56 protein-coding genes, 1 tRNA gene, 1 pseudogene and 1 other annotated feature (2 of these 59 cut by a window edge) are annotated in these 57,671 nt (G+C 40.6%); of the genes and pseudogenes, 23 read left to right on the top strand and 35 right to left on the bottom strand.

Annotated features, from left to right (window positions below; genetic code table 11):
• The 3 genes from IHV77_RS09270 to IHV77_RS09260 form a co-directional block, all read right to left on the bottom strand.
• On the bottom strand, positions 1 to 269 hold the 5' portion of the coding sequence (locus tag IHV77_RS09270) for a DUF2322 family protein (protein WP_194811684.1). 46 nt of this gene lie to the left of the window's left edge; 269 of the gene's 315 nt are visible here — the first part of the coding sequence; the start codon lies at positions 267 to 269; the stop codon falls past the left edge of the window.
• A gap of 140 nt (positions 270 to 409) precedes the next feature.
• Positions 410 to 2,053: a chaperonin GroEL gene (groL, locus tag IHV77_RS09265; RefSeq protein ID WP_194811683.1), complete on the bottom strand. Its 1,644-nt coding sequence runs from the start codon at positions 2,051 to 2,053 to the stop codon at positions 410 to 412.
• A 69-nt stretch (positions 2,054 to 2,122) separates the two neighbouring features.
• Positions 2,123 to 2,413 carry a co-chaperone GroES gene (locus tag IHV77_RS09260; protein WP_194811682.1) on the bottom strand — a complete coding sequence of 97 codons (291 nt, stop codon included), beginning with the start codon at positions 2,411 to 2,413 and terminating at the stop codon, positions 2,123 to 2,125.
• Between the two features lie 219 nt (positions 2,414 to 2,632).
• On the opposite strand from IHV77_RS09260, the gene aspA reads away from it, so the two are divergent.
• Complete coding sequence (gene aspA / locus IHV77_RS09255) at positions 2,633 to 4,051, top strand: aspartate ammonia-lyase (RefSeq protein ID WP_194811681.1); 1,419 nt, start codon at positions 2,633 to 2,635, stop codon at positions 4,049 to 4,051.
• A gap of 73 nt (positions 4,052 to 4,124) precedes the next feature.
• Here the strand turns inward: aspA and murB are convergent, their stop codons facing one another.
• From murB to IHV77_RS09205, 10 genes are all read right to left on the bottom strand, one after another.
• Positions 4,125 to 5,150, bottom strand: coding sequence for a UDP-N-acetylmuramate dehydrogenase (murB, locus tag IHV77_RS09250; RefSeq protein WP_194811680.1), 1,026 nt, complete (start codon positions 5,148 to 5,150; stop codon positions 4,125 to 4,127).
• A gap of 10 nt (positions 5,151 to 5,160) precedes the next feature.
• Entirely contained in the window at positions 5,161 to 6,864 is a 1,704-nt protein-coding gene (gene narQ / locus IHV77_RS09245; RefSeq protein ID WP_194811679.1) for a nitrate/nitrite two-component system sensor histidine kinase NarQ, read from the bottom strand.
• Between the two features lie 123 nt (positions 6,865 to 6,987).
• Positions 6,988 to 8,820, bottom strand: coding sequence for a glutamine--fructose-6-phosphate transaminase (isomerizing) (gene glmS / locus IHV77_RS09240; RefSeq protein WP_194811678.1), 1,833 nt, complete (start codon positions 8,818 to 8,820; stop codon positions 6,988 to 6,990).
• A gap of 53 nt (positions 8,821 to 8,873) precedes the next feature.
• Entirely contained in the window at positions 8,874 to 9,647 is a 774-nt protein-coding gene (locus IHV77_RS09235; protein WP_194811677.1) for a DeoR/GlpR family DNA-binding transcription regulator, read from the bottom strand.
• 130 nt (positions 9,648 to 9,777) lie between these two features.
• Positions 9,778 to 10,050, bottom strand: coding sequence for an HU family DNA-binding protein (locus tag IHV77_RS09230; RefSeq protein ID WP_194811676.1), 273 nt, complete (start codon positions 10,048 to 10,050; stop codon positions 9,778 to 9,780).
• Between the two features lie 146 nt (positions 10,051 to 10,196).
• Entirely contained in the window at positions 10,197 to 10,787 is a 591-nt protein-coding gene (locus IHV77_RS09225) for a YjaG family protein (RefSeq protein ID WP_194811675.1), read from the bottom strand.
• A gap of 9 nt (positions 10,788 to 10,796) precedes the next feature.
• Positions 10,797 to 11,861, bottom strand: coding sequence for a uroporphyrinogen decarboxylase (gene hemE / locus IHV77_RS09220; RefSeq protein WP_194811674.1), 1,065 nt, complete (start codon positions 11,859 to 11,861; stop codon positions 10,797 to 10,799).
• Positions 11,862 to 12,683 carry an NAD(+) diphosphatase gene (gene nudC, locus IHV77_RS09215; protein WP_194811673.1) on the bottom strand — a complete coding sequence of 274 codons (822 nt, stop codon included), beginning with the start codon at positions 12,681 to 12,683 and terminating at the stop codon, positions 11,862 to 11,864.
• 314 nt (positions 12,684 to 12,997) lie between these two features.
• Complete coding sequence (locus IHV77_RS09210) at positions 12,998 to 13,348, bottom strand: LysR substrate-binding domain-containing protein (RefSeq protein ID WP_194811672.1); 351 nt, start codon at positions 13,346 to 13,348, stop codon at positions 12,998 to 13,000.
• Positions 13,349 to 13,764: 416 nt separating this feature from the next.
• A complete protein-coding gene (locus tag IHV77_RS09205; protein WP_194811671.1) occupies positions 13,765 to 14,127 on the bottom strand; it encodes a winged helix-turn-helix transcriptional regulator in 363 nt (120 codons plus the stop codon).
• 165 nt (positions 14,128 to 14,292) lie between these two features.
• Here IHV77_RS09205 and IHV77_RS09200 point away from each other — a divergent pair, with 165 nt between their 5' ends.
• The 4 genes from IHV77_RS09200 to IHV77_RS09185 all read left to right on the top strand — a co-directional run bounded on the left by IHV77_RS09200 (position 14,293) and on the right by IHV77_RS09185 (position 17,211).
• Positions 14,293 to 15,138 (top strand): SDR family oxidoreductase, encoded by an 846-nt coding sequence (locus IHV77_RS09200; protein WP_194811670.1) that lies wholly within the window; start codon positions 14,293 to 14,295, stop codon positions 15,136 to 15,138.
• A gap of 95 nt (positions 15,139 to 15,233) precedes the next feature.
• On the top strand, positions 15,234 to 15,623 hold the full coding sequence (locus IHV77_RS09195; protein WP_194811669.1) for a hypothetical protein: 390 nt from the start codon (positions 15,234 to 15,236) through the stop codon (positions 15,621 to 15,623).
• Between the two features lie 8 nt (positions 15,624 to 15,631).
• Entirely contained in the window at positions 15,632 to 16,462 is an 831-nt protein-coding gene (locus IHV77_RS09190) for an SIR2 family NAD-dependent protein deacylase (protein WP_194811668.1), read from the top strand.
• A 2-nt stretch (positions 16,463 to 16,464) separates the two neighbouring features.
• Positions 16,465 to 17,211 (top strand): protein-ADP-ribose hydrolase, encoded by a 747-nt coding sequence (locus IHV77_RS09185; protein WP_194811667.1) that lies wholly within the window; start codon positions 16,465 to 16,467, stop codon positions 17,209 to 17,211.
• A 50-nt stretch (positions 17,212 to 17,261) separates the two neighbouring features.
• On the opposite strand, the gene IHV77_RS09180 is transcribed toward IHV77_RS09185, so the two are convergent.
• The 3 genes from IHV77_RS09180 to IHV77_RS09170 are packed head-to-tail and all read right to left on the bottom strand — an operon-like array spanning position 17,262 to position 19,399.
• A complete protein-coding gene (locus IHV77_RS09180) occupies positions 17,262 to 18,257 on the bottom strand; it encodes a DNA cytosine methyltransferase (RefSeq protein WP_194811666.1) in 996 nt (331 codons plus the stop codon).
• 7 nt (positions 18,258 to 18,264) lie between these two features.
• Entirely contained in the window at positions 18,265 to 19,149 is an 885-nt protein-coding gene (locus tag IHV77_RS09175) for a hypothetical protein (protein WP_194811665.1), read from the bottom strand.
• 43 nt (positions 19,150 to 19,192) lie between these two features.
• The gene (locus IHV77_RS09170) at positions 19,193 to 19,399 is read right to left on the bottom strand and encodes a helix-turn-helix domain-containing protein (RefSeq protein ID WP_194811664.1); all 207 of its coding nucleotides are present in this window, start codon (positions 19,397 to 19,399) and stop codon (positions 19,193 to 19,195) included.
• Positions 19,400 to 19,602: 203 nt separating this feature from the next.
• Between IHV77_RS09170 and IHV77_RS12115 the strand changes: the two genes are divergently transcribed.
• The 3 genes from IHV77_RS12115 (at position 19,603) to IHV77_RS09160 (ending at position 21,701) form a co-directional block, all read left to right on the top strand.
• Entirely contained in the window at positions 19,603 to 20,298 is a 696-nt protein-coding gene (locus tag IHV77_RS12115; protein WP_456300210.1) for a hypothetical protein, read from the top strand.
• Positions 20,258 to 20,536: a hypothetical protein gene (locus IHV77_RS12110; protein WP_456300209.1), complete on the top strand. Its 279-nt coding sequence runs from the start codon at positions 20,258 to 20,260 to the stop codon at positions 20,534 to 20,536. Before IHV77_RS12115 ends, IHV77_RS12110 begins: the two co-directional genes overlap by 41 nt.
• 292 nt (positions 20,537 to 20,828) lie before the next feature.
• Positions 20,829 to 21,701, top strand: coding sequence for a DMT family transporter (locus IHV77_RS09160; RefSeq protein WP_194811663.1), 873 nt, complete (start codon positions 20,829 to 20,831; stop codon positions 21,699 to 21,701).
• 185 nt (positions 21,702 to 21,886) lie between these two features.
• Here IHV77_RS09160 and IHV77_RS09155 read toward each other — a convergent pair whose 3' ends face one another.
• Positions 21,887 to 22,768: a pirin family protein gene (locus IHV77_RS09155; protein WP_194811662.1), complete on the bottom strand. Its 882-nt coding sequence runs from the start codon at positions 22,766 to 22,768 to the stop codon at positions 21,887 to 21,889.
• Between the two features lie 263 nt (positions 22,769 to 23,031).
• Between IHV77_RS09155 and IHV77_RS09150 the strand changes: the two genes are divergently transcribed.
• The 4 genes and pseudogenes from IHV77_RS09150 to IHV77_RS09135 all read left to right on the top strand — a co-directional run bounded on the left by IHV77_RS09150 (position 23,032) and on the right by IHV77_RS09135 (position 26,239).
• Positions 23,032 to 23,805: an amino acid ABC transporter substrate-binding protein gene (locus IHV77_RS09150; protein WP_194811661.1), complete on the top strand. Its 774-nt coding sequence runs from the start codon at positions 23,032 to 23,034 to the stop codon at positions 23,803 to 23,805.
• Positions 23,789 to 24,505 (top strand): amino acid ABC transporter permease, encoded by a 717-nt coding sequence (locus IHV77_RS09145; RefSeq protein ID WP_194811660.1) that lies wholly within the window; start codon positions 23,789 to 23,791, stop codon positions 24,503 to 24,505. Before IHV77_RS09150 ends, IHV77_RS09145 begins: the two co-directional genes overlap by 17 nt.
• A 10-nt stretch (positions 24,506 to 24,515) precedes the next feature.
• Entirely contained in the window at positions 24,516 to 25,283 is a 768-nt protein-coding gene (locus IHV77_RS09140) for an amino acid ABC transporter ATP-binding protein (protein WP_194811659.1), read from the top strand.
• 124 nt (positions 25,284 to 25,407) lie between these two features.
• Positions 25,408 to 26,239 (top strand): annotated as a pseudogene (locus IHV77_RS09135) (DUF817 domain-containing protein).
• A 220-nt stretch (positions 26,240 to 26,459) separates the two neighbouring features.
• Here the strand turns inward: IHV77_RS09135 and argH are convergent.
• Positions 26,460 to 27,833 (bottom strand): argininosuccinate lyase, encoded by a 1,374-nt coding sequence (gene argH / locus IHV77_RS09130; RefSeq protein WP_194811658.1) that lies wholly within the window; start codon positions 27,831 to 27,833, stop codon positions 26,460 to 26,462.
• Between the two features lie 395 nt (positions 27,834 to 28,228).
• Here argH and rho point away from each other — a divergent pair, with 395 nt between their 5' ends.
• Positions 28,229 to 29,491: a transcription termination factor Rho gene (gene rho, locus IHV77_RS09125; protein ID WP_194811657.1), complete on the top strand. Its 1,263-nt coding sequence runs from the start codon at positions 28,229 to 28,231 to the stop codon at positions 29,489 to 29,491.
• A gap of 192 nt (positions 29,492 to 29,683) precedes the next feature.
• Here rho and ruvB read toward each other — a convergent pair whose 3' ends face one another.
• The 9 genes from ruvB to aspS all read right to left on the bottom strand — a co-directional run bounded on the left by ruvB (position 29,684) and on the right by aspS (position 39,574).
• Positions 29,684 to 30,691, bottom strand: coding sequence for a Holliday junction branch migration DNA helicase RuvB (gene ruvB, locus IHV77_RS09120; RefSeq protein ID WP_194811656.1), 1,008 nt, complete (start codon positions 30,689 to 30,691; stop codon positions 29,684 to 29,686).
• 8 nt (positions 30,692 to 30,699) lie between these two features.
• Positions 30,700 to 31,317 (bottom strand): Holliday junction branch migration protein RuvA, encoded by a 618-nt coding sequence (gene ruvA, locus IHV77_RS09115; protein ID WP_194811655.1) that lies wholly within the window; start codon positions 31,315 to 31,317, stop codon positions 30,700 to 30,702.
• A 59-nt stretch (positions 31,318 to 31,376) separates the two neighbouring features.
• On the bottom strand, positions 31,377 to 31,949 hold the full coding sequence (gene ruvC, locus IHV77_RS09110) for a crossover junction endodeoxyribonuclease RuvC (RefSeq protein ID WP_194811654.1): 573 nt from the start codon (positions 31,947 to 31,949) through the stop codon (positions 31,377 to 31,379).
• A gap of 61 nt (positions 31,950 to 32,010) precedes the next feature.
• Entirely contained in the window at positions 32,011 to 32,424 is a 414-nt protein-coding gene (locus tag IHV77_RS09105; protein WP_194811653.1) for a hypothetical protein, read from the bottom strand.
• 73 nt (positions 32,425 to 32,497) lie between these two features.
• A complete protein-coding gene (locus tag IHV77_RS09100) occupies positions 32,498 to 33,238 on the bottom strand; it encodes a YebC/PmpR family DNA-binding transcriptional regulator (RefSeq protein WP_194811652.1) in 741 nt (246 codons plus the stop codon).
• 412 nt (positions 33,239 to 33,650) lie between these two features.
• Positions 33,651 to 35,507 carry an acyltransferase family protein gene (locus tag IHV77_RS09095; protein WP_194811651.1) on the bottom strand — a complete coding sequence of 619 codons (1,857 nt, stop codon included), beginning with the start codon at positions 35,505 to 35,507 and terminating at the stop codon, positions 33,651 to 33,653.
• Positions 35,508 to 35,587: 80 nt separating this feature from the next.
• Positions 35,588 to 36,025, bottom strand: a complete 438-nt coding sequence (nudB, locus tag IHV77_RS09090) for a dihydroneopterin triphosphate diphosphatase (RefSeq protein ID WP_194811650.1) — start codon at positions 36,023 to 36,025, stop codon at positions 35,588 to 35,590.
• A 9-nt stretch (positions 36,026 to 36,034) separates the two neighbouring features.
• Positions 36,035 to 37,720 carry a DUF4153 domain-containing protein gene (locus IHV77_RS09085; RefSeq protein ID WP_194811649.1) on the bottom strand — a complete coding sequence of 562 codons (1,686 nt, stop codon included), beginning with the start codon at positions 37,718 to 37,720 and terminating at the stop codon, positions 36,035 to 36,037.
• A gap of 84 nt (positions 37,721 to 37,804) precedes the next feature.
• Complete coding sequence (gene aspS, locus IHV77_RS09080) at positions 37,805 to 39,574, bottom strand: aspartate--tRNA ligase (RefSeq protein WP_194811648.1); 1,770 nt, start codon at positions 39,572 to 39,574, stop codon at positions 37,805 to 37,807.
• Between the two features lie 183 nt (positions 39,575 to 39,757).
• Here aspS and IHV77_RS09075 point away from each other — a divergent pair, with 183 nt between their 5' ends.
• The 6 genes from IHV77_RS09075 to priC all read left to right on the top strand — a co-directional run bounded on the left by IHV77_RS09075 (position 39,758) and on the right by priC (position 44,833).
• Positions 39,758 to 40,279 carry an isoprenylcysteine carboxyl methyltransferase family protein gene (locus IHV77_RS09075; RefSeq protein ID WP_194813269.1) on the top strand — a complete coding sequence of 174 codons (522 nt, stop codon included), beginning with the start codon at positions 39,758 to 39,760 and terminating at the stop codon, positions 40,277 to 40,279.
• Positions 40,280 to 40,338: 59 nt separating this feature from the next.
• Complete coding sequence (gene cmoA / locus IHV77_RS09070; RefSeq protein ID WP_194811647.1) at positions 40,339 to 41,064, top strand: carboxy-S-adenosyl-L-methionine synthase CmoA; 726 nt, start codon at positions 40,339 to 40,341, stop codon at positions 41,062 to 41,064.
• A 154-nt stretch (positions 41,065 to 41,218) separates the two neighbouring features.
• On the top strand, positions 41,219 to 41,626 hold the full coding sequence (gene gloA / locus IHV77_RS09065) for a lactoylglutathione lyase (protein ID WP_194811646.1): 408 nt from the start codon (positions 41,219 to 41,221) through the stop codon (positions 41,624 to 41,626).
• Positions 41,627 to 41,783: 157 nt separating this feature from the next.
• On the top strand, positions 41,784 to 42,473 hold the full coding sequence (gene rnt / locus IHV77_RS09060; protein ID WP_194811645.1) for a ribonuclease T: 690 nt from the start codon (positions 41,784 to 41,786) through the stop codon (positions 42,471 to 42,473).
• 92 nt (positions 42,474 to 42,565) lie between these two features.
• Positions 42,566 to 42,685, top strand: a sequence feature (His leader region).
• A 178-nt stretch (positions 42,686 to 42,863) separates the two neighbouring features.
• Positions 42,864 to 44,216 carry a Na+/H+ antiporter family protein gene (locus IHV77_RS09055; protein ID WP_194811644.1) on the top strand — a complete coding sequence of 451 codons (1,353 nt, stop codon included), beginning with the start codon at positions 42,864 to 42,866 and terminating at the stop codon, positions 44,214 to 44,216.
• Positions 44,217 to 44,248: 32 nt separating this feature from the next.
• On the top strand, positions 44,249 to 44,833 hold the full coding sequence (gene priC, locus IHV77_RS09050) for a primosomal replication protein PriC (protein WP_194811643.1): 585 nt from the start codon (positions 44,249 to 44,251) through the stop codon (positions 44,831 to 44,833).
• A gap of 57 nt (positions 44,834 to 44,890) precedes the next feature.
• On the opposite strand, the gene IHV77_RS09045 is transcribed toward priC, so the two are convergent.
• Positions 44,891 to 44,980 (bottom strand) — tRNA-Ser (locus IHV77_RS09045).
• Positions 44,981 to 45,116: 136 nt separating this feature from the next.
• On the bottom strand, positions 45,117 to 47,939 hold the full coding sequence (rne, locus tag IHV77_RS09040; RefSeq protein ID WP_194811642.1) for a ribonuclease E: 2,823 nt from the start codon (positions 47,937 to 47,939) through the stop codon (positions 45,117 to 45,119).
• Positions 47,940 to 48,344: 405 nt separating this feature from the next.
• On the opposite strand from rne, the gene rluC reads away from it, so the two are divergent.
• The 3 genes from rluC to hflX all read left to right on the top strand — a co-directional run bounded on the left by rluC (position 48,345) and on the right by hflX (position 51,078).
• On the top strand, positions 48,345 to 49,313 hold the full coding sequence (rluC, locus tag IHV77_RS09035; RefSeq protein WP_194811641.1) for a 23S rRNA pseudouridine(955/2504/2580) synthase RluC: 969 nt from the start codon (positions 48,345 to 48,347) through the stop codon (positions 49,311 to 49,313).
• Between the two features lie 95 nt (positions 49,314 to 49,408).
• Positions 49,409 to 49,687: an RNA chaperone Hfq gene (hfq, locus tag IHV77_RS09030; RefSeq protein WP_194811640.1), complete on the top strand. Its 279-nt coding sequence runs from the start codon at positions 49,409 to 49,411 to the stop codon at positions 49,685 to 49,687.
• Between the two features lie 11 nt (positions 49,688 to 49,698).
• Positions 49,699 to 51,078, top strand: coding sequence for a ribosome rescue GTPase HflX (hflX, locus tag IHV77_RS09025; protein ID WP_194811639.1), 1,380 nt, complete (start codon positions 49,699 to 49,701; stop codon positions 51,076 to 51,078).
• A gap of 74 nt (positions 51,079 to 51,152) precedes the next feature.
• On the opposite strand, the gene IHV77_RS09020 is transcribed toward hflX, so the two are convergent.
• The 6 genes from IHV77_RS09020 to mepM form a co-directional block, all read right to left on the bottom strand.
• Positions 51,153 to 52,109: a sigma 54-interacting transcriptional regulator gene (locus IHV77_RS09020; RefSeq protein WP_194811638.1), complete on the bottom strand. Its 957-nt coding sequence runs from the start codon at positions 52,107 to 52,109 to the stop codon at positions 51,153 to 51,155.
• A gap of 119 nt (positions 52,110 to 52,228) precedes the next feature.
• On the bottom strand, positions 52,229 to 53,143 hold the full coding sequence (locus tag IHV77_RS09015) for a siderophore ABC transporter substrate-binding protein (protein WP_194811637.1): 915 nt from the start codon (positions 53,141 to 53,143) through the stop codon (positions 52,229 to 52,231).
• A 9-nt stretch (positions 53,144 to 53,152) separates the two neighbouring features.
• Positions 53,153 to 53,920, bottom strand: a complete 768-nt coding sequence (locus IHV77_RS09010; RefSeq protein ID WP_194811636.1) for an iron ABC transporter ATP-binding protein — start codon at positions 53,918 to 53,920, stop codon at positions 53,153 to 53,155.
• Between the two features lie 16 nt (positions 53,921 to 53,936).
• The gene (locus IHV77_RS09005) at positions 53,937 to 54,890 is read right to left on the bottom strand and encodes an iron chelate uptake ABC transporter family permease subunit (RefSeq protein ID WP_194811635.1); all 954 of its coding nucleotides are present in this window, start codon (positions 54,888 to 54,890) and stop codon (positions 53,937 to 53,939) included.
• Positions 54,883 to 55,836, bottom strand: a complete 954-nt coding sequence (locus tag IHV77_RS09000) for an ABC transporter permease (protein ID WP_194811634.1) — start codon at positions 55,834 to 55,836, stop codon at positions 54,883 to 54,885. Before IHV77_RS09000 ends, IHV77_RS09005 begins: the two co-directional genes overlap by 8 nt.
• Positions 55,837 to 55,993: 157 nt before the next feature.
• A complete protein-coding gene (gene mepM, locus IHV77_RS08995; RefSeq protein WP_194811633.1) occupies positions 55,994 to 57,454 on the bottom strand; it encodes a murein DD-endopeptidase MepM in 1,461 nt (486 codons plus the stop codon).
• Positions 57,455 to 57,628: 174 nt separating this feature from the next.
• Here mepM and znuC point away from each other — a divergent pair, with 174 nt between their 5' ends.
• Positions 57,629 to 57,671: the 5' portion of a zinc ABC transporter ATP-binding protein ZnuC gene (gene znuC, locus IHV77_RS08990; RefSeq protein WP_194811632.1), read on the top strand. It continues 761 nt past the right edge of the window; 43 of the gene's 804 nt are visible here — the first part of the coding sequence; the start codon lies at positions 57,629 to 57,631; its stop codon lies beyond the right edge, outside the window.

Here is a 57,671-nt window from a genome sequence, read left to right as displayed (position 1 = left end):
ACATTGAAAAGTAGATCAATATTCGGATGCTTACCCGGATTTACTTTTGCTTCCGCCACATATTCCGCAAACCACTCAAGCCCCTGCTGTGCCGAAGTGCGGTCTAATTTTCCATTAAATTTTTCAGAAAGGGCATAATAAAGGCGCAATGAGCCGAGTTTACCCGCAACAGCAGGAATATGATGAATGACCTCATTGCCCTGCCTTACATTTAAGCCGTTTAAATGATCAATGACTGGTAAGGTTTCTAAAATTTCTTTGAAATTCATCTGCTTTCCTTATATAGAATGGTTTTTGTTCCGGCAATTATAGCATAGGTTTCGGTGTAACCCGTTAGAAATAAAAAAGCGATCGCTTTTTCATTTGAAAAAACGACCGCACTTTTATATCTATATCGCGATAGGCTAAATTACATCATTCCGCCCATACCACCCATGCCGCCCATTCCGGCGCCAAGGTCTGCTTTTTCATCTTTCGGAAGCTCTGTTACCATACATTCGGTGGTAATCATTAAGCCTGCAACCGATGCGGCAAATTGTAATGCAGAACGGGTCACTTTTGTCGGATCTAAAATCCCCATCTCTAGCATATCACCGTATTGTTCGGTGCTTGCATTATAACCGAAGTTACCTTCCCCTGCTTTTACGGCACTTGCAACCACAGAAGCTTCTTCACCCGCATTGGTAACAATTTGACGTAAAGGCGCTTCCATTGCACGTAACGCAAGTTTAATACCCACATTTTGTTCTTCATTATCACCTTGAACATGATCTGCAACTTTCGCTGCTGCGCGCACTAGCGCCACACCACCACCTGCAACGATACCTTCTTCCACCGCCGCACGTGTTGCGTGTAATGCGTCATCCACACGATCTTTCTTCTCTTTCATTTCAACTTCGGTCGCCGCACCCACTTTGATGACAGCAACACCGCCGGCTAATTTCGCCACACGTTCTTGAAGTTTTTCTTTATCGTAGTCAGAAGTCGATTCTTCGATTTGTTGACGAATTTGTGCTACGCGACCATTGATTTGCGCTTGATCACCGATACCATCAATAATAGTGGTATTATCCTTAGTAATCACCACACGTTTCGCTTGGCCTAAATCTTCAAGCGTTGCTTTTTCAAGCTCCATACCGATTTCTTCGGAAATCACCGTACCGGCCGTTAAGATAGCAATATCCTGCAACATCGCTTTACGGCGATCACCAAAGCCCGGCGCCTTCACTGCCGCGACTTTCACGATACCGCGCATAGTGTTTACCACTAAGGTTGCAAGGGCTTCACCTTCCACATCTTCTGCAATAATTAATAACGGTTTACCTGCTTTTGCTACCCCTTCCAACACAGGAAGTAACTCACGAATGTTAGAAATCTTTTTGTCCACCAATAAAATGTACGGATTATCTAACTCAACGGTTGCCGCTTCAGGTTTATTGATAAAGTATGGGGAAAGATAACCGCGATCGAACTGCATACCCTCTACAACCGCTAACTCATCTTCCAAACCGGTACCGTCTTCTACGGTAATCACGCCTTCTTTGCCCACTTTTTCCATCGCCTGAGCAATTAATTGACCGACAACGCTGTCAGAGTTAGCAGAAATTGTTCCCACTTGCTCAATTTCTTTTGAGGTTTCACAAGGTTTAGATAAATTTTTAAGCTCGGAAACGACCGCACTTACCGCTTTATCAATACCGCGTTTTAAATCCATCGGATTCATACCTGCCGCAACCGCTTTCAAACCTTCGCTCACGATAGCTTGAGCAAGCACAGTTGCCGTTGTCGTACCATCACCTGCCGCATCATTGGCTTTAGAGGCAACCTCTTTCACCATTTGTGCGCCCATATTTTCAAATTTATCTTCCAACTCGATTTCTCGTGCAACAGACACGCCGTCTTTTGTGATAGTCGGTGCGCCGAATGATTTATCTAAAATCACATTACGCCCTTTCGGACCAAGCGTTACTTTTACTGCATCCGCTAACACATTCACGCCGTTTAACATTTTTACGCGTGCATCATTACCAAATTTTACGTCTTTTGCTGCCATTTTATTTTTCCTCAATATTTCTTAATTTATTCTTTTCCCTATTTTTAGAGGGAAAAGGCGTCGGTATCATTATTCCACAATTGCCAAAATATCGTTTTCAGAAATGATTAACACTTCTTCGCCATCGATTTTTTCGCTTTTCACGCCATAGCCATCATTAAAAATCACCACATCACCCACTTTCACATCAAGAGGTTGAACCGTACCGTTTTCTAAAATGCGACCCTTACCCACTGCCAATACTTTCGCACGGGTTGATTTGGTTGCGGCAGAACCTGTTAATACGATACCGCCTGCTGAAAGCGTTTCCACTTCTTCACGTTTAATAATCACACGATCGTGTAAAGGACGAATATTCATTGTTAGTTTCCTTCTAAAAATTAAAAATGCCACCCTTATATAGGGCAAAAAATTTCACTTTCAAGAGAAAAAATTAAAAAAATTTTGCCCTAAAAAAACTAATCCGAAAAATGAAAATATGTCTTGATAGCAATTTTAAAAATGTGATCTCTATCATTTTTTTTATTTTTAAAATTTCTATAATGTCGACAAATTAACTAACCCAAATAGGTGACCAAAATGACTCAATTTAGAAAAGAAGTGGATTTACTTGGCGAACGTGATGTCCCTGCTGAGGCTTACTGGGGTATCCACACATTAAGAGCGGTTGAAAATTTCAACATTTCTAACGTAACGATTTCCGATGTTCCGGAATTTGTACGTGGTATGGTGATGGTGAAAAAAGCAACCGCACTTGCGAATGGTGAATTAGGCGCAATTCCGGCAGACATTGCCAAAGCTATCGTTTCCGCTTGTGATGAAATCCTAACAACCGGCAAATGTTTGGATCAATTCCCTTCAGATGTCTATCAAGGTGGTGCCGGCACTTCCGTAAATATGAATACAAACGAAGTCGTAGCAAACCTTGCACTTGAAAAAATCGGTCATAAGAAAGGTGAATATGATGTGATTAATCCGATGGATCATGTCAACGCCAGTCAATCAACAAACGATGCCTACCCGACCGGTTTCCGCATTGCTGTTTATAACAGTATTTTAAAATTGATTGATAAAATCCGATACTTACGTGCAGGTTTCGATGCCAAAGCGACAGAATTTGCCAAAATCTTAAAAATGGGACGAACCCAATTGCAAGACGCCGTACCGATGACTGTAGGCCAAGAATTTAAAGCCTTCGCCGTACTACTTGAGGAAGAAGAACGCAACTTAAAACGAACTGCCGAATTATTACTTGAAGTAAATTTGGGCGCAACAGCAATCGGTACAGGGTTAAATACCCCGCAAGGTTATACACAATTAGTGGTGAAACATCTTGCAGAGGTAACGGGTTTACCTTGCGTACCGGCGGAAAACCTAATTGAAGCGACTTCCGACTGCGGCGCTTATGTAATGGTTCACGGCGCATTAAAACGCACCGCGGTAAAACTTTCTAAGGTATGTAATGACTTACGTTTACTTTCCTCCGGCCCTCGTGCAGGTTTGAAAGAAATTAATCTTCCTGAATTACAAGCCGGTTCTTCCATTATGCCGGCAAAAGTTAACCCGGTTGTGCCGGAAGTAGTAAACCAAGTGTGCTTTAAAATAATAGGTAACGATACCACCATCACTTTCGCTTCTGAAGCAGGTCAATTACAATTAAACGTCATGGAACCGGTGATTGGACAAGCGATGTTCGAATCTATCGAAATTTTAGCCAATGCCTGCGTAAACTTACGTGATAAATGCGTGGACGGTATCACTGTAAACAAAGAAATCTGTGAAAATTACGTTTTCAATTCAATCGGAATCGTTACGTATTTAAATCCTTTCATCGGCCACCACAACGGCGACCTAGTCGGTAAAATTTGTGCAGAAACCGGTAAAGGCGTGCGTGAAGTCGTGTTAGAAAAAGGCTTGCTCACAGCAGAACAGTTAGACGATATTCTTTCTGTGGAAAACCTAATGAATCCGACTTACAAAGCAAAATTGAATAAATAATTCACTTAAATTAACGTCCATTAAGTGCGGTTGAAATTCTTCATAAATTTTGACCGCACTTTTCTTATTATCTTCAAGAAATGACGCTTTCGCTATCTACCTCGCCGTCTTTTCCTATAAATCTAACCTCCGGTTGCAAATAGACACCAAATTTTTCAGCAACGGTTTTACGAATATGACCGGCAAGTTTTACCACATCATTTCCCATCGCATTGGATTTGTTGATGAGTACAAGCGCTTGATTTTCATGCACTGCAGCACCGCCGATTTGAAAGCCTTTAAGATGGCATTGGTCAATCAGCCAACCGGCAGCAAGTTTTACCGAGCCGTCAGGTTGTGGAAAGTGCGGTAGATTTTCAGTCTGTTTTTTAAGTGCCATAAATTGCTCGGCAGTCACTACCGGATTTTTAAAAAAGCTACCCGCGTTACCAAATTCATCGGGATGAGGCAATTTACTTTGACGAATTTGACAAACTTCATCAAACACTTGCTTTGCCGTTACACTTTGCGGATCAAAATTAACAAGCGAACCGTATTTCAACACCGGCTGCCAATTTTTCTTCAACTTCAGTCCTACGGCGGTAATCACATATCCCTGCTGATAGCGATGTTTAAAAATACTTTCTCGATAACCGAATTCACATTCTTCTGCGCTTAATCGGAATAATGTAGAATCGGTTAAATCCAACACTTCCACATAATCACACACATCCTTAAATTCCACACCGTATGCGCCGATATTTTGAATCGGTGCGGATCCCGCACAGCCGGGGATTAAAGCAAGATTTTCCAGTCCATAAATACCTTGCGCTAAAGACCATTCCACCAAATTATGCCAATTCTCTCCCCCCTTGATATGAAGATAGTGAAAGTGCGCGTCTTGCTGATGTGTGATACCGAATAAGCGATTGAGAATCACCACGCCTTCAAAATTTTCTAAAAACAACATATTGCTACCTTGCCCTAAAAAAAGGACGGGCAAATTTTCTGATTTGGCACGCTGCCATGCTTGTTGAATTTGTTCGATATTATGCGCTTCAATAATCTCTCGCGCATAAACAGAAATATGAAATGTATGAAAAGGTTGTAAACTTTGCATCTAAATTATCCTAAAATAAAATGTGTGGCAGGGTGATTTTTACCTGTGTACCGCCTTGTTTGCGGGGGGTAATGGTCAACTCGGCGTTTAACCGATGACTACGTTCGGCCATAATATTTAAGCCATAATGCCCTTCCGGCTCATCTAAACTTGGAATGCCGATACCATCATCTTGAATTGAAATTTCATACTCGCCTTCAGCATTCGTTTTGGCATTAATTTCAATACGACTTCCCTTCGAATGTTTAATCGCATTCAATGTCGCCTCACGCACAATTTGCAGTACATGCACAAGTTGAGGCGGATTTAAACTTTGTGAGGGCAAGCGACAATTCACCCGCATTTCCATTGTCGTTTGCGAACGTAAGGAATCAATCACTTGCTCCAATGCCTGTTGTAAATTCGCTTCTTGCACGGTTAAACGGAAAGTGGCTAAAAGCTCCCGTAATTGAGCATATCCACCGGAAAGCGCTTGTTCAAAATCAGCGATAATATCAAGGCTTTTTTGTTTAGCAGATTCCTCTTCTTTCTTCAAATTATGTTTCAGTAAAGTAAGCTGAATTTGTAAAAATGACAACACTTGTGCCAAAGAATCATGCAATTCCCGTGCAATAATCGAGCGCTCTTCCATTAATAAAAGCTGTTCTTGTTGCCGCTGATTTTTATAGAAATACAGCGCGCGGGCTAACATTTGCGCCAAATTTTGCATCATTCGCGGATCAGGACAAGGTAAACCGGCTTGCCACGAAAGCACACCTAAAGCCTCATTTTCAACTCTCAGTTCTTCTATCTGCAAACTTTGGTGAAGTTGCTTTTCGCCAAAATTCACATTCCAATGTTCCGCACCAAAAATGCTGAGTTCGATATAACGTAAATGTTCACTGACCCGAATGTGGTTCAGCAACTGGCTAAGAATTTTATCATTAATCTCATTTACCGTTAGTAATTGAGAACTTTGATAAAGGGTCGTTAAAGAGCGGTTGCTTTGACGCAACTTTTGCGTTTGTTCATTCACAGAATCTTCAAGACGAGAATAAAGTTTACCCAACTCTGTTGCCATTTGTGTGAACACACGTGCTAAGGTGCCAAGTTCGTTGTCATTTTTTGTATCAAGGGGAATATGATTAAATTGACGCATTTGTACCTGCATACTGGCACGCGTAAGTAACTTCAATGGTTTTACTACTTCGCGTTGAGTAAACCAAATTACATAGGACACCATCCCCACAATGAGCAGCATAGAAAAGCTGAGCACGGATAACGCAAAAATCCACTTTTGTTCGCTAAAACGTTGTAATTCAAAAACAAAATGATCTACATCATTAACATAATCGGCTATATTTTGGCTATATCGCTCAATGTCATTTTGTTGCACGAAACCGGCCATTACTGACCAGCGTTCGAGTAGAACTTGATAGGATTGCTTAACAACATCCGGTGTAAAAAATTGATATTGAATATCCACCAAACTCGAGGAATGAAGGCTTTTTTCATAAAACTGCAAATTCTTCTCAACCGTTTCAGGATATTTATTCATTAAATGCAACAAGCGATAACTCTGCATACGCAGAGAACCGGAAATATTAATGGCTTCCGCATCGGATTTATTACTTGCCATAATAGCCAAACTTAGCGAGCTGATAATTCCTGCTGCAACAATGATAAAAAAAAGATATTTTGCAATCTTGATAGAAACCGAATGTGTTGTTTGCACAACCTTGCCTCAATAAGAAAAGAACGGTGATTAGTTTAGCACGAAAGTGCGGTCGATTTTAAATAAGAAATCCGCCTTATTTCCACAAGACGGATTCAAAACTAAGCGAAAATCAACCGCACTTTATTCTACGGTTACCGCTTTTGCGAGGTTGCGTGGTTGATCAACATCAGTGCCTTTAATTAAGGCAACGTGATAAGCCAACAGTTGCATTGGCACGGTATAGAAAATCGGTGCGATGATTTCATTCACTTTCGGCATCGTGATGATTTTCATCCCTTCCGTTTCGCAGAAACCGGCATCGTTATCGGCAAATACATATAATTGACCGCCACGGGCACGCACTTCTTCAATATTGGATTTAACTTTTTCTAACAGATCATTGGTTGGAGCAACGACGATAACCGGCATATCCGCATCAATTAATGCCAACGGGCCGTGTTTTAACTCACCTGCCGCATAAGCTTCTGCGTGAATGTAAGAAATTTCTTTTAATTTTAAAGAGGCTTCCATCGCGATCGGATAATATTCACCCCGTCCTAAGAATAAGGCGTGATGTTTTTCAGCAAAATCTTCCGCAAGCGCTTCAATTTCTTTATCAAAAGCCAGTCCTTTTTCAACATCTGCCGGAAGAGAATGCAATGCTTTAACTATCTCTTTTTCTTTTTCATCCGAAATATTGCCGTTGAGTTTACCGATTGCCGTAACCAACATAAGCATTGCGGCTAACTGCGTGGTGAAGGCTTTTGTTGATGCCACACCAATTTCAACACCTGCTCGCGTCATAAATGCGAGATCAGATTCACGAACAAGGGACGAACCCGCCACGTTACAAATTGTCATTGCCGCCATATAGCCTTTTTCTTTCGCCAAACGAAGAGCGGCTAATGTATCAGCCGTTTCACCGGATTGAGAAAGCGTAAGTAATAAGCTATTTGGTCGGGTAACAAATTTACGATAACGAAATTCAGAAGCGATTTCCACATCACAACTCACTCCGGCAAGGGCTTCAAACCAATAACGTGCCGCCATTCCCGAATTATATGATGTACCGCAAGCGACAATTTGGACGTGCCGTACTTTCTCTAAAATTTCTTTCGCGCCATTGCCGATTGCCTCTACAATTACGTTGTTATGATTAATACGTCCTTCCATCGTATTGATCAGTGCAGTCGGCTGTTCATAAATTTCTTTTTGCATAAAGTGGCGGAATTTGCCCTTTTCAGCCGCATCATTTTCAAGATTTGATTCGTGGGTTTCACGTTCTACTTTATTGCCATTTGTGTCGTAAATATCTACCGTACGACGGGTAATCTCCGCAATATCCCCCTCTTCTAAGAAAATGAAACGACGGGTAACACTTAGCAATGCAAGTTGATCCGAGGCTAAGAAATTTTCACCGATACCTAAACCAATCACCAGCGGGCTGCCTGAACGCGCCGCCACAAGGTGTTCCGGCCGATTGCGATCCATCACCACCATACCGTATGCACCGGTAAGTTGTTTTACGACTTTTTGAACTGCCTCTAACAAAGAATCCGTGCCACGCATTTCCCACTCCACAAGATGGGCAATGACTTCAGTGTCTGTTTGTGAAAGGAATATATAACCACGGGATTTTAATAAATCACGTAATTCTTCGTGATTTTCGATAATCCCGTTATGTACCACGGCAAAATTACCGGAAATATGAGGGTGCGCATTGGCTTCGGAAGGTTCACCATGGGTTGCCCAACGGGTGTGTGCGATACCGGTTCCGCCGATTAACGGTTTTTCATCCACGGCTTCGTCCAACGCCTTAACTTTACCTAAACAACGCACACGCTGTAATTCATTTTGTTGATTTACCACAGCCACACCTGCAGAATCGTAACCACGATACTCTAAACGATGTAATCCGCTAATTAAAATTTCTGCGACATCACGCTGCGCGACTGCGCCAACAATACCACACATAAGTTTTCCTCGTTAATTTATAAATAAAAAATGATTGTCGTTTTGACCGCACTTTATACACAAAGCACTTCGACACCTTGCGCCAAAATGGCTTGTTTATCTTGTTCCGACAGCCCCTTATCTGTTATCAATACATCAATCTGCTGCCAAGTTAATTCTAAATTCGGCATTTTTCTACCGATTTTCTGGGATTCAACCATGACGATGACTTCCCGCGATACTTCCGCCATCACTTGGCTTAAACCGACCAATTCATTGAAAGTGGTTGTGCCACGGGCTAAATCAATGCCATCCGCACCAATAAAAAGCTGGTCAAAATCATAAGATCTCAACACTTGCTCCGCGACTTTGCCTTGAAAAGATTCGGAACGGGTATCCCAAGTCCCTCCTGTCATTAATAGCGTAGGTTCATTTTCTAAGGCACGAAGCTCCGTTGCCACCGAAAGAGAATTTGTCATCACAACTAATCCCTGTTTACGATTAAGTTGCTTAATCAGTGCTGCGGTAGTGCTGCCACTATCCACAATAATTCGATTGTGATCACGAATACGCTCTGCCGCCACCCGAGCTATGACTTGCTTTCGTTCCGAAAGTTCATCATTTTCGCTTTCATCAATAATTTCTTTCGGCATCAAAATAGCACCGCCGTATTTACGTAGCAAAAAACCGTTTGTTTCTAAGGCGGTGAGATCTTTACGAATAGTAACTTCTGAGGTTTCAAATAAATGAACAAGTTGTTCTACACTCACCTCCCCTTGTTGTTGAAGGAGTTGCATAATCGTATGACGACGCTGTTGCGTATTACGAGGGTGGTTATTTCGTTTCATTGGGTTACCCTAGATAACTTACGATCTAAATTTCGGTTCGAAAGTTTATAAAAGTGCGGTTATTTTGTAAAGGAAATTTTAGACAACAAAAAACCCTGCCACTTAGCAGGGTTCATCATCAATTAATAAATTATTTGATTGCATCTTTTAATGCTTTACCTGATACGAACGCAGGTACTTTAGACGCCGCAATTTTAATCTCCGCACCGGTTTGTGGGTTACGACCTGTACGCGCCGCACGTTGGTTTACTTTGAATGTACCGAAACCGATTAATTGTACCGGCTCACCTTTTTTAAGGCTTGCTGTGATCGCCTCTAAAGTTGCTTCTAACGCTGCTTTAGCTTGTTTTTTATTTAGCTCTGCAGCCGTTGCAATTGCATCAATTAAATCTGTCTTGTTCATAACTTGTACCTTTTTGTTAATTTAATCCATTTCTTTGATCAAGCTCGCTGCCAAAGCATTTTTCCTAGGCAACAGCTGGGGGTGAGGATAATCCAACTTTTAATGAAATAAAAGCACGATTTTCAAATTTTGTGATAAATCTCACTTTATTGGTCAATTTTTACACCAATATTGGATATCCCCTCAGCCCTAATTTCGTTTTTTAGATCAAGAATCAGCTCAATATCACGTTTTTCACATTCCTTTAACAAACGATAAATTTGCCATTGCACGTCTAATTCCGTCTGAATATCCTCATTTTCTTTTAATTCGGTTTCAGTAAAATCACGACCGTTTTCCGTTTCTAATAAGGCTGTCACCGTACCTAAAGAAATTCGACTGATTTCGACCGCTCTTTCTAAGGTTTCGCCTGCAATAATGGCATGCACCGTTTCGACTAACGCCTTGCAGGCATCAAGTGCAGGAATTATGCCGAAAGTATCGTGTTCATTCACATTCGGAATGATGTTTTCTAATTTTTCCAACTGATTTTCAAAATTAATTTTCGCTTCTTTTATCGTTAAATATTCCCAGACAAGATTAAGAACATTTTGATAAATTTTTGCCGCCGCTTCTTGATTGGTGATTTGGCAGAACAACTTGAAATTAGGCATCATACGTTCGCATAATGCCGCCATAAAAGTAAGATGTTGCCAGCTTTCAAGATTTTCTAAACGCTTATGAATGGGGTTTCTCATCGCCTTTCCTTATTTATGATAAGCTTTGGAATAGTCGTGAATCGCATCAACAAAGATTTTCGGCGCGCTTTCCGGCACATCTTGATGAATACCATGCCCAAGGTTAAACACGTGGCCGCTTCCTTCCCCAAAGTCGGCTAAAATTAACCGCACTTCTTGTTGAATACGCTCTGCCGGTGCATAAAGTACACTCGGATCCATATTGCCTTGCAGGGCGACTTTATTGCCCACCCGAGCTTTCGCATCCGCAAGGTTCACCGTCCAATCCAAACCAATGGCATCACAGCCCGTATTGGCAATGGCTTCCAACCACAAACCGCCACCTTTGGTAAATAAGGTGATCGGCACCGGGCGACCTTCATTTTCACGAATCAATCCCTCTACGATTTTATGCATATATTGAAGGGAAAAATCCAAATATTCACGATGTCCCAACACGCCGCCCCAAGTATCAAAAATCATTACCGATTGCGCACCGGCTTTAATTTGCGCATTGAGATAAAGGGTAACGGCATCCGCCAATTTATCAAGTAACAGATGAAGCGTTTGTGGCTCCGCATACATCATTTTTTTGATTTTGCCGAAGGTTTTACTTGAACCGCCTTCCACCATATAAGTTGCCAGTGTCCACGGGCTACCGGAAAAACCGATAAGCGGTACTTCACCTTTTAATTCTTGACGAATCGTACGCACGGCATTCATCACGTATTGCAATTCTTGTTCCGGATCCGGAATAGGCAAATTTTCCACCGCACTTTTATTTTCAATCGGGCGGGCAAATTTCGGCCCTTCGCCGACACCAAAACTCAAGCCTAATCCCATGGCATCAGGAATCGTTAAAATATCAGAAAATAAAATTGCCGCATCCAACTCATAGCGGCGCAAAGGTTGTAAGGTAACTTCACAAGCCAGTTCCGCATTACGACAAAGTGACATAAAATCACCGGCTTGCGCACGGGTTGCTTTATATTCCGGCAAATAACGCCCTGCTTGACGCATCATCCACACCGGTGTGCAATCAACAGGTTGGCGTAATAGGGCTTTTAAATAACGATCATTTTTCAACACTGACATTTAGGCTTCCTTTTGGTTATCTTCCGCTTGTTGTTTCTTATTTTCTGCCTTGCAGAGTTCAAGCGTAGCATGAATTAATTTGCGTGCGATAGTACCTGTTGGGGGTAATTCTGGCAAGGGTTGTTTGTAAGAAAACCACTGCGCATCGTAAATTTCCGCTTCTTGTAAACTGATTTCACCGCTTTCGTAATCTGCCAAAAAACCTACCATTTGTGAATTAGGAAAGGCCCAAGGCTGACTACCGAAATAACGAATATTTTTAACCTGAATCCCTGTCTCTTCCAATACCTCTCGGCGAACGGTTTGTTCAAAAGTTTCACCTGCTTCCACAAAACCGGCAAGGGTGGTATACATTCCACCTTTCGGGTGATAATGGCGTTTGTGGTTGGCAAGTAAAATATCCGTTCCACGGCGCACCGCAACAATAATCGAAGGGCAAATAACGGGATAGGTGCGATAACCGCAATTCGTGCACTGCACGGCAAGTTCGTCTTCCGTTTGCTTGGTTTTATGACCGCACTTTCCACAAAATTTATGTGTTTTAAAAAAATGATTGATTTCTACACCACGATTTAATAAATAAAATTTTTCCTCCGCTAATGAAAGCTGCTCACGCAGCCCGACATAATCCCGGTGATCATTTTCCTTTTCTTCCACAAGCCATAGTTTTTGCCCTTCCCATTCTCCAATCACCATGCCTTTTAAATCCTCAACGCCTAAGGATTGAGCCGTCCCAAAAGGTAATTCCCCATTTACGAGATAGAGGTTAGAAGCGTTGGTAAATAACCAATAACCGCTATCCGAGGCTTTAATCATATTCATAAATCTTCTCCAAGAATGACCGCACTTGACACGCTAAATTATACAAAGGGCTATTATAGACCGATTGCCCTAATGACTTTAAAAAAGTTTGAATGATATAAAGAAAAATGCTGAATTATGTAGCAAATGCACAAAGCATAAATCTCATCAGTTCGGTAGGGACGCCACGCCGGAGTTCGCAATTGTTATCTTATTGATATTTTTTCAAGCCAGCCGCCAGCGTGGCGTCCCTACAATTACTCAAAAATGCTATTTTGTGCAACTGATACATAATGCTGGGTTTTTCTCTAAAATTGACCGCTTGTTGAGCCGTTTCAGACTCTCACCCCCTCCACTAACGCTTTCAACAACGGCGAGGGATTACGATTCGGGTAATAGAGATAATAAAGCGGATAGGTGATTGCCCAGTCGTCTAAAACACTTTCTAAGTTGCCGTTGTCGATTTCCGCTTGGACGAAACTGCGTTCTATCCACATTATGCCGTCGTCTTGGCGGCAGGCGTGCAACAATAAATGATCGCTGTTGCTGATAAAAGATTCCGACAATAAGGGCGAGAAGGTTTTGCCGTCGGGCGAGATAAATTGCCAATCGAGCAAACCGTGGTGGGTAGGCAGGCGTAATCGCAAGCAGTGATGCTGTTGCAGCTCGAAAGCTCCAAAAGCCAACTACGGCACAGGCGGCGTTCACAAAGGCAAAAAATACCTGCTTTCCACCACCTTAAACGCCCCACGGGAAGCCTTCAATGATCCGAACGAATATCTTTTTGCCAGCAAAGGCATTGACGATCTGCGTTTACCGCTTTTTCTGATTTGAACCTCTACCAAGTTTCGCCTGCTTTGACGTGCTGAAAAATCCGCAAATCAAACAGGATTTAGCGGATTGGCTGAAGCATATTGAAGCGAATTTCTAATGTTTCCCTATCTACAAGCGGTCGGGTTTGCAAAAAATGCAGCATTATGTATCAATTGTACAAAGTAGCACCTTCAATGAAGGTAAGGACACGAAGCATCGTGTCCCTACAAAATTTCCTTTATGTATTTGCTACATAATACCGAAAAAATGTGCAAAACCGACCGCTTGTTCACTTCCCTTTCGCCAACATGCTCCAATTCTCTTCCAACCAACTGACCAATTCCCGCACCCGAATGGCGATTTGCACGCCGGCGGGGGTGAGGCTGTATTCCACGTGGGGTGGGACGGTTTGGAAATCTTTGCGATCAATAATGTGGTGCTGTTCCAAATTTTGCAGGGTTTGGGCGAGCATTCGTTCGCTTACGCCGTCAATGCTGCGTTTTAATTCGCTAAAGCGTTTTGTGCCGCCTTGCAGGGCAACCAGCACCAACACACCCCAACGGCTTGTTACCGTTTGCAAAACCTGTCGGGACGGGCATTGGGAAGCAAGCACGTTGCCCTTGAGTTTTGTCTTATCAAAAAAATCGGTCATTTTTATTTCCTTTTAAATCAATGTGTTATTTTTAAAATTAAAATTATTTTCAACCTTACAAAGTTGCAGGTACTTCCAAAAAGTAAGTGTAATCATTATACTTTTCCACGTTGGCTAAGCAAGCCATTTTTACGATTTATCTCAACTTATCAAGAGGAAAACCAAATGACAACATTTGCAGTTACCGGTGCAACCGGTCAGTTAGGACGTTTAGTAATTGAACAATTAAAAGCCCGTGTGCCTGCGGAGAATATTATTGCCTTGGTGCGTAGTCCCGAAAAGGCAGCGGATCTTGGCGTAACGGTTCGCCGTGGCGATTATAAAGACACCACCAGCCTTGATAGTGCCTTGCAAGGCGTGGATAAACTGCTGCTGATTTCTTCCAATGATTTGGGCAATCGGGTAGCGGATCATAAAAATGTGATTGACGCAGCGAAAAAAGCCGGCGTGAAACAGATTGTCTATACCAGTTTGTTGCGTGCCGACAGCTCGCCGTTAAGCGTAGCGAAAGAACATCCAGCAACCGAAGCGGATCTGAAAAATTCAGGCTTGGTTTATACCATTTTACGCAACGGCTGGTACACCGAAAATTACACCGGTTCAATCCCTGTGGCATTGGCAAATGGGGCATTTTACGGTAGTGCCGGCGAGGGTAAAATTTCGTCTGCTGCCCGTGCCGATTATGCTCAAGCGGCAGTAGAAGTGTTACTTGGCGAAGGACACGACAACCAAACCTACGAACTTGTCGGCGATACAGCTTACACGCTGACCGAACTTGCCGCCGAATTGAGCAAACAAAGCGACAAAACTATTCCTTATGTGGATATTCCGGAAGCCGACTATGCTGCGGCATTGGCAAAAGCCGGCGTACCGGCAGACTTCGCCGCCATTATTGCCGGCTGGGATACGGATGCGAAAAATGGGGCATTGTACGCCGAAGATCGCACCCTTTCCCGTTTAATCGGTCGCCCGACTACCGATTTGGCAACCGTGATTAAAGCGGCATTATAACCGCTCAAACCTTGTTTCCAAGCCCTGTTCCCGCAGGGCTTTTGCTTAAAAGAGCGGTCAATTTTTTCGGATTTTTTGCAATATTGGTGGGCAAAATGTTATTGCTTTTATGTTTGATGCTCGGTGGTCTGTTTTATTGGTTAATCAACCGCCCCCAGCGAATAATAACCTTAGGCACATTCCGCCAGGCCAAAACCGTTTGTGTGAATGAGCGGCAGTTTTATATTGAAGAAGTGGCGTTTAAGGATTATCAGGCGGCAATTCACGGCTATTTCAATATTGCACCACAGTTGGAACACTATGCCGCTGTGCAAGAAGTGAACTATGATTTTTTCGATTTTTATAGTGTGGTGCTACGTTTTGAAGATTGCACAATGAAATTGGTGCGGCAAATCGACAAAGTGCGGCTGATTAAAAGCCTTCAGCCAATGTCGATTGCCGAATTTGAAGCACGCATTGTGCCGATTGTATATCGGGAAATTTAGGGGGAAAAATGACATTACTTGAACAAGTCAAACAGAGATTGCAACAGGCGGACTATCTGGTTATCGGGGCGGGAGCCGGCTTTTCCGCCGCTGCCGGATTGACTTACAGCGGCAAGCGGTTTACGGACAATTTCCAACCCTTTATTGCCCGCTACGGAATGACGGATATGTATTCGGCAGGCTTCTACCGGTTTCCGTCTGAGGAAGAAAAATGGGCGTATTGGGCGAAGCATATTTGGGTAAACCGTTTTGAGCCAAAAGCGACCGCACTTTATCGGCAATTATTGGCGTTGGTGCAAGACAAAAATTATTTTGTGATCACCACCAACGCAGATGGGCAGTTCTATCAAGCCGGTTTTGATCCAACGAAAATTTTTCGGGTGCAAGGCGATTACAGCTTGCTGCAATGTGCGACCGCCTGCCACGATGAACTTTACCCCAATAACGCCTTGGTTAAGCAGTGGCTGGCACACGCGCAGGATTGCCAAATCCCGACCGCCCTTGTGCCAAAATGCCCCGTTTGCCACGGCAAAATGGCAATGCATTTACGCATTGATCGCTATTTTGTCGAGAATGCCGACTGGCACGCCGCCCAACGCCGTTATAGCGAATTTTTACAATCGGCAATGCAGGGCAAAATCGTGTTTCTGGAACTGGGCGTGGGCTATAACACGCCGACCATTATCCGTTATCCGTTCGAGCTGATGACCTTTCGTAATCCGCAGGCAACCTTAATTCGTCTTAATCGGGACGAACCGAACGGCTTTGTGGAAACAGCCGCCCAAACCCTAGCTTTAACGGACGATCCGAATGAAATTTTAACCGCACTTTTGGAGTAACAATGTCGAATAATATCGCTCAACTGATTTATTATCTTGACCCAACCGCTGCCCTTCCCGGCACCTTAGCGGAACAGCGTTTATTGCTGCGTGCCTTAATGAATATCCGCCCGCCACAAGCGGAAACGGCGGCGTTTTGGCAATGGAAAGATGAAATTTTACAGCAGCAAGTGGCGGAAAAAGGCATTGTCGGCTTGGCGGATCTCGCCCCGATTGAACCGAATATCTATCTCTGGCAGGGGGATATTACCCGCTTAAAAGTGGGGGCGATTGTCAATGCGGCAAACAGCCAATTGCTCGGCTGTTTTCAGCCCCTACACCGCTGCATTGACAACGCCATTCACTCCCAAGCAGGCTTGCAACTTCGACACGCCTGTGCCGAGCTAATGCAACGGCAAGGGCATTTAGAACCGACAGGACAAGCGAAAATCACACCGGCGTACAACTTGCCTTGCGATTATGTGATCCTCACGGTCGGCCCGATTATTCAAGGGGAATTAATCGAGCAGGATTGCAAATTATTGGCACAATGCTACCGCTTGTGTTTAGAACTTGCCGTGGAAAAAGGCATTCAATCCATCGCTTTTTGCTGCATCAGCACCGGCGAATTTCGGTTCCCTAACCAAGCCGCCGCCGAAATCGCCGTGCGAGAAGTCCGCCGATTTTTGTCCTATAATCCATCAATCAAGGTTATTTTTAACGTGTTTAAAGACATTGATTTGGCGATTTATCAGAAGTTATTGGGATAAAAAGGACTGTATAGAATACAGCCCTAAAATTCATCAAAATCATTTAACCTTTATCTTGCAATAATTGCTTGTTTAATGGCTTTTGCAATTTCAAAGGCAAGATTAACCGGTACGGCATTACCAATCATTTTGTAAGCATCATTGGTATTTTGGTAGATAAATTTAAAATCATCGGGAAAGCCCTGAACCCGAGCGACTTCACGGATCGTCATTCGGCGATATAAATTCTCTTTTCCAACTACAAAGCGATAGTCGTTTATGCCGTGTTTTTCCATTTTCGGAGCTTGGGGGTGAAGTTGGCATTGTCGTCCTGATGCTTGCACGGTAAAGCCTTGTTCGTGCCACGCTTTAACCCGATTTCGGCTCATAAAAATAGGGGAAAAGCTACCGGTAAAATATTCATTATTATTGACCGCTTGCGGGTTGGTTTTATTCTGTTCCAATGCCGGTACAGCGGTTTCTTGCAGATCCCAAATAATATCTTTTAAGGTAATTTTATTTTTATCATCTGCGGTTGATCCAATCGGAAATTTAAAATCAATACCTAAATCTTTACGAAAACCGATATAGAATACCCTCTTGCGTTCTTGTGCTACGCCATAATCTTTGGCATTCACCATCGTCAAACTTACATCGTAGCCGCAATCTTCAAACATTTTTAAAATATTTTGCACTGCTTCGCTATGCCGATTGGCAAGCATTCCACTGACATTTTCCGCTAAGAAAAATTTAGGATGTTTGCTTTTTAAAATACGAATGTAATCAAAAAATAATTGACCACGAGCATCGTCAATTCCCCGTAGACTACCAGCTTCCGACCACGATTGACACGGTGGACCGCCAATAATGCCATCAATTTCATCAGGGAAATCATCTTCCTTGATATGACGAATATCGCCTTCAATTAACCTTGTTTTTGGGTGATTTGCTTTAAAGGTTGCCCAAATTGTTTTGTCATATTCATTTGCTACAGGGATCTCAAAACCGGCTTTCTCAAAACCGAGATCCAAACCGCCACAACCGCTAAATAAACTGATTACTTTCATTGTTTCCTTATTCATAAATACGATTTTTTACAGCATTTTGCTCGTGAATATCGTCCGTTGTTTTAATACCTAATTGTGTCAATTTTTCTAACAGTTGATCGGCAACCGCTTTTCCATTCCAGCTTAAAGGACGATCAAAAATAAGCTTTGGTGTTAATTTTCCGTTGATAATTTGCCAATCTATTTGAACTGCAAGCGGTCGATTTCCGTCATATTTTTGCTTAAACGTACGGTAATTTAATGCTTTACAAGCAAAATAAATATTCGGATTTTTTGAAACATACTCTTCAATCGGGATAATATGATTTAGCACATCTTCCGCCGAAGAATAATTTTGCCCGACTAAAATATAATCTGCCACTCCCGAATTTAAAATTATTTCGCCATTTACATTGGCATTTCGTTTGTCTTCAGAAAGACTACTTCCCGAATAGATATCAATAATTTGATCCTGAGTTAATAATAAATTTCCAGATAATTCGCCGGCAGGTTTATTCACAAATTCAAACTTCCAACCTAACGTAATTGAACCTTTTTCTACCCGTCCGAAAGATTTTTTATAAATTAACGGCTTGGTAAGAAAACGATCTTGAAGATGTTCTGTTGATTGTTGAATAATTGCTGCCCAATGATTGCCCAAAAGCTGTTCGGCACGCTCGGCATTCATCTTATTTTCTAGGAAATCCGCATTGTCTTTTTTATACGAGATCTTGATTTCTCGCTTTTCGTTTCCATTCGCCAAAAGTAAATAAACATCGGTTTTGGGTTCGCCTTTACGACAAGTTGGTTTTCCTATTTTTTCCACTGTAAAGATTGATTGTTCAAATTCAATACGTTGCCTGACTTGAAAGAAATCTTTCACGTCCTTTTCCGCTTGACTAAAATTAGCCATTTTCTGCTCCTAATTTTACAAAAATTGTTACTTATAATCAACATTACATTCCTTCAAAAAAAGTATGGAAAGAAACATCCAACGCTTGAATGATCTTTTCTAAACTTTTAATGGACGGATTACGTTTGCCTTGTTCAATTCCTGCGAGATAAGTTCGATCAATTTCGGCTTTAAAAGCAAATTTCTCTTGGCTAAGCCCTTGGGCTTTGCGTAGTTCTCTTACTCTTTCGCCGAGTTGTTCTAAAATCATAAATGTCTCCTTTTGCGATTAAAGAAATGTATCAATTTTGTGGCTGATAAAACAACGGACTATGAGAAACAATTGGGGTTTAAAGGCGGGATAAAATAGAGCTTAGCCTATAAAATGATCCCAATTCACGCTAAACTATCCCCTTTGGAAATGACGAAAACCACCAAAGAAAAGCCTAATTTTTAACTAAACAAGGAAAAACAATGAAATTGAAAACATCTCTTTTAGCAATGTTAATTGCCGGTTTTTTCTCCGTAAATGCCGCTGCTGACAATGGCTCGGTAAGCAGCCAGCCTGCGAAGCCGCCGATGAAAGCGAAAGCCGAGCCGGTGCGTTATCCTGTGCCGAAAAATTTGGATTTTTCGCAGGTTCAGGGCGAAAAACGCCAGTTTGAGATCAATGGCAATGCCGTGCCGTATCGTGCTTTTGAGCATATTGTGTATGTGCTGAAACCAAGCGATACCCGCTATCAAACGATGAATATTTATATTCCCGAAGCCTATTTTAACGGTGGGACGATTGACGGCTACAATGCCGATACCGCCCCGATTTTTTTCCCCAATGATGTGGGCGGTTATATGCCGGCAACGGCAGGCAAGCCGGAGTTAGGCACAAGGGGCGGCGATTCACCGAATGCGATTATGGTGGCGTTATCCAAAGGCTATGTAGTAGCAAGTGTCGGTGCGAGAGGGCGAACCGAAGCGGACGGCAAAGCCCCGGCAGCGATTATTGACTTAAAAGCGGCGGTGCGTTATCTGAAAGCCAACGATAAACTGATGGCAGGCGATGCCAACAAGATTATCTCTAATGGGACGAGTGCCGGTGAGGCATTATCCGCTCTGTTAGGCACAAGTGGCAATGCAACACAGCACCGCCACCAACGCACAACGGGCGGATAACGCCATTGTCGGCTTAATGAATGCGATGAACTACCAAAGCCCGACCCAACACTACCGCATTCGTGTGGGCGAAAATGACCGTGATACGTCTCTCGCTATTTCAGCTCTACTTGCCCTAAAACTACAAAACGAAGGCAAAGCGGTGGACTATGCACTCCCTTGGGGTGTACCGCATAGCGGTGATTATGATCTGGACGAATTGTTCGACTGGGTTAAAAGTGTCGCAAAACGGGAGTAGTTTTCCACAAAATAAGCGGTTGATTTTACAAATTTTCCGGAATTATGTAGCAAATGCACAAAGCATAAATATCATTGATCCAGTGGGGACGCCACGCTGGCGCCCGTATTAAAAACATAAACAATATCAATAAAATAACAATTACTGACGCAAGCCTTATGTCCCTACAATTACTCAAAAATGATATTTTGTGCAACTGCTACATATGTCGGAAAAATGTGCTTAAGAATATTTTGCTATCTTTTCTAATGAGGCGTAACATTAGTTAAAATCAAATAAGGATAATCTCATTATGAAAATACATTCCCCTCCCTCACTTTATCATCGCGCAATTATCTTTATGATTTCCGCTTATTTCAGTATCACCCTAATGAACGTATTTGTGAAAACGGCATCTGACACGATTCCCGCCAGTGAAACGCTCTTTTCACGTTTTTTAATCGGTTTGCTGTTCTTGTTGCCTTTTATGATTAAAGATCGGGATTTCAAAGTGGAAATAAGTCAGTGGAAATTCTTGGTATTACGCAATTTAGCCGGTGTAGTCAGTATGTTGATTAATTTCTATGTAGTAAAATTTTTACCGCTCTCGATCGCCGTTTTGCTGATGAATACTTCCGCGTTGTTTATTCCGGTTTTACTCCTCTTTTTCCATCAAAAAACGCCGCTTAACGTACTAGCGATTAGTTTGATGGGGTTTGTGGGCGTATCCATTATTTTACTTACCAATCAAAATGATTCTTTTGAGCCGATCTACGTGTTGATCGGTTTAAGCGGTGCCGTATTGACGGCAATGGCGCTTATTAGTTTGCAAGAACTGAATAAACATAATTCCCCCAAAAATATTGTGTTTTATTTCCATTTAATCGGCACTTTGTCGCTGCCTTTATTCTTTTTCCCTCAATGGAAAATGCCGAATCTGTATGAATTAGGGCTTCTTCTCCTTGTCGGCGGATTCGGACTCATATTCCAACTGCTTTTGACCCGTGCATTCAGATATGCGCCGGCAAATGTGATCACGCCTCTTGCTTTTACCGGGGTAATTTTTTCCAGCCTGTTTGACTGGTTTATTTGGAAACACATTCCAAATCTTTATTTTTGGATTGGTGCGGTGGTGATAATTATTTCTGTCAGTTTGCTGGCAAAAGTGCGGTCAAAAAAACCTTAGATTTTGAATCTCGGCAAAGCCCGGTAGTATCGTAAGACACAGCTATCGCTTTAGGTGATTGCGTATAAAAATTTAAGAGTTTTACGATATTATGCAGCTGACCCACAAAATAAATCAATGTTAGAGAATACCGATAACACGATTTTCATTTCACAAAAAAACCACCCTTTCGGGTGGTTCTTCTTTTAGTCTAGGCGACCGAATCGACCGGCATGAACATCATTAAAGGCTTCAATAATTTGCTCACGGGTGTTCATCACAAACGGACCGTAACCTACAACAGGCTCATTAAGCGGTTCACCGGTTAAAATCAACAATTTTGCTTCATTGTTAGATTCAATCAGTACATCTGCCTCGCCACGCTCAAAAGTGACTAACTCGCCACGGCGGGCAATAGCCTCACCACCCACCAGGATTGTGCCGTCTAACACCAAAATAACCACATTATGGCTTGCCGGCACACTGAATATATGGGAAGAATTGACATTCATTTCAGTATCCCACATATTAATCGGGCTGAAAGTACTTGCCGTACCTTTGGTATCAAGCAATTCCCCTGCAATAACACGCACGGAGCCTGCATCATTCGGCAACGCCACCACAGGAATATCTGCCGATCTGATCGCTTGATATTTCGGCGTTGTCATTTTATCTTTCGCCGGTAAATTCACCCAAAGTTGCACCATTTCAAATAAACCGCCCTCTTTCGCAAATTTTTCGGAGTGCATTTCTTCATGCATCACACCGGAACCTGCAGTCATCCATTGTACATCGCCCGTACCAATCGTTCCGCCACCACCATGAGAATCACGATGCGAAACCTCGCCTTGATAAGCAATGGTGACAGTTTCAAAACCACGGTGCGGATGCTCTTCCACGCCACGTAAATCAAATTCCGAGTTATCACGGCGACCACCTTGAAAAAATTTCGGTGGGTTGTAATCCATTAAAAGAAACGGATCTAAATTTTTATCTTTGTCGTTATAACTAAACATTGATGCGACATGGAAACCATTACCTACCCAGTGTTTTTCCGGTGCGGTGAAAACATTTGCTACTCTTTTCATATAAAACTCCCTAATCTATTGTTAGAACCTATCGTTCTGTTGATGAGCGTATTATACTCTTGCCAAAATATTGATAAATGGCAGTTTTATTAAAGAATATTTTACTAATAGTGAATAATAAAAGTGTAGCAATCCAACTTTCCCCTATGAGGGTTTTATAACCAAAAAATCTAACTCATAAATAAATCGTCTTGTTTTCTCATTAAATTGGCTTTTATAATTCCTACCATTGCAAAACAACAACTTACTTAGGAATTTTAACAATGAAAAAATCATTTTTTTCAACCGCACTTTTAGCGGTAGGATTGACCCTTTCAACTTTCACCAATGCAGGGGAAATTACCGAGCGTGTGGAAAAAACCAAAACATTATTAGTGGGAACTGAGGGGACTTATGCCCCGTTCACATTCCACGATAAAGACGGTAAACTCACAGGCTTTGATGTTGAAATCATTGAAAAAGTAGCACAAAAATTAGGTTGGAAAGTAGAATTTAAAGAAACGGCGTGGGATGGTATGTATGCCGGTTTAAATGCAAAACGTTTTGATGTGATTGCAAACCAAACGAATCCTAGCCCGGAACGTTTGAAAAAATATGATTATTCCGCACCTTATAACTATTCCGCCGGCGTTATCGTTACGAAGGCGGATAATAACAGCATTAACAGTTTTGCGGATTTAAAAGGTAAAAAATCAGCACAATCCGCAACCAGTAACTGGAGCAAAGATGCTCGCGAAAACGGCGCGATCATTGTAACTGTCGATAGCCTTGCGCAAAATCTTGAGGCGGTAAAGCAAGGGCGTGTAGATGCCACAGTAAACGATAAATTAGCCGTGCTTGATTATTTCAAAAAACAACCGAATGCCGGTTTAAAAATTGCCGTAGAAAGTGATAAAAAAATCCCTACCGGCTTTGCATTTTTAAAGGGTGAAGAATCATTGATTGCAAAAGTAAATCAAGCGCTTGAGGAATTGCGTCAAGAGGGTACGTTAAAACAACTTTCAATTAAATGGTTCGGCGATGACATTACTCAATAACTTGTTAGCCAATCTTCCCTTTATGACCACAGAACGGGCTGATTATGTTATCAGCTCGTTTTGGCCTATGTTGGAAGCGGCAATTTTATACACCATTCCCCTTGCGGTCATTTCCTTTTCGTTCGGCTTATTGATAGCCGTCATTGTTGCAGTAATCTGTACTTTGCCGCACCCGAGTCCTCCCACAAAAATATTGCAAACCCTTTGTCGTGCCTACATTTCCCTTATTCGCGGTACACCGATGCTAGTGCAGATTTTCATTATCTTTTACGGCTTACCTGAAGTCGGCATTACACTTGATCCTTTCCCGACTGCTATCATTGCCTTTTCTATCAACATCGGTGCCTATGCTGCGGAAACCGTGCGTGCTGCAATTCTGGCTATTCCAAAAGGGCAATGGGAAGCCTCTTATGCCATCGGTATGAATTATCAACAAGCTTTTGTACGCACCATTATGCCGCAAGCCTTGCGTATTTCCGTGCCTTCTTTATCTAACACCTTTATTAGTACGATAAAAGATACTTCCCTCGCCTCATTAGTTTGGATTGCAGAATTGTTCCGCGTAGCGCAAAACATTACCGCTGAAAACTATGAATTTATTCTGATTTATAGTGAAGCTGCGCTGATTTATTGGGTATTCTGCTTCGTTCTCGCTATTGCGCAAACACGCTTGGAAAAGCGTCTTTCCCGCCATTTATAAGGGATTACCTATGTTAAAAGTGACGAATATTCATAAAAATTTTAGCGGAAATCAGATACTGAAAGGGATCGATTTTGAAATCAGTAAAGGCGAAGTTGTCGCAATTTTAGGTCCTTCAGGTTCAGGAAAAACTACTTTCTTACGCTGCTTAAACCTGTTAGAACGCCCGGAACAAGGCACATTGGAATTTACAGACGGTAGCCTAAGCCTTGATTTCAGCAAAAAAATTACTAAAGCCAACGAACTTAAATTACGCCGCCGTTCTTCCATGGTGTTTCAACAATATCATTTATTCCCTCACCGAACAGCCCTTGAAAATGTGATGGAAGGGATGATAACTGTACAAAAACAACCTAAAATGCAAGCTCGTGAAAAAGCCCTCGTATTGTTAGAAAAAGTCGGACTGAAAAACAAAGCGGAATTATTTCCCTCTCAACTCTCAGGCGGTCAGCAGCAGCGCGTAGGCATTGCACGTGCGCTTGCGGTTCAACCCGATTTAATTTTGTTAGATGAACCCACTTCGGCACTTGATCCGGAATTGGTGGGGGAAGTATTGCAAGCACTCAAATTGCTTGCACAAGAAGGCTGGACGATGATCATTGTTACTCATGAATTGAATTTTGCCAAAGAAGTCGCTGATCGTGTAATTCTGATGGCGGATGGCAATATTGTAGAACAAAACAGCGCAGAGCAATTTTTCACCAATCCTCAAAAAGAACGCACCAAGCAGTTTTTATTACAGGCAAAAATCCCCATAGATTTGGATTATTGTATTTAATCGAAACGTTATAAACCAAAGTGCGGTCAATTTTATTGATTTTCTATCAATAGATTAAGACCAAAAATATAGCTTTATTTTGGTGGAATAAACCGATAGACAATAAAGGAAAAAATTAATGCAAATATTAAATAAAATTGACCGATTCTTGATCTCCCCACCTAAATGGGAAGGGACAAAATCACTAGGCTATACGATTGAATTTCTTTTTTTCGGTATTAAAGAAGCGAGAGCTTGTTTATTCGCAGGATTATTTTTCATTGCGATGTTTTGTGTTCCGAAAGCCGGTATTTTCGGAATACCACGCTATGACGTTCTGCTCATTTTTGCACTTTTGGTACAAGGGTTAATGTTTTATTTCAAACTGGAAACTTTAGATGAAATCAAGTCTATTACGCTTTTTCATCTAATCGGTTTTCTATTAGAAATATTTAAAACATCAGCTGCAATAAAATCTTGGGCATATCCTGATTTTGCTTATACTAAAATTCTCAATGTCCCCCTATTCACCGGTTTTATGTATGCGGCTGTCGGAAGCTATATTATTCAGGCTTGGCGTTTACTTGATGTTAAAATCCATAGCCATCCTCCTTATTGGCTCGCAACACTAACGGCAATCCTTATCTATTACCCATCATTACATCGGTGACTATCGTTGGTATATTGCCGCTTTCGCACTCGGTCTTTATGCTCGCACCACAGTCTCTTTTGTTCCTTACTATACTCGCAGGAAGATGCCTTTACTACTTGCTTTTTTCTTGATCGGTTTTTTTATTTGGTTGGCTGAAAATTTAGGAACGATAGCGGGCATTTGGCAATACCCAAACCAAATCGGTGCTTGGTCTATGGTGCATATCAGTAAATGGAGTGCGTGGTCTTTATTAGTGATGATGACCTTTGTTATCGTAGCAAATCTTAAATACATTAAAAGCACTATTGCCGTTTCAAAAGATTAGTACTCTCAATAAACCTTATAACGAATTAAATTAAAATGTATACAGAAACGCTAACCGAAGGCAAAACAAGCAGTACGCTCAGGGGCTTTAGTACGGCTATGCAGTTTTGCCCACGTCTTTGATGGCAGTGATAAATTCGGATTTGTCTTCAAAATGTTTAGTATTATCGCCAATATCTTTGTCAAACTCGATAAAGATATTGGCGATATTTTCTTATAACTTACGCAAATCGCTGTTTTGCTTCTGCAATGGCTTCCGCCACCCGCAATGGGGAAACCCCGCCTTTCGCACAACGTTTATCCAAACAAGATTGGAGCGAGAGAATATCATATACGTCATCGCCCACCACCTCACTAAATTGACGAAATTCCGGAATGGTGAGATCTTCCAATCCTTTTCCTTTCTCAATAGCATAAACCACAGTTTCACCCACAATGTGATGGGAATCGCGGAAAGGTACACCTTTCGCTACAAGATAATCTGCCAATTCGGTCGCATTTGAATAGCCTTTCAACGCAGCTTCACGGGTACGTTCTACATTCACTTTCAGTTCATCTAACACGAAAGTCGCCATCTCTACGCAATCTTGCCAAGTGTCTAAAGCATCAAAAATCCCTTCTTTATCTTCTTGCATATCTTTATTGTAGGCAAGCGGTAAACCTTTCAGAGTCATTAACATACCGGTTAAAGCCCCCATTACACGTCCGGCTTTACCACGGATCAATTCGCAGGCATCGGGATTTTTCTTTTGAGGCATTAACGATGAGCCTGATGTTACTCGGTCGGACAATTCCACAAAATTCGCTTCACCGCTATTGAAAATAATCATATCTTCCGCAAAACGGGAAAGATGCGCCATACTCAATGAAGCGGAAGAAAGTAACTCCACAATGTGATCTCGGTCGGAAACACTGTCTAAACTATTACGGGTTGCAAATGCGAAACCTAAATCTTGTGCCAAAGCATCACGATCCACCGCATAAGCGGTTCCTGCCAATGCACCGCTACCAAGCGGACAAGTATTCATTCGTTTGTACGCATCCGTTAAACGGCTGTAATCCCGATCAAACATTTCTACATACGCCATACACCAATGTGCAAAGGTAATCGGCTGGGCGCGTTGCAAATGGGTATAACCCGGCATAACGGCTTCTTGCGTATTTTCTGCGGTTTGCACTAAGTGACGTTGTAAATGGCGAATGGACCCCTGTAGTTCAATCACTCTCTGCTTACACCACATTTTTATATCCAACGCTACCTGATCATTCCGGCTACGACCGGTGTGCAATTTTTTACCAAGATTTCCCACTTTGTCGATAAGTTTACTTTCCACCCAGCTGTGAATATCTTCCGCTTCATCTTGCAAAATCGCCTGCGGATTTGACCGCACTTCAATAAGCAATTCATTTAAGGCTTGTTCGAGCTGTTGCTGCTCTTCCTGTTTTAACACATTCACTTTCACCAAAGCCTTAGACCAACCGATAGACCCTTCAATATCCTGCTCCGCTAAACGATAGTCAAAACGTAATGAATCATTAAAATCTTTAAAACGCTTATCTGCCGCTTGTGTAAAACGACCACCCCAAAGTGCCATAATTTATCCTCTATTTGTTCTTTTAGCCGTATAAAATCGGCATTATGTAACAGTTTCAAAAACCATCGTAGGGTGCCGTTAGGCAAAACCGTAACGCACCTACCAATCAATAATTAATTATTCCAATTTAATGCATATTTATGCACAAATCAATGAAATAGTTAAAAAAACGATAAAACACAATAAACATTATTTATCAATCACGAAAATTCTTGAAAACCAATGTTTAAAAATACCATCATTTTTGACCGCACTTTACCATAAAAACATTGATTTTTTCACAACAAAAACTAGACAGAATGAAGTTTTGATGATACCTTACGCAACGATTTCAGGGCAGTAGCCCACCATTCAATAATTCAACTCTTATTAATTAATCCCAACAATTATTCATTATGCATTTAACAGAACTAAAAAATACGCCCGTTTCAGATTTAGTGAAACTTGGTGAAGAGCAAATGGGTTTGGAAAATTTAGCACGTTTGCGCAAACAAGACATTGTCTTTGCAATTTTAAAGCAACACGCCAAAAGTGGTGAAGATATTTTCGGCGGCGGCGTGCTGGAAATTTTACCCGATGGTTTCGGTTTTCTCCGCTCCGCCGATAGTTCCTACCTCGCCGGCCCTGACGACATTTATGTATCTCCCAGCCAAATCCGCCGTTTTAATCTTCAAACCGGTGATAAAATCGAAGGTAAAATTCGCCCGCCTAAAGAAGGTGAACGCTATTTCGCATTATTGAAAGTCGATCAGGTCAATGACGATAAGCCGGAAGTTTCTCGGAGTAAGATCTTATTTGAAAATTTAACGCCATTACACGCAAACTCCCGTTTAAGAATGGAGCGTGGTAACGGTTCAACGGAAGATTTAACCGCACGTATTTTGGACTTGGCATCTCCGATTGGTAAAGGTCAACGCGGTTTGATTGTAGCGCCACCAAAAGCCGGTAAAACAATGCTGTTACAAAACATCGCACAAAGCATTACGCATAACTATCCGGAATGTGAGCTGATCGTCTTGCTTATCGATGAACGTCCGGAAGAAGTAACGGAAATGCAGCGTTCGGTAAAAGGTGAAGTGATCGCTTCAACCTTTGATGAACCGGCCGCCCGTCACGTACAAGTTGCGGAAATGGTGATCGAAAAGGCAAAACGTTCTGTGGAACACAAAAAAGATGTGGTGATTTTACTTGATTCCATCACCCGTTTAGCACGTGCTTACAACACGGTTACACCGGCTTCAGGTAAGATTTTGTCCGGTGGTGTGGATGCAAATGCTTTACACCGTCCAAAACGTTTCTTCGGTGCCGCACGTAATGTAGAAGAAGGTGGAAGTTTAACCATTATTGCAACGGCGCTTGTCGATACCGGTTCAAAAATGGATGAAGTGATTTTCGAAGAATTTAAAGGAACCGGTAATATGGAACTTCATCTTTCCCGCAAAATCGCTGAAAAACGTGTATTCCCAGCGATTGATTTCAACCGCTCCGGAACACGTAAGGAAGACTTGCTCACTTCACCTGATGAATTACAAAAAATGTGGATTCTTCGTAAAATCCTTAACCCGATGGGCGAAGTGGAAGCAATGGAATGGCTTATTGATAAGCTCGGTGTGGCCAAAACCAACGAAGAATTTTTTGAAATTATGAAAAGATCGTAAGATTTATTCAAAATCAGTGAAAAAAGGAAGCTTAGGCTTTCTTTCAGACTACTGACGAACCCACCTCACCTTTTCTAATAAGGTGGGTTTATTTTTATGATCTTAATCTCTCAACAAAATTAGGTAAGGCTAACTGATAGTTTATTTAGTTCGACTTTTGAGGCACTCAAGATTCGATGAACTCTTTTCTATTTAATCCGTCAATTTTTGCAACCCAAAATGTCGATAAGTTTGTGATGTGGCTATACGCCCACGGGGAGTACGCTGTAAGAAACCTTGTTGAATTAAATAAGGTTCTAATACGTCTTCAATCGTATCTCGTTCTTCTCCGATCGCTGCTGCAAGATTATCAAGCCCAACCGGCCCACCGTCAAATCGTTCGATCACTGCGGTCAACAATTTACGATCTAGATAATCAAACCCAGCATTATCCACATCCAACATAGAAAGGGCTTGTTTTGCAATTTCTAAAGAAATAATCCCACCGTTACGTACATCAGCATAATCCCGTACTCGGCGTAATAAACGGTTGGCAATACGTGGCGTACCACGTGAACGGCGTGCTATCTCAAAAGCACCTTCACTTTCTAATTCAAGACTTAAACAGTCCGCACTTCGTACAACAATAGACGTTAAATCTTCCACCGAATAAAACTCCAAACGTTGCACGATACCAAAACGATCGCGCAAAGGGGAAGTTAAAGAGCCTGCTCGCGTTGTTGCGCCCACCAGTGTGAAAGGAGGTAAATCTAATTTAATCGATCGTGCTGCCGGCCCTTCTCCGATCATAATATCCAGTTGATAATCTTCCATTGCCGGATAAAGCACTTCTTCAATTGCCGGAGAAAGACGGTGAATTTCATCAATAAACAACACATCATGCGGTTCAAGGTTAGTCAGCATAGCCGCCAAATCACCCGCTTTTTCCAATACAGGACCGGATGTCGTACGAATATTCACCCCCATTTCGTTCGCTACAATATTGGCGAGCGTTGTCTTTCCTAGACCGGGCGGGCCAAATATCAATAAATGATCCAGCGCATCTTGGCGCAATTTTGCCGCTTTAATGAAAATATCCATTTGTTCACGTACTTGTGGTTGCCCCACATAATCCGCCAACAATTTAGGACGAATCGCTCGGTCGATAATCTCTTCATCAAATTTTGCTTGACTGCTGATAATTCTGTCGGATTCAATCATTTACTCACCTACAAGGCTGCTTTTAAGGCTTCGCGAATAAGCTGCTCACTGCTTAATTCCGGTTTTGCTACACGTTTTACCATTTTTTCCGCATCCGTCGCTTTATAGCCAAGCGCAATTAATGCGGCAATGGCTTCGTCTCCTGCACTTTCTTGAGGCGAGACAACAGAAGAAGGGGAAGTTGGAATATGGGTACTTTCTACAAAAAAATCGCTTTGTTTTACACCTTTAAATTTACCTTTTAATTCCACCAATAAACGTTCCGCCGTTTTCTTACCGACTCCCGGAATTTTTGTCAATTTAGATAATTCTTCACGTTCAATCGCATAAGCAAATTGCTCAACAGACATTGCCGATAAAATAGCAAGGGCTAATTTGGGACCTACACCATTAGTTTTAATGAGCTCACGAAATAAAGTGCGGTCGGTTTTTTGAGAGAATCCAAACAACAAATGCGCATCCTCACGAACAGCAAGATGAGTAAATAAGGTGGTTTCTTGCCCGATTTCAGGCAAGTTGTAAAAACTTGTCATGGGTAAAAGCAGTTCGTAACCGACACCTTGCACATCAAGTAAAATTTCAGGCGGTTGTTTTTCTAATAAAATACCTTTTAAACGACCAATCATAACCTATCCGTAAACATAAAATTTTACATAGCATAAAATAAAACTGGACACATATCCAGTTAAATTTTCAATCGGAAACGACCTCGACTATATCTGGTTTTAAGAAGTGCGGTCATTTTTTCCTGAGTTTCCGTAATCCTCACCGAGCCCGCTACGTGTAGAGAATGTTGCATAGAATGAGCATGAGTGATCGCAATCGCCAGTGCATCTGCGGCATCCAATTGAGGTTTATCAGAAAGCTTTAAAATACGAGTAACCATATCTTGAACCTGTACCTTATCTGCCGAGCCGATTCCCACCACGGTTTGCTTTACCAAACGGGCGGCATATTCAAACACCGGTAAATCATGGTTCACTGCCGCCACAATCGCCGTACCTCGCGCTTGTCCCAGTTTTAATGCAGAATCTGCATTTTTTGCCATAAAGACTTGTTCAATCGCAAACATATCCGGCTGAAATTGTGTAATGATTTCAACCACTCCCGCATAAATACGTTTAAGGCGAGTAGGCAAATCATCCGCATTAGTACGAATAATGCCGCTCCCCAAATAGCTTAACTGTCGCCCTGTTTGGCGAATAACAGCATAGCCTGTAACTCGACTACCGGGGTCGATACCTAAAATAATCGCCATATTTCACTCAATAAAAAACGAGCCAATCAAAGATTGGCTCACCAAAGAAAATAGAATGAGGTTATTCGCTCACCGTGCAATTTTTCGCCATAATGCGATCTGATCCCATCGTGCCTTCTCCTTTAATATAGAACATAATCGGCACAACTTTTTTTGCATTTTCCGGTGTGATTACTTCGCTCAAAACCCACACATTTTTACCATCGGTAAATTGAGTTCCCTCAGTGTAATTACTATCCAATGGTAGATTTTGAGCAAGAAACGCTTTGTTTAACATGACGTCTGCGGATTTTAATTTTCCTTGTTCAAAATTATAGCCGGCCGAAAGACTTTGTTTTTCACCCTCTACATAGCAGTGATATCCCACGCCAATGTTTGTGGTTTCCATTTTGTTAGCGGTTTTGTCAGCACTGTCCATACAAGCCGTTAGTAAACCAAAAGCTGTAAATACCGTTAAAACTTGCGTTAATTTCATTAGAAGAATCTCCTTTTTATCGACAATATCGTTTTCTGTTCGGCACGCAAAAAATAAAAAAGTTGCAACAAAATTATAATAATGCCGCCACTTCGTCACTGATTTCACCATTGTGATAAACATTTTGCACATCATCACAATCTTCTAACATATCAATCAGCTTTAAAAGTTTCGGTGCGGTCTCCGCATCTAAATCCACAGTAGTGGACGGAATCATTGTGACCTCAGCATTATCAATTTTAAAGCCTGCCGCTTCAATCCCATCACGCACCGCACCGAGTTCTTCCCAAGCGGTGTAGATTTCAAATGAACCGTCCTCTTGTGGCTGAATATCGTCTGCTCCCGCATCAATCGCGGCTTCGGTTAAAGCGTCTTCATCGGCATTGGAAATTAAAATTAAACCTTTTTTGCTGAATAAATAGCCGACTGAACCCTCTGTGCCTAAGTTACCGCCACATTTAGTAAAACTTGGACGAACTTGTGAAATAGTACGGTTGGCATTATCACTTAAACACTCGACCATTACCGCTGTGCCACCCGGCCCGTAGCCTTCATAAACTTTGGTCTCCATATTAGTGTCATCGCCACCGCCTACACCACGCTCGATCGCACGATTAATGGTATCACGTGTCATATTGCTGGATAACGCTTTATCCACCGCCGCACGTAAACGCGGGTTAGCACTCACATCACCGCCTCCTAATTTTGCGGCGGTAACCAATTCACGAATTAATTTAGTAAAAATTTTACCGCGTTGCGCATCTTGTGCCGCTTTGCGATGCTTAATATTTGCCCACTTACTATGACCTGCCATTGTAATACCTCTAAATTCAGTTAAATCTGTAAAAAAGCCTATTTATAGCGGAAACAAGGGAAAATTTCAATTTTTTTCATCTTCTGGAAAAATTTTTGAATCCCTAAAACACACAAAATAACGAGACGAAGAAAAGGAAAATCAACGAATTACTTTCCCCAAATATAATTAGAAGAAAAGATCTCGATCCCTTCCATCATAATATTCCCTGAAACATTCACTTCTCACTAAAAGTGCGGTCAAAAATCAATATATTTTTAAATTCATCAACTCATTTTTATTCCCTAGTAGGACCTAGATATAATTGATAACTCACAATAAATCGATTAATTACACTTAAGCTATACATATGGTTATATGTACAAAAGGAATAACCGGCTATATCTGCTCACTTTAGAGTATATCCGACTTCCTATTTTAACTCCGTTATTAAGCGTTTTTGATATTTATGAAATTGTTTCCCTAAATAAAGTGAACCAAAATCAGTTAAATGATCCTGATCGGAGTAAATCGGTTTGTTATCAATTATATAGTCGGTACTAATATACTGACTTAAATCTACAAAACGCACATTAGGAATATCTTTCACCAAATTGGCAATATAAGTGTTTATTTGTGAAATATCACCGAATTCTCGAATCGGATCAAGATAACGGGCAAGCCCATACTTTTCTAATAAGAAATTACGCTGTGGTGAACGGTTTAATGTAGGCACATCACCAAATATAATCACCTGCTTATTTTTTGCCAGTAATGTTACCGACTCAACAAATTTCTGTTCAAAATTCTCGACGACAAAAGTCTGAGGGGAAAAGCGAGGAACAGGGCTTTTTCCTATTTTGAGATTATAGAAAAGAGAAACCATTACCACAGAATACTTATCACTATTTAATTCTGTTTCAATATCCCGACAATATTCCTTTTGTTTAGAATCTATTGATCTAGATGACGGAAGCAAAAATGAAAAACAAATTTGTTTCTCTGATTGATCCCAAATATCCGCTTTCCAACCTTCTTTCTGTCCCACATAAGTTAGAAAATTACTGAGATGTCCTGCGTGAGAATCACCAATTACTACTGCACTAACAGGCTGATTATTTTGTATTGTTTCTATAGACTCAAGCATCATATGTTGCTTTTTAATTATTGTTCTCATTCCATAACCATAGCTGACTATCAACAAAGAAGGGATTAAATAGAGAAAAATAAAAGCCTGCTTAAAACCTAAAGATGATCGCCTAATTGGTGTTTCGAATAGAAAATAGCTGAGAATTGAGCAAGTAAAGGTGAGTAATAAAACAATACCAATCATTGTATATGATAAAGATTTTACCCCCGTAATATAAAAGGTAAAACTAATAATAATCCAATGAAATAAATATAATGAATAGGAAATTTTTCCAATAAAAACAATTATCGGTAAAGATAAAATACGGGTAAATAGACTTCCTTGAAAATAAATAATCAATGAGGTAAAAATACAAGGCAATAGTAAAGCCAAACCCGGAATAAAGGGCAAATCCTTTCGATAAAGAAATAGACAAGCAATAATTCCTAAAAATCCAATTAAATTAATATACTGAGCGGTTCGAGGAGAAACGTTTTTTACTTTCATTTGCCATAATGCAAGTAATGAACCAATAAATAATTCTGGGAAACGAAGAAAAGAATTATAGTAATTATCCATAACTCCTATTTTCAACCATAACTTATCCGATATAAAACTCAATAAAATCAATATTCCGGCAAGAAATAAAGTAATAATAAATAAACGGGATATACCTATTCCTCTACGAATCAACCAATATAACAAGACAGGAAAAAATAAATAGTATTGCTCTTCTACAGAAAGAGACCAGATATGTAACACAGGGTTTTCACTGGCATTTAAATCAAAGTAGCCTTGTGTATTAGCAAGATAAAAGTTGGAAAAGAAAATCGTTGATAATTCAATTGTTTTTCTGAGTTGATTAAAGTCATTATAAACAAAAATAGCGGAAGCAATCACTAATGCGATAGCCATGGTTAACGCAAAAACAGGATAAATCCGCTTAATCCTGCGTTTATAAAATTCACGAAATGAAAACTGATTATGATACATTTCTTGAGTGATAATTTGTGTAATCAAATAACCTGAAATCACAAAGAAAATATCTACTCCTAAAAATCCACCCGGCAACCAATTCTCGTTCAGATGGAAAATAATGACTGCTAATACAGCTAGAGCTCGCAACCCATCAATATCAGGACGATAAGTAATTTTTGACATAACTTTCTTTATCTAACTAATCTAACAAAAAAGCAGCATTCTAATTGGAAATCTATAATATTGCAAAAGTTTCCCTATCCCTAATACCTATCATTTTTTAGTACATATCGACGAATCGCCTCGGCATTATTGGGGGATTTCGTGAGCCTCATTGCTTCAAGGGGAGAAAGCCAACGGTAATCTAAATGTTCGCTTAATTGCGGCACTTGCTCGCTTTCCAACGGCAGCAAGAACCAATGTTCACGGCAATGGGTAACATCGGGAGCGTATTTATAGCGAAAATGCGGAAAAATCTCAAACTCGACAGCTTGCTGGCAATCAAAAAGTGCGGTCGGATTTAACCCCGTTTCTTCCACTACTTCCCGCTGTGCCGCTTGATTTGGACTTTCCCCTAATTCAATCGAACCTGTAACGGACTGCCAAAATTCGGGATCGTCTTGGCGTTGGAGCATTAAAATACGCCCAGTAGATTGGGCGTAGATGACCACGAGAATAGAATTAGGACTTTTGTAGAACATTATTGACCTTTATTTTGCTAATAGAAAATAACTCGAAAACCCTGACATCCAAACATAACCAACATTTTCTATATAAGCCAAACGAGCAGAATCTAAAATAAGTAATCCTTTTTTAGTATGAATAGTCAAAATATCATTAGTCAATTTATCTAAATCTTGTGTTGATTGTAACTCTGTAATATCTAAATTATGTTTTTTAAAGACACGTTTTAATATTTCAGCTAAATTAATAGAAAGGCTACTATTATTTCCAAGCTTTATCTTTACATCATATTGCTTTTGTAAATCAGATAAGTTCGTATAATCAAATTCAAAATAGTTTTTAATATGAACTAACTCACCATAAGAGGAGAGTTTTACTCTATACGTGAGTTTCTCCTTATTAAAATAATGGTTTATTAAAGTTTCTAATGGCTGAACTCTAGGTTTAGAATAAGGTTTTCTAAAATAGAAAATTTCATCAAATCCTTCACCATATTGCTGTATCATAATATTGCGATAATTTTCATTTCCACCAAGGTAAATTGCCATATTTGAAAGTTTAACATAACGCTGATATTCATCACTTGAAGGATCCAACTTATTAACGCGATTTAAGTCTAATCTATTTATAATTTTACCTTTTTTATCTAGCAACCCCATTTCATTTAGTTGTTGATAAAAACGGAACGCTTGATTTTCAATACTTATTTTTTCTGGGGTAACTACAAAGCTAATGAAACCAAGGAAAATTAGACTTATTCCACACCAATAACGATATTGAAATTTGTTAGGAAAAAGACTATAAATAGAATAAAAAGTCAAAATAAAAGCAATAACGATTAAATAAATACGATAGGTTGTTAAACCATAATTTGAAACTCGTACGTATATCCCTAACCATAATAAAACTAGCGGGGCAAAAGTTAAATAGGAGAAAAAGCGATAGAACAATTTCCACTTTGGATTATTTAATAACAATTGCAGAGCTCTTGCAATAATTCCACAAGCTAAAAATGCAGTAACAAGATAAGCGACTCCACCACGCGGCAATTCATTTGAACTTATAATGTAAATTAAATAAGCATAAAGTAAAAAGGTATAAAGGATAATATAAGGAGAAATAACAAATTGAATAATTAGCTGAAGGAATTTAGGGAACTTCTCTTCTTTCTTATTGGAGAATAAAAGATAAGAAAAAGGGATTATAAAAAATATTGAGAACAGAGCTAATCTCAAATAGATAGTTTCATAAAACCTCACATTAAATAAATAGTATATAGCACCTAACGTTAACAATAAAAAACTATAAATAAGACCAGCTAAAATACAAGACTTAACTAACCTAAACACATTTCCATTAGCATTCAGAATAAAATTTCGGTTATTTTTCTCCCATCCATCAAAAAGAACACAAAATAATAAAATACTATCAAGAACAATAAATTGCTCTAATTTTAGTTCAAATTTCAAAGAATAAATAATTAATGCACAAAATAGAGCTAAGACAAAAGAATAGAAATGTAATTTTGTATTGTTTCTAGTTAAATAAACCAAAGAAAATAAGAAAGGAAAGAAAAGTAAAACATTATAATTTTCTTTCATAAAAGAATAAGTACTTAGAACAAAAATAGTATTAAAAACAGCCAGCAAAATCACAATTAAATAATGCTGACGAAATACTGAAATAAATTTTTCTTGTAAAATATTATTCACTATGACTTACTCCTTATTTCATTTATAGAATTTCGTTAAAATAAATAGGCATAAAGCCTATTTATTTCATTCAAAGAGCGGTCATTATTCCGCTAGTTTTTTCACCTCAATCCCCAACTCCACTAACGCTTGCGGATTTGCATAGCTTGGGGCTTCGGTCATTAAGCAGGCTGCAGCGGTAGTTTTCGGGAAGGCGATAACATCACGAATGTTTTCGGTGCCTGTGATGAGCATTGTCAAGCGGTCTAAGCCGAATGCGAGACCGGCATGAGGTGGTGTGCCGAATTTTAATGCGTCTAATAAGAAACCGAATTTTTCGCGTTGTTGTTCTTCATCAATGCCTAAGATGCGGAATACGGTTTGTTGCATTTTCGGGTCGAAAATACGCACCGAACCACCACCTACTTCATAGCCATTAATCACCATATCATAAGCGTTAGCAACAGCAGCTGTCGGATCGGCTTCTAATTGTTCCGGCGAGAAATCTTTTGGTGAAGTAAACGGGTGGTGCATTGCAGCAAGATTACCCTCGTCATCACGCTCAAACATTGGGAAGTCGATCACCCAAAGCGGTTGCCATTGGTCTAAACGGGTTAAACCTAAATCACGGCCGAGTTTCAAGCGTAGCGCTCCCATTGCATCGGTTGCGATTTGCCATTTATCCGCCCCAAAGAAAAGAATATCGCCGGTTTGTGCACCGACACGCTCTAATAAGGCTTTTAGAACTCCCTCGTTTAAGAACTTCGCAATCGGACTTTGTACGCCATCAAGACCTGCATTCACATCATTAACTTTTAACCAAGCCAACCCTTTTGCACCGTAAATACCGACAAATTGCGTGTATTCATCAATTTGTTTACGGGTAATTTCATTGCCGTTTGGCGCACGGATCACTGTGACACGACCATTCGGATCATTTGCCGGTCCTTGGAATACTTTAAAATCCACGTCTTTCACAATATCCGCCACATCTACCATCTCTAACGGATTACGCAAATCCGGTTTATCCGAACCGAAACGGCGCATCGCTTCTTGCCAAGTCATTACAGGGAATTTGCCAAGATCCACGCCAATAATATCAAGCCACAAGCCATGCACCATACGTTCCATAATTTCACGCACTTCCGGCGCAGTTAAGAACGAAGTTTCCACATCGATCTGGGTAAATTCAGGCTGGCGATCCGCACGCAGGTCTTCATCACGGAAACATTTTACAATTTGATAGTAACGGTCAAATCCCGACATCATTAAAAGCTGTTTGAAGAGTTGCGGCGATTGTGGCAAAGCATAAAATTTGCCTTTATGTACACGGCTAGGCACGAGGTAATCACGAGCGCCTTCAGGTGTTGCTTTGGTAAGCATTGGGGTTTCAATATCTAAGAAGCCGTGTTCGTCCATAAAACGGCGAACAAAACTAGTAATTTTGGCACGAGTTTTGAGGCGTTCAGCCATTTCCGGGCGGCGAAGATCAAGATAGCGGTATTTCAAACGCTGTTCTTCGGTGTTATTTTGGTTAAAATCAAGCGGTAGCACATCTGAGGTATTATAGATACTTAATAATTTTGCCAATACTTCCACTTCACCGGTCGCCATATTTTTATTAATTTGATTTTCAGGGCGAGCGATCACTTCACCTTTAATTTGAATGCAAAATTCATTACGCAAACCTGCGGCAGCCGTTAAGGCTTCTTGATATTTCGGGTCAAAACACACTTGAACAATGCCTTCGCGATCGCGCATATCAATAAAAATTAAACCGCCTAAATCACGGCGACGATGCACCCAGCCGCTTAGTGTTACTTCTTGTCCTATGTTGCTACGGTTTAACGCACCGCAATAATGTGTACGCATCATAAAATTATCCTTTTAATAGAATTTGTAAAAACGGGGGGATTATAGCGAAAATTTGAACGAGAAGAAAAGGTTATTTCTGATCTGAATCCTTTAGAAATCAAGGGTATTGAATAATTTTTGATGCATAACAAGATAAATTTTGCTATTGTGGCGCCCCTAATTTTTACATACAAAGAGGAAATGATGTTAATCATTAATATTGTATTTATTGCCACCTTGGCTATTCGCTTTTATAGCTTATCTATTTCAATAAAAAATGAAAAAGCGTTAATTGCAAAAGGAGCCATACAATACGGTAAAATTAATTCAAATTTACTATCAGTTGTACATATCTTATTCTATACATCAGCAATTATTGAAGCAAACTATAAGAATGTTCCATTCGACACACTATCGCAAATCGGTTTAGTTATCCTTGTATTTGCTATTATCATGTTGTTTTACGTTATTTACAGCTTAAATGAAATTTGGACAGTTAAGATTTATATTCTACCTGAGCATAAGATAAATAGATCATTTTTATTTAAGTATGTTCGCCATCCAAATTATTTCCTTAATATCATTCCCGAATTAATTGGGCTTAGTCTATTATGTCAAGCAAGCTATACAGCAATGCTGGGATTGCCTATTTATTTGACCCTTCTTACAATACGTATTCGACAAGAAGAAAGGGCGATGAAGCATCTATTTAATAGGGCAATATAACCCAAATTGTTACAAAAACTTCTTCCAAATTAACCGCACTTTTGAACTAAAAATATTTAATGATGAAAGATACCATCTTCTCAACCCCTATCGAAAAACTGGGCGATTTCACCTTTGATGAAAACGTTGCCGAAGTATTCCCTGATATGATCCAACGCTCCGTACCGGGTTATTCCAATATCATCACCGCAATCGGTATGCTTGCCGAACGTTTTGTGACGGCAAACAGCAATGTGTATGATCTCGGTTGCTCACGCGGTGCTGCAACCCTTTCTGCCCGTAGAAATATTCATCAACCCAACGTAAAAATCATCGGTATTGATAACTCTCTGCCCATGGTGGAACGTTGTCGCCAACATATTGCGGCTTACCACAGTAACGTTCCAGTCGAAATTTTATGTGACGATATTCGTCATATCGAAATAAAAAATGCCTCTATGGTGATTTTGAATTTCACGCTACAATTTTTACCACCGGAAGATCGCACTACATTGCTTGAAAAAATCTATCAAGGCTTAAACCCGAATAGTGTATTGGTGCTTTCGGAAAAATTCCGTTTTGAAGATGAAAAAGTAGATAATTTATTGATTGATTTACATCATCAATTCAAACGTGCCAACGGCTACAGCGAATTGGAAGTGAGCCAGAAACGCACTGCACTTGAAAATGTAATGCGTACCGATTCAATAAAAACACATAAAACCCGGCTAAAAAATGTAGGATTCTCACAAGTAGAATTGTGGTTTCAATGTTTTAATTTCGGTTCGATGATCGCTGTAAAATAAAAAAAGTTCTGTCATAAAATCAAAAATGGCGATTCCTTATGATTATTTTTCCAATACTCTCACTATAAAGTAAGATTAACACGGGTTTTACTGATTTATGATTCGATTTATGTCATAATCCCCGCAAGTATCTATTCAAAATAAGGACAAACCAATGCGAATTTTACACACGATGTTGCGCGTAAGCGATTTGGATCGTTCAATTAAATTTTATCAAGATATATTAGGAATGCGTTTATTACGCACAAGCGAAAATCCGGAATATAAATATTCACTGGCGTTTTTAGGTTATGACGATGAAGATAAATCATCAGTAATCGAGCTTACCTACAACTGGGGCGTAAATGAATATGATCTTGGCACGGCTTATGGTCATATTGCGATTGGTGTCGATGATATTGTTGCGACTTGTGAAGCCGTACGTGCGAACGGCGGTAAAGTCACCCGTGAGCCGGGACCGGTGAAAGGCGGCAGCACCGTCATTGCTTTCGTGGAAGATCCGGACGGTTACAAAATCGAATTTATTGAAAATAAAAGCGCAAAAGCCGGTCTTGGCAATTAATTAAGTGCGGTCACAAATCTTTAGATTTTGAACATTGGCTTTGCCAACAGTGCCTTAAGGCATAACAATCGTTCAAAGCGATTGAATAGAGTTTTTGTCGTATTTTCATAACGTGGGTTCACCACCTGCGTTATTTTTATTTTCTGAAGGATAACCTATGTCCGATACTCAAGAAATTCCTTATCATAATCAATTAAAAAATCGCTTTCGAGGTTATTTTCCCGTCATCATCGATGTGGAAACCGCAGGATTTGATGCTAAAAAAGATGCGTTATTAGAACTGGCGGCGATCACATTAAAAATGGATGAAAACGGATATTTACACCCCGATCAAAAATGTCATTTCCATATTGAGCCTTTTGAAGGGGCGAATATTAATCCGGACTCCTTGAAATTTAACGGCATTGATATTCACAATCCTCTACGTGGTGCCGTATCGGAATTAGATGCTATAACGGAATTATTTCAAATGGTGCGCCGCGAGCAAAAAAATGCGGGTTGCCAACGATCAATTATCGTGGCGCATAATGCGGCTTTCGATCAAAGTTTTTTGATGGCGGCGGCAGAACGCACCGGTGTAAAACGTAATCCGTTTCATCCTTTTGGAATGTTTGATACGGCAAGTCTTGCGGGTTTAATGTTCGGACAAACCGTCCTTGTGAAAGCCTGTCAAGCCGCAAAAATTCCTTTTGATGGAAAACTGGCGCATTCCGCTTTGTATGATACGGAGCGTACCGCCGAATTATTCTGTTATATGGTAAATCATCTGAAAGATTTAGGCGGATTTCCTCATTGCGTATTGGAAATAGAAAACGAAAAAACAGATGAAAAAACAACCGCACTTTAATTTTTTCAAAAAGAGGTTGCAATCGCCTTCGTTTTCCAGTAGTTTAAAAACCAATTCTTAATTGGAGATTTAAATATGTCTATTATCCGTCACCATCATCACCATTTAACTGAATAATCTTTCAGGTTTTTGGTGTGCTTGGAAGATTTCTTCCGGGCAGACAGGATAATAAAATCTTACCCCTCGGGAGACAACTTTCGAGGGGTTTCTTTTACCACAACAACCTATAGGAATTTTAACTATGCGACATAACAAAATTAAATATAGTGAATTAAATTAAAATGGCAAACCGAAAGCAGTACGACTGCAATAGACATTTTTAAATCTAATTCACTTTAAAACTAAACTTTAATACTCCACTACTTACTATTATTTATAAGGAAAAACACAATGTTATCAAACCCTGTTGTTATCTCTATCATTGTATTGCTGGCATTAAGTTTGCTACGCATCAATGTGGTTATCGCACTCGTTATCGCAGCACTTACCGCCGGGCTATATGGTGATCTCGGCTTAAGCAAAACAATCGAAACCTTTACCGGCGGCTTAGGCGGCGGTGCAGAGGTTGCGATGAACTATGCAATGTTAGGCGCATTTGCCATTGCTATTTCCAAATCAGGGATTACCGATTTACTCGCCTATAAGATCATTACGAAAATGAATAGAACCCCAACAAGCAATAACCTTGCGTGGTTTAAATATTTACTTTTTGGTGTATTGGTTCTGTTTTCTATTTCATCTCAAAATCTACTTCCTGTGCACATCGCATTTATTCCAATTGTCGTACCGCCGCTTCTTTCCATTTTTAATCGATTAAAAATCGATCGCCGTGCTGTCGCTTGTGTACTTACATTCGGTTTAACGGCAACCTATATGCTCCTGCCTGTCGGGTTCGGAAAAATCTTTATCGAAAGTATTTTAGTCAAAAATATTAACCAAGCGGGCAGTACCTTAGGATTACAAACCGATGTATCACAGGTTTCTCTTGCGATGTTACTCCCTGTGGTCGGTATGATTTTAGGGCTATTAACCGCGGTGTTTATTACCTATCGCAAACCGCGCGAATATAATGTTACGACAGAAGAACCAACCACAAGAGAAATTGAAGCCCATATTGCCAATATTCAACCGAAACAAATTACCGCAAGTTTGATCGCAATTATCGTCACTTTTGCAACCCAGCTTTTCACCAGTTCAACAATTATCGGCGGCTTGGTCGGTTTAATCATCTTCGCCGTATTCGGTATTTTCAAACTAAAAGAAAGTAACGACATTTTCCAGCAAGGTTTACGCCTGATGGCGATGATTGGTTTTGTTATGATTGCCGCTTCAGGTTTTGCGAATGTCATCAATGCAACCACCGGTGTTACCGATTTAGTACAAAGTCTCAGTAGCGGTGCAATTCAAAGTAAAGGTATCGCCGCTTTCTTGATGTTACTTGTAGGCTTATTAATCACTATGGGGATTGGTTCTTCATTCTCAACAGTGCCGATTATCACGTCAATCTACGTACCGCTTTGCTTGTCTTTCGGATTTTCTCCATTAGCAACGGTTTCGATTGTAGGCGTAGCCGCAGCGTTAGGTGATGCGGGCTCCCCGGCTTCCGATTCCACATTAGGACCGACATCAGGTTTAAACATTGACGGTAAACACGACCACATTTGGGATTCTGTCGTTCCGACCTTTATTCACTACAATATTCCTTTGATTATCTTTGGCTGGATTGCAGCAATGTACCTTTAGCGATTATAATCCCCCGTCATTGGGGGATTTTTATGAGCATTCAACAACTCATCAAAACATTAGAACAAAAAGTACAACAACTTCATCAAACTTATTCGGCTCAACACGAAGAAAAAATCTTCGTAAAATTTGACCGCACTTTATTTAGTGAAAACGGACAAACTACCGCTTTTTATTTCAACGAAATTGAACAAACATTAACAAAAATTAAATTTCTTAATTCTAATGATGTTAATCATTATACTTTTATTACCGAGCTTTTATTAAAACAATGTACAGCATTGTCAGAAGCATTAAATCGAAAAAGCAAACCGTTGTTCTTACAAAAGCAACAAAAACCGACACCAATAAGAAAAACACAACACGAAATTCATAAACTTCCACCGCGCGAACGTTTAGAAAAATATTATGAAGCGCTTGAACAATTAAACCGTTTGTATCAACAACACAGGGATCTTGCCCATACGGAAACCCATGTGGAAAAACAAAAGAAAGCCTTACAGCTTGCCAAGCAGTACAAGCAACGTCGCCAAAAATGTCAAGAAGCCATTGATTTATTAGAAGAATATTTAGCCTTTAAAGAAGAACAAGAAAACAGAAATAATCAGGAAAAATAAAAGTCCAGAAAAGCAAAAATCCCTTAATTTTTCAATTAAGGGATTTTTTAAATTTGATGGCGGAGGAAGTGAGATTCGAACTCACGGAGGGCGTAAACCCTCGCCGGTTTTCAAGACCGGTGCCTTCAACCACTCGACCATTCCTCCGTGATTTAAGCGGGGTGAATGATACGTTTTTTACCAAACTCCGTCAAGTATAAAAATCCATATTTTTATCAAGTGATTAATTTTAGCTCAATTCAAAGATAAAAAAATTGGTGCATTATTTTGCACCAATTTCTCATTATTCTGATTTTGCTTTCGTTGGCTCAGAATACACATGACTAATTGCGCTATGATGTCCTGCCGAACCTTTACCGTAGAAGTAATAACGTGATTCATTCCACTCGATAATAGGGAAAGGTTTTGCCATTTCATCACCGGCTTTTGCAAGCGTCATCTCGGATTTAGTATGATTTACGGAAGAAATCGTTCCCAAACGCCCCTTAAACTCATAAGTGCGGATAAATTCCGTTGTGTTTTCTATCTCAACAGCTTCATTTTGTTCTTTTTCTGCATTAAGGCGCTCCAATGACTCTTGTACTTTTTTCCGTACGGATTCATTCGCCGGCTGAATGATGAAATCTAAAGCAGGTTTCGCTTCCACCGGGCTGTTTTGAACCACGATTCCTGTTGCAGGCGTAATAAAACCTTTTTTGGTTTTCTCCTGTTCCAGCAATTCATCCACAGATAAGAAATGATTTTCTTTCGGTGTATTCACAACGGAATGATCCACCCATACTTTACCGCTTGCTAATTCCGGTGAAACGACGGCAGCAAATAACGGCATCGGCGATTTAACCTCTTGACGGCGGCGACGCTGACTATTCGCAACACGTAAATGACGCGGAGTACGACGTTGGCGTTCCTGACGAGGTTGTTTTTCTTCCACGGTTTCGGCAGATATACCAACTTCGGTTGGTGTATCAACTTCAGCCTGAGCATTAATTTCAACCGGAGCAACGGTTGAAACAGGTTCGAGCACATCAGAATCACTCTCTATTTTGCGAATATCTGTCGCATTTTCATCAACACGCACACGTTTACGCAAATCGCGACGTTGACGACGCTGAGGCACTTGCTCTGTTTTTTCCCCCTGAACTTCAGCCTCAGAAACAGAGGCAAAATTAACCGCACTTTCGTTCAATGTTTCATCTATGACATTGTTTCGGCGTGAACGGCGTTGATTACGCTCACGCGTTGGACGCACTTGTTCCTCTTCCGTTTTTTCCACATCGCTTATATTTTCCGTTCTTGTACGACGGGAAATATTACGGCGATCTTGTGTACGGCGTTGGTTGCGATTATGTCGGTTATTACGATTATTTTTTGTTTTTTCTTCCTTCGCCTCAGCAGTAGTAAACAACGCTTTAATTTTCGCGATGATTTTTGCCAATAGCGACGGTTCATCCGATTTACGTTCTATCGGCGTCGGCGCCGCTTCAGAAATAGAAAGGGATACGGCCGCACTTTCGATTGCAGGCTGTTCACTCCCTACCGGATTGTCAGCTTGACGGGTAATTGTTGATTCCTCATCTATTTCATCTTGCGCACAGTGAATTTTCGCTAAGTTGTAACTTAACTCATTCACTTCTTCGCCATCACGTAAACGGAATACGCTAAAATGCGGTGTTTCCATTGCTTCGTTTGGTGCAACGATCACATCGACATTATGGCGTTTCTCTATGCTGCTAATGGCTCTACGTTTTTCATTTAACAGATAAGAGGCGATTTGCACCGGCACAATGGTGTGCACTTGTTTGGTATTTTCTTTCAGTGCTTCTTCTTCGATTAAACGCAAAATCGACAAGGAAAGCGATTCGTTATCACGTACTTTTCCGGTACCTTGACAGCGTGGACAAATGTGATGCGATGATTCTCCTAAAGACGGGCTTAAACGCTGACGGGACATTTCCAGTAGACCAAAGCGCGAAATACGACTAATTTGAATACGAGCGCGATCCTGGCGTACCGCATCACGAATGCGATTTTCAACTTCACGTTGATGACGAACCGGTGTCATATCAATGAAATCAATAACAACCAAACCACCCAAGTCACGCAAACGCAATTGACGGGCAATTTCATCTGCGGCTTCAAGGTTGGTATTAAGCGCCGTTTCTTCAATATCACCGCCACGGGTTGAACGTGCGGAGTTAATATCTATCGCAGTTAAGGCCTCTGTCACATCAATGACAATCGAACCGCCCGATGGTAAACGCACTTCACGTTGAAAAGCCGATTCAATTTGTGATTCGATTTGATAATGACTAAAAAGCGGCACTTCACCTTGGTATAACTTCACCCGATTAATGAAATCAGGGCGAACGAGTTTGATATGGGCTTTCGCTTTTTCAAAAATTTTCGGGCTATCAATTAAGATTTCACCGATATCGCGACGTAAATAATCACGGATAGCACGCACGATCACATCACTTTCTTGGTGAATAAGGAAAGGTGCCGGGCGACTTTGAGAAGCTTGTTTAATCGCTTCCCAATGATGCAACAGCACTTTTAAATCCCATTGTAATTCTTCCGGTGATTTACCCACACCAGCAGTACGCACGATAAGCCCCACACCTTCCGGCACCTCCAAAGAACTGAGTGCTTCTTTTAATTCAGTGCGCTCATCACCCTCAATACGGCGGGAAATGCCACCTGCGCGCGGGTTATTCGGCATAATCACCAAATAACTGCCGGCAAGAGAAACAAAAGTCGTCAGTGCAGCCCCTTTATTACCCCGTTCCTCTTTATTCACTTGAACGATAACTTCTTGCCCTTCGGTTAAAATATCGCGAATATTCGGACGACCTTGGAATACGTAATCCGCCGGAAAATATTCACGTGCAATTTCTTTCAACGGTAAAAAACCGTGGCGTTCTGCGCCGTAATCTACAAAAGCCGCTTCTAAACTAGGTTCAACCCGGGTAATTTTCCCTTTGTAGATATTTGCTTTTTTCTGTTCATGACCCGGATTTTCAATATCCAAATCAAAAAGGCGTTGTCCATCGACAAGCGCTACGCGCAACTCTTCTTTTTGAGTTGCGTTGATTAACATTCTTTTCATTGTCAATTCTCTTATTAAATTAAAAACTACCTTAAAATAAACCGCACTTTGCTTCGTTATCGACCTCGTGTTTCTCGCGCCAATCAATCTCACGATTGTATGTTGCTGGGTGCATTGATAACGTTATAAAACGATAAATAAACGGTTGCGTAATAAAACAACACGATATTCCGCACGTGTTGCAAGCGGGCGGTTTATTTCAAAAAGAAAAATGTTGATTATCAATGTCTTATGCCGATTGCCGCATTGAGTTTCCACCAACAAAACTTGTCAATTAGAAGTGCAAAAATTTATGCACAAAAAGACGCTCTATTATCCATAGAAACCGACAAATTAGCAAGGCGATTATTACCCTCGCAATCGCTTTTATGATATGATTTGCGCCGATTTTCAAAGGATAAAAGAATGATGGAACAAAAAGAAAAAGTTATCAATTCGGCGGTAAAACTGCTGACAATCAGTGAAGACGAAGCCGGTCAACGCATTGATAATTATTTATTGGCAAAACTGAAAGGAGTGCCGAAAAGTTTGATTTATCGTATTGTGCGAAAAGGCGAGGTACGGGTGAATAAAGGACGTATTAAGCCGGAATATAAATTACAGGCAGGCGATGTTGTACGCATACCACCTATTCGCATATCGGAAAAAAATGACACGCCCGTTTCCAAAAACTTAAATAAAGTTGCCGCACTTGAAAACCAAATCCTATTTGAAGACGACTGTTTAATCGTTTTGAATAAACCCTCAGGCATTGCCGTGCATGGTGGTAGCGGCTTAAATTTCGGTGTGATTGAAGCATTGCGTGCATTACGCCCTGAAGCCCGTTTTTTAGAATTGGTACATCGTTTGGATCGTGATACGTCGGGAATTTTATTAATTGCGAAAAAACGCTCTGCGTTACGTCATTTGCACGAACAACTACGATTAAAAACCGTACAAAAAGATTACTTAGCGTTGGTTAGGGGACAATGGCAATCCCATGTAAAAGTGATACAAGCGCCACTATTGAAAAATGAACTTTCCAGTGGCGAACGCATTGTACGTGTCAGTGAGCAGGGTAAGCCTTCCGAAACCCGTTTTTCTATTGAAGAACGCTATCTTAACGCCACCTTGGTCAAAGCTTCTCCGGTAACAGGGCGTACGCACCAAATCCGTGTACACGCCCAGTATGTCGCTCATCCTATCGCTTTAGACGATAAATACGGTGATAAGGATTTTGATATGCAAATGCAGGCCTTAGGTTTAAATCGCTTATTCTTACATGCCTATTCAATTCGTTTTGAACACCCGAAAACAGGGGAAACACTTCGTTTCAATGCCCAACTTGATGAAAAAATGAAGGCGATATTGAAAAAGTTACGAGAAAGCAAATAGACAAATTCTATGTTTATTGCTATATTTGAGCGCAGAACAGAAACAATTCGTTTCTGTCATATTTTTCGTAAACACGACAACCAAAGGATAACAAAATGGCTAAAGGACAATCTTTACAAGATCCTTATTTGAATGCTCTGCGTCGCGAGCGTATCCCCGTGTCGATTTATCTCGTAAATGGGATCAAATTACAAGGTCAAATCGAATCGTTCGATCAATTCGTGATTTTATTGAAGAACACCGTAAACCAAATGGTATATAAACACGCCATTTCTACTGTGGTTCCTGCGCGTTCTGTATCCCATCACAATAATCATCACAATGCTCAAGCGGCAGCTGAGGTGACGGAAGAAACCGAAACCCAAAGCGAATAATCCGTTAAAAAATGGATCATCAACAAACTCAAAGTGCGGTTGAAATTTCAAATGAATTTTCAACCGCACTTTCCCCGTTTAAAACTAGCAAAAATATAAATGCTTTACGCGATACCGCTATCGTTGTACAGGTTTTCTTTTCACAAAATAAAAATCAAGACGATCTGTCGGAATTTCTCTTACTTGCAGATTCTGCCGATGTTGATGTATTAGAAACCATCACCACCCACCGTACTGCGCCACAAGCAAAATATTTTGTAGGAGAAGGTAAAGCCCAAGAAATCGCCGCCGCAGTGGAACGATACAATGCAAATGTGATTTTAGTAAATCATCAACTGACACCGGCACAAACACGAAACTTAGAAAGTTTATGTCATTGTCGGGTAGTGGATCGTACCGCCGTTATTTTGGATATTTTCGCGCAACGAGCCCGTTCCCATGAAGGGAAATTACAAGTGGAACTGGCGCAGTTAAAACATTTATCGACCCGATTGGTCCGCCGTAAAACAGGGCTTGATCAACAAAAAGGCGCAGTGGGTTTACGAGGTCCGGGTGAAACCCAATTGGAAACAGATCGCCGTCTCATTAAAGTGCGTATCGGACAGCTGCAAAATCGCTTGGCGAAAGTGGAAAAACAACGAAATCAAAATCGTCAAACACGCCAAAAAGCAGATATTCCGACTATTTCATTGGTCGGTTACACTAATGCCGGCAAATCCACGCTGTTTAATTTCATTACCCAAGCGAACGTCTATGCGGCGGATCAACTTTTTGCCACACTCGATCCCACCTTGCGCCGATTACAAATTCAAGATGTCGGCACTACTATTCTGGCGGATACGGTGGGCTTTATAAGACAGCTCCCGCATGATCTTGTTTCGGCTTTTAAATCCACCTTGCAGGAAACCGTAGAAGCTGCCTTGTTACTCCACGTAATTGATGTTGCAGATCCGAGAAAATCGGAGAATATAGAAGCCGTTAATTTAGTGTTGGAAGAAATCGGTGCGGATAAAATTCCCACTCTGAGAATTTATAACAAAATTGATCTATTGGATAATGTAGCACCCCATATCGAATATGATGATGAAAATAAACCGATAGCCGTTTATCTTTCCGCCCACAAAGGAGAAGGGCTGAACTTACTCATTGAAGCGATTAAAGTGCGGTTAAAAAATGAGATATTTTCTCTCAATCTCACGCTTCAACCGCACGAAGGAAAACTTCGTCACCGACTTTATCAATTGGATGTCGTGCGTGACGAGCAAATTTCGGAGCGAGGGGAATTTTTATTAGCGATACAGATCGACAAAGTGGAATGGTTGAAATTATGCAAACAATTCTCAGGACTTCTTAATGTTTATCCGAACCTACAAGCCAAAGAAGATGAATAAAGCCTTCTGAGCAAAAATTAAATATATCTCTTTAATCTCACAAAAATATTCCTCTCCAATCGAGAAGATAAATATTATGACTTTCCGATTCCATATTGCTTCAATTTATTCGCAATCGCCGTATGAGAAACGCCCAATCGTTGCGCCAGTTTTCTTGTACTTGGAAATTCGGCATAAAACATCCGAAGTACTTTGGCTTCATATTGCCCGATAATCTCTTCTAACGTTTGGTTTTCAAATTCATTGATAGAAATGACCGCACTTTCCGGTAATGTCAAACTCAAATCTTCAAGGCTCAAACGGTTATTTTTTGCCAAAGAACAGGCCCGATATAGTGTGTTGTACAATTCACGGACATTACCTTTCCAATCATATTGTTGTAAATAAGTGAGAAAATCCGAATCAAAGGTGGGTATTTTTATTTTCAAGGTTTCGCTGATTTCTTGCAGAAAAATCGCTGTCAGAGGTTGAATATCCGCCACACGCTCACGTAATGGCGGCACATTAACCGTTAGCACATTCAAACGATGAAATAAATCCGCTCGTACCTTACCCTGCTCAACCAATTGATTTAGCGGCACCTGTGAAGTACAGATCACCCGTACATTGGCATAATGCTCTTTTTCCTCCCCCACTCGGCGAAATGAACCGTCCGTTAAAAAACGGAGCAATTTTGCTTGCAGATTTAGCGACAATTCAGCAATACCATCCAGTAACACCGTACCTTCATTGGCATATTCAAAAAAGCCGATAGTTTCGCTCTCCCCTACTTTTCGTCCAAACATTTCGCTTTCTGCGTCTTCATCCGGTAAACCGGCACAATTTACAGCGATAAATTTATTCTCTCTACGCAAACTTTGATGATGACAGGCTTTTGCCAGCAAATCTTTACCCGTACCTGTTTCGCCTTGAATTAACAAGGGCACATCAAACATCGCAAAACGTTGCGCATTTTCTACCGCACTTTTCATCGTCTCGCTATGAGTAACAAAGCAATCGAAAGGATATTTAGGATCGAATTTGGAAATCATAGTAAATCGGCCTGAAGAATAAAAATTGGCACTATCATAAGATGTTTACAACACAGTGTAAATAATGTTTTACAGATAAATAAAAGCCCCTTTATAAAGGGGCATTACAAATAAAAAAATTATTTACGAACGGCGCTATCTAATTCTTTTGAAATGATTTCCATTGATTCTAACCCTCCAAAAGCAAGATACCAGTTTGCAGCATCTAAATAAACGATATGCCCGTTTTTATAAGCTTTAGTTTGTTTAATGATGTCGTTATCCAGTACTTTTTGCGCATTATTGGCTTTTTCCGTAATTGCAGCGGTACGATCTACAACCAATAAGAAATCGGGATTTTTTTCTAAAATATATTCAAATCCGACACTTTGGCCATGAGTAGAAGATTTAATCGTAGGATCAATTGGTTGGAAGCCGTATTTTTGGTACACCATACCATAGCGGGAGCCGTCACCAAAAGCGCTTATTTTGCTTTCATTCACTAAAACAAGCAGTGCGGTTTTATCTTTCGCATCCTTAGCCACTTGGCTTACCACCGTCTCCAATGCTTTTAATTTTTCTTTTGCGATGGACTCCTTATCAAAAATTTGCCCCAGTGCAATGACATTTTGTTGAAAACTGTCGTAATAGTTTTTGTAGTCATTATCAATGAAAAAAACCGGTGCAATTTCTTTAAATTTATCCACCATTTTTTCTTGGCGTTTTGAGGCGATAATTAAATCCGGTGCGATATCATTAATTTTTTCTAAGGATTGTTCCTTCAAATCCCCTACATTTTTGAATTTTTCATTAGCAAATTCCGCAAGATAACCCGGAATCTTGCCGCTTTGTGGAAAACCGACAATTTTATCCGCCGCCCCTAACGCACGAATCGTATCTGCCGCACCGAAATCAAGCACCACGACTTTTTGCGGGTTTTGCGAAACAATTTGCCTACCGGCAAAATTTTCAACAGTGATGTCTGCTGCATTGGCTGCGCTCACACCGATAAATGCCAAAACGGATAGGGCTAAAGTGGAAAATGTTTTTTTCATTGAAAACTCCTAGTTGTGTCTAAAATAAACGGCAATTTTATGCTTATCGATTTCCTGAATCGGAATATCCATATCATAAATATCTTTTAAAACAGAGGATTGCATAATGTGGTTCACCCCCCCTTGCTGTACTAAACGTCCGTTTTTCATCGCGATAATATAATCCGAATAACAGGAGGCAAAATTAATATCGTGAATGACAATCACCACCGTCTTATTCAGTTCATTTACCAATTTGCGTAATACCTGCATAATCTGTACGGAATGTTTCATATCAAGATTATTAAGAGGTTCATCCAACAAAATATAATCCGTATTTTGTGCCAACGTCATAGCAATATAAGCTCGTTGACGCTGTCCCCCGCTAAGTCTATCAATATATTGATGGCGAATATCGCCAAGATCCATATAACAGATTGAATTATCAATAAAAGTGCGGTCGATTTCCGTCAAGTTTCCTTTGCAATAAGGAAAACGCCCGAATGCCACCAGTTCCTCAATCGTCAATCGTAAATTAATATTGTTGGATTGTTTCAAAATAGCCAGTTGCTTAGCAATATCATTACTTTTTTTGCTATTCAGCAATTCATTGTTTAAATACACCTCGCCACGGTCTGCCGAAAGTAAACGGCTGATGATAGACAACAGGGTACTTTTTCCTGCGCCGTTCGGTCCGATAAAAGACGTGATTTTGCCCTTAGGAATGGTGAGAGAAACGTCATCCACCACCTTCTTTCCGCTATAACTTTTACTTATATTTCTAACTTCAATCGCCATCTTTACTTTACAAGCCCTATTTTTTGTTTGTTCTTAATAAAAGATAAATGAAATACACGCCACCTACAAAATTAACGATTATGCTCAATGTCGTGCGGAAAGTGAAAATTTGCGTCACCAAAAATTGGCCAAGCACCAAAGTGATGATGGAAATTAACATCGCCGCCGGAATCAATACTTTATGGCGATAATCGCGAATAAATTCAAAGGTAAGATTCATCACCAACAAACCAAGAAAAGTCAAGGGTCCTACAAGAGCCGTGGAAACAGAGATTAAAATCGACACCAAAATTAACAACGTTTTCGTGATCTGTTGGTAATCAACACCAAGATTAATCGCATTTTCGCGACCCAACGCTAAAACATCAAAATAACGCCAATAAGGTAAACTGAATAAAATCGTGCCGACCAAAATAGCGAGCGCTATCCATAAAATATGCGTATTAATTCGGTTGAAACTCGCAAAACCGATATCTTGCACAATTTGAAATTCATTCGGATCAATCAGCACTTCCATAAAAGTGGTTAAACTGCCAAAAAAAGTGCCGAATACAATCCCTACCAGCAACAAAAAGAAAATATTTTGAGATTCTTTTTTAAACAAGAAGTGATAAAGCAATAAAGAAAACACCATCATCACGCCGGTACAAATCACAAATAAAGTCATCGAGTTTATAGATAAGAACGCACTTGAACCGAACAAAAAAATAATACCGGTTTGAATTAATAAATAAAGCGAATCCAACCCTAAAATACTCGGTGTAAGGATTCGATTATTCACCACAGTTTGGAAAATCATCGTAGCAAGCGCAATGGCTGCACCGGTAATAATAATCGCCAAAAGCGAAAGACTACGATTTTCCAAGGCATATTGCCAACGGGTCGGCAAAGCATAACCTAAATAAAGTGCGGTCGAAATTAGGACTAAAATCACAAGTGCGATGAATTGATAGAAAGATTTTTTATGCATTTCGATACCGCTTCAACAATAAAAATAAGAAAATCCCACTACCAAAAACGCCTACTACCACATTAATAGATATTTCATAAGGATAAATCACCGCTCTACCTAAAATATCACAAAACAGAACAAATACCGCGCCGAGCAAAGCAGTGTGCGAAAGCACCTTTTTTAGATTATCGCCTAAATAAAGTGTAACGATATTAGGGATAATCAGACCGAGGAACGGAATCACGCCCACTGAAATAATAATGATAGAAGAAACAACCGACACGATTAACAAGCCGATGTACAAGACCAAGTTGTAATTTAAACCTAAATTTACGGCAAAATCCTTGCCCATACCGACAATAGAAAAACGATTGGCAAACAGATAAGCGACAACCAGCATAGGAATGCTGAAATAAAGTAATTCATATCGTCCTGCCATCACTAATGAAAAATCCCCTTGTAACCAGCCGGAAAGATTTTGTAACACATCTTGCTGATAAGCGATAAACGCCGTAATCGCACTAATGATATTGCCAAACATAATCCCAACAAGGGGGACAAAAATCGTATCTTTAAACTTCAAGCGGGAAAGAATGAACATAAACAACAACGTGCCGAGAAATGACACGGCTACGGCAATACCGGTTTTCAATAACATTGAAGCCGAAGGAAAAAACAACATGACAATTAAAATACCAAGTCGGGCGCTATCCATCGTACCTGCCGTCGTGGGAGAAACAAAACGGTTTCGGCTTAACTGCTGCATTACCAAACCGCAAATACTCAAAGACGTGCCGGCGATCAAAATACTGATTAATCGAGGCACTCGACTTATAGCAAAAATCTGCCACTGATTGCCTTCAAAATTTAGTAAGCCCTGTAAATTGACAGAACTCACACCGAGGAAAAGTGAAACAACCGAAAGCACAAAGAGAAGAAGAATCAGGTAACGTCGCTTGATCATAATTAAAATGATAATAATTCTTAAAGCAAAAATAACACATTAAGTGAAAATCAGGAAGATAGATTTATATTTCGCACTGGAAATCAGGCAAAAAAAATCAGTCCTCTAAAGTTGTCGATATCGGCTTTTAGAGGACTGATAAATTTTCATTAACAATTCAAAACTTAAGCCTTTTTTCCGCATCTTTTGCTCTTATCAAGAATTGTTTACGTTCCGCCGTTGCCATACTACTACTTGAGCCGGGTAATTTCACTGTTAACGGATTTACAGCCCGGCCGTTAATATGAAACTCATAATGTAAGTGCGGACCGGTAGAAATCCCCGTGTTTCCTGAAAGTGCAATTCGCTCACCTTTTTTCACAGTCTGTCCTGCCCTCACTAACGGACGACTTAAATGCATATAAACCGTTTGATATTCCCGACCATGACGAAGCACGACATAACGTCCCGCACCACCGGCTTGATACGCCACTTTTTCAACTAATGCATCTGCCGGCGCAATAATCGGCGTGCCTTGCGGCACAGAGAAATCCACCCCTTTATGCGGACGAACCCGTCCGGTAACCGGGTGACGGCGATTCGGATTAAAGGGGGAAGAAATACGGGCTTGCCGCTGCAACGGATAACGCGCAAACCCCTTACCCAATGTTTCGCCTTGCTGATTATAATAGCGACCGTTCGCAGCTTGAATCGCATAATAGCTCTTTCCTTCCGCAATAATATGGATCGCATCCACATTACCTTGTCCGGTAAGTTTATCGCCTAAATATTCACGCGAAACCAAAACGGCAAACTTTGTACCTTTTTTCAGTTTTCGTAAACTCACTTGCCACTGTAGCGCGGAGCTTAATTGCGAAATCTGACGACTGTCTAAACCTAACTCGCGCAAACTCGTGGCAAGAGACCCTGAAACCTGCCCTTTCAGCACCTCTTTTTTCCAAATACTTTGTTTCTCTAAAATCTGACGCTTAAATTTCCCTTCTTCCACGCGTTCATAAATACGCTCTTCTTTTTCGGAAACGAGCCAGTTCAAATATTCCAACTGATCATTTTTATCTAAAATCCAGTAAAACTGTTGCCCTGCACGTAAATTTTTTAGTTCGGGATAAGAGGCGATGAGGCTTTTTGCCGTGTCATCTTCCAAGCCTGAAAGTTCTAACACATCTTTTAACGTATCGCCACGCACAACGGTATGACTAAATTGATCGGAAATACGCATAGCCTGATCCGCCGCATCAAGCAAATCGCTCAATGCATTTTGCGCATCTTGCGGTAAATCATTGAGTTCATCAAATTCAGGCTTTACTTCTTCCGCTTCATCATCGTGGGCTTGTAATTCATCATCATAAGAAGTCGCGTCTTCAGAATGCGTTTGATTGTCTGTTTGTGCTGAAGGGGACGGCGTGTTGCCCGCTTGTTCCGGCGTAAGGGATTGATACTGCACTCCGCCCACCATTTCAGGCTCAACATTGCTTTGAACGGTCGGTTCGGATTCCGTACTGTTTTTCAAACTCAGCATCGTGCCGGTAAAAATGAGCAATAACGCAACAAAAAAAATCGCCGCTTTAATGCGCGATTTTCTTTTACGTCTATCTCTGGCTAATTTAACGTGCTGCAAAATGACTACCTAACATAAATAATATCGATTTTCAGACTACAAATCCTGAAGGAGGTTCATTCTACCTTAAAACCCATAAAAAAGATGGTTAAATATTCATCACAAGAGATTACACCTTGAGAAATTCCCTGAAATAAGCTAAGGTTAGCCACTAATTTTCATATAGGCGGTATTATGCAAATTCATACTATTCAACGCGATCCGCTCTCCCCATTAA

The sequence above is a fragment of the Rodentibacter haemolyticus genome (genome assembly GCF_015356115.1).
Classification (GTDB): Bacteria; Pseudomonadota; Gammaproteobacteria; order Enterobacterales; family Pasteurellaceae; genus Rodentibacter; species Rodentibacter haemolyticus.
This window is presented reverse-complemented; position numbering and strand designations above follow the sequence as displayed.

What these genes read in the sequence shown, in the direction of transcription:
- nudC (WP_194811673.1), bottom strand. Translation starts at nt 12,683, where the DNA reads ATGAATATGATTAAAGCCTCGGATAGCGGTTATTGGTTATTTACCAAC.
- priC (WP_194811643.1), top strand. Translation starts at nt 44,249, where the DNA reads ATGAGCATTCAACAACTCATCAAAACATTAGAACAAAAAGTACAACAA.
- IHV77_RS09100 (WP_194811652.1), bottom strand. Translation starts at nt 33,238, where the DNA reads ATGGCAGGTCATAGTAAGTGGGCAAATATTAAGCATCGCAAAGCGGCA.
- hflX (WP_194811639.1), top strand. Translation starts at nt 49,699, where the DNA reads ATGGATCATCAACAAACTCAAAGTGCGGTTGAAATTTCAAATGAATTT.
- IHV77_RS09225 (WP_194811675.1), bottom strand. Translation starts at nt 10,787, where the DNA reads ATGAGAAACCCCATTCATAAGCGTTTAGAAAATCTTGAAAGCTGGCAA.
- IHV77_RS09180 (WP_194811666.1), bottom strand. Translation starts at nt 18,257, where the DNA reads ATGAAAGTAATCAGTTTATTTAGCGGTTGTGGCGGTTTGGATCTCGGT.
- aspA (WP_194811681.1), top strand. Translation starts at nt 2,633, where the DNA reads ATGACTCAATTTAGAAAAGAAGTGGATTTACTTGGCGAACGTGATGTC.
- IHV77_RS09010 (WP_194811636.1), bottom strand. Translation starts at nt 53,920, where the DNA reads ATGGCGATTGAAGTTAGAAATATAAGTAAAAGTTATAGCGGAAAGAAG.
- nudB (WP_194811650.1), bottom strand. Translation starts at nt 36,025, where the DNA reads ATGTTCTACAAAAGTCCTAATTCTATTCTCGTGGTCATCTACGCCCAA.
- IHV77_RS09145 (WP_194811660.1), top strand. Translation starts at nt 23,789, where the DNA reads ATGACATTACTCAATAACTTGTTAGCCAATCTTCCCTTTATGACCACA.
- IHV77_RS09095 (WP_194811651.1), bottom strand. Translation starts at nt 35,507, where the DNA reads ATGTCAAAAATTACTTATCGTCCTGATATTGATGGGTTGCGAGCTCTA.
- hemE (WP_194811674.1), bottom strand. Translation starts at nt 11,861, where the DNA reads ATGTCAGTGTTGAAAAATGATCGTTATTTAAAAGCCCTATTACGCCAA.
- IHV77_RS09055 (WP_194811644.1), top strand. Translation starts at nt 42,864, where the DNA reads ATGTTATCAAACCCTGTTGTTATCTCTATCATTGTATTGCTGGCATTA.
- IHV77_RS09000 (WP_194811634.1), bottom strand. Translation starts at nt 55,836, where the DNA reads ATGATCAAGCGACGTTACCTGATTCTTCTTCTCTTTGTGCTTTCGGTT.
- IHV77_RS12110 (WP_456300209.1), top strand. Translation starts at nt 20,258, where the DNA reads ATGCAACACAGCACCGCCACCAACGCACAACGGGCGGATAACGCCATT.
- ruvA (WP_194811655.1), bottom strand. Translation starts at nt 31,317, where the DNA reads ATGATTGGTCGTTTAAAAGGTATTTTATTAGAAAAACAACCGCCTGAA.
- IHV77_RS09190 (WP_194811668.1), top strand. Translation starts at nt 15,632, where the DNA reads ATGACATTACTTGAACAAGTCAAACAGAGATTGCAACAGGCGGACTAT.
- IHV77_RS09235 (WP_194811677.1), bottom strand. Translation starts at nt 9,647, where the DNA reads ATGAAACGAAATAACCACCCTCGTAATACGCAACAGCGTCGTCATACG.
- IHV77_RS09205 (WP_194811671.1), bottom strand. Translation starts at nt 14,127, where the DNA reads ATGACCGATTTTTTTGATAAGACAAAACTCAAGGGCAACGTGCTTGCT.
- IHV77_RS09175 (WP_194811665.1), bottom strand. Translation starts at nt 19,149, where the DNA reads ATGGCTAATTTTAGTCAAGCGGAAAAGGACGTGAAAGATTTCTTTCAA.
- IHV77_RS09005 (WP_194811635.1), bottom strand. Translation starts at nt 54,890, where the DNA reads ATGCATAAAAAATCTTTCTATCAATTCATCGCACTTGTGATTTTAGTC.
- IHV77_RS09015 (WP_194811637.1), bottom strand. Translation starts at nt 53,143, where the DNA reads ATGAAAAAAACATTTTCCACTTTAGCCCTATCCGTTTTGGCATTTATC.
- hfq (WP_194811640.1), top strand. Translation starts at nt 49,409, where the DNA reads ATGGCTAAAGGACAATCTTTACAAGATCCTTATTTGAATGCTCTGCGT.
- IHV77_RS09160 (WP_194811663.1), top strand. Translation starts at nt 20,829, where the DNA reads ATGAAAATACATTCCCCTCCCTCACTTTATCATCGCGCAATTATCTTT.
- cmoA (WP_194811647.1), top strand. Translation starts at nt 40,339, where the DNA reads ATGATGAAAGATACCATCTTCTCAACCCCTATCGAAAAACTGGGCGAT.
- IHV77_RS09230 (WP_194811676.1), bottom strand. Translation starts at nt 10,050, where the DNA reads ATGAACAAGACAGATTTAATTGATGCAATTGCAACGGCTGCAGAGCTA.
- gloA (WP_194811646.1), top strand. Translation starts at nt 41,219, where the DNA reads ATGCGAATTTTACACACGATGTTGCGCGTAAGCGATTTGGATCGTTCA.
- rne (WP_194811642.1), bottom strand. Translation starts at nt 47,939, where the DNA reads ATGAAAAGAATGTTAATCAACGCAACTCAAAAAGAAGAGTTGCGCGTA.
- ruvB (WP_194811656.1), bottom strand. Translation starts at nt 30,691, where the DNA reads ATGATTGAATCCGACAGAATTATCAGCAGTCAAGCAAAATTTGATGAA.
- IHV77_RS09200 (WP_194811670.1), top strand. Translation starts at nt 14,293, where the DNA reads ATGACAACATTTGCAGTTACCGGTGCAACCGGTCAGTTAGGACGTTTA.
- IHV77_RS09155 (WP_194811662.1), bottom strand. Translation starts at nt 22,768, where the DNA reads ATGAAAAGAGTAGCAAATGTTTTCACCGCACCGGAAAAACACTGGGTA.
- aspS (WP_194811648.1), bottom strand. Translation starts at nt 39,574, where the DNA reads ATGATGCGTACACATTATTGCGGTGCGTTAAACCGTAGCAACATAGGA.
- IHV77_RS09185 (WP_194811667.1), top strand. Translation starts at nt 16,465, where the DNA reads ATGTCGAATAATATCGCTCAACTGATTTATTATCTTGACCCAACCGCT.
- IHV77_RS09170 (WP_194811664.1), bottom strand. Translation starts at nt 19,399, where the DNA reads ATGATTTTAGAACAACTCGGCGAAAGAGTAAGAGAACTACGCAAAGCC.
- argH (WP_194811658.1), bottom strand. Translation starts at nt 27,833, where the DNA reads ATGGCACTTTGGGGTGGTCGTTTTACACAAGCGGCAGATAAGCGTTTT.
- rluC (WP_194811641.1), top strand. Translation starts at nt 48,345, where the DNA reads ATGATGGAACAAAAAGAAAAAGTTATCAATTCGGCGGTAAAACTGCTG.
- rnt (WP_194811645.1), top strand. Translation starts at nt 41,784, where the DNA reads ATGTCCGATACTCAAGAAATTCCTTATCATAATCAATTAAAAAATCGC.
- IHV77_RS12115 (WP_456300210.1), top strand. Translation starts at nt 19,603, where the DNA reads ATGAAATTGAAAACATCTCTTTTAGCAATGTTAATTGCCGGTTTTTTC.
- groL (WP_194811683.1), bottom strand. Translation starts at nt 2,053, where the DNA reads ATGGCAGCAAAAGACGTAAAATTTGGTAATGATGCACGCGTAAAAATG.
- glmS (WP_194811678.1), bottom strand. Translation starts at nt 8,820, where the DNA reads ATGTGTGGTATTGTTGGCGCAGTCGCGCAGCGTGATGTCGCAGAAATT.
- IHV77_RS09260 (WP_194811682.1), bottom strand. Translation starts at nt 2,413, where the DNA reads ATGAATATTCGTCCTTTACACGATCGTGTGATTATTAAACGTGAAGAA.
- IHV77_RS09195 (WP_194811669.1), top strand. Translation starts at nt 15,234, where the DNA reads ATGTTATTGCTTTTATGTTTGATGCTCGGTGGTCTGTTTTATTGGTTA.
- IHV77_RS09075 (WP_194813269.1), top strand. Translation starts at nt 39,758, where the DNA reads ATGTTAATCATTAATATTGTATTTATTGCCACCTTGGCTATTCGCTTT.
- rho (WP_194811657.1), top strand. Translation starts at nt 28,229, where the DNA reads ATGCATTTAACAGAACTAAAAAATACGCCCGTTTCAGATTTAGTGAAA.
- murB (WP_194811680.1), bottom strand. Translation starts at nt 5,150, where the DNA reads ATGCAAAGTTTACAACCTTTTCATACATTTCATATTTCTGTTTATGCG.
- IHV77_RS09020 (WP_194811638.1), bottom strand. Translation starts at nt 52,109, where the DNA reads ATGATTTCCAAATTCGATCCTAAATATCCTTTCGATTGCTTTGTTACT.
- IHV77_RS09105 (WP_194811653.1), bottom strand. Translation starts at nt 32,424, where the DNA reads ATGAAATTAACGCAAGTTTTAACGGTATTTACAGCTTTTGGTTTACTA.
- ruvC (WP_194811654.1), bottom strand. Translation starts at nt 31,949, where the DNA reads ATGGCGATTATTTTAGGTATCGACCCCGGTAGTCGAGTTACAGGCTAT.
- IHV77_RS09140 (WP_194811659.1), top strand. Translation starts at nt 24,516, where the DNA reads ATGTTAAAAGTGACGAATATTCATAAAAATTTTAGCGGAAATCAGATA.
- IHV77_RS09150 (WP_194811661.1), top strand. Translation starts at nt 23,032, where the DNA reads ATGAAAAAATCATTTTTTTCAACCGCACTTTTAGCGGTAGGATTGACC.